At 72.5% G+C, this 46,009-nt stretch carries 40 protein-coding genes and 2 pseudogenes (1 of these 42 cut by a window edge); 28 read left to right on the top strand and 14 right to left on the bottom strand.

Annotated elements, in window-relative coordinates; all coding sequences use genetic code 11:
* The 21 genes and pseudogenes from PSEJ31_RS0111295 to PSEJ31_RS16010 form a co-directional block, all read left to right on the top strand.
* On the top strand, positions 1–696 hold a 696-nt coding region (locus PSEJ31_RS0111295; protein WP_028915513.1), incomplete at its 5' end, for an alpha/beta hydrolase.
* Between the two features lie 143 nt (positions 697–839).
* Positions 840–1,316 (top strand): hypothetical protein, encoded by a 477-nt coding sequence (locus PSEJ31_RS0111290; protein WP_028915512.1) that lies wholly within the window; start codon positions 840–842, stop codon positions 1,314–1,316.
* Positions 1,317–1,430: 114 nt separating this feature from the next.
* Positions 1,431–2,432: a kelch motif-containing protein gene (locus PSEJ31_RS0111285; RefSeq protein ID WP_084220855.1), complete on the top strand. Its 1,002-nt coding sequence runs from the start codon at positions 1,431–1,433 to the stop codon at positions 2,430–2,432.
* 453 nt (positions 2,433–2,885) lie between these two features.
* Positions 2,886–3,152 (top strand): hypothetical protein, encoded by a 267-nt coding sequence (locus PSEJ31_RS0111275; RefSeq protein WP_019398540.1) that lies wholly within the window; start codon positions 2,886–2,888, stop codon positions 3,150–3,152.
* A 78-nt stretch (positions 3,153–3,230) separates the two neighbouring features.
* Complete coding sequence (locus PSEJ31_RS0111270) at positions 3,231–4,475, top strand: putative DNA modification/repair radical SAM protein (RefSeq protein ID WP_028915510.1); 1,245 nt, start codon at positions 3,231–3,233, stop codon at positions 4,473–4,475.
* Positions 4,472–5,281 (top strand): annotated as a pseudogene (locus tag PSEJ31_RS0111265) (TIGR03915 family putative DNA repair protein); the annotation flags it as partial. The gene PSEJ31_RS0111270 and the pseudogene PSEJ31_RS0111265, both read left to right, overlap by 4 nt.
* A 177-nt stretch (positions 5,282–5,458) precedes the next feature.
* Positions 5,459–5,608: a periplasmic nitrate reductase, NapE protein gene (locus tag PSEJ31_RS0111260; RefSeq protein WP_037035051.1), complete on the top strand. Its 150-nt coding sequence runs from the start codon at positions 5,459–5,461 to the stop codon at positions 5,606–5,608.
* 2 nt (positions 5,609–5,610) lie between these two features.
* A complete protein-coding gene (gene napF, locus PSEJ31_RS0111255) occupies positions 5,611–6,111 on the top strand; it encodes a ferredoxin-type protein NapF (protein ID WP_028915507.1) in 501 nt (166 codons plus the stop codon).
* Entirely contained in the window at positions 6,108–6,407 is a 300-nt protein-coding gene (locus tag PSEJ31_RS0111250) for a chaperone NapD (RefSeq protein WP_028915506.1), read from the top strand. Before napF ends, PSEJ31_RS0111250 begins: the two co-directional genes overlap by 4 nt.
* On the top strand, positions 6,404–8,899 hold the full coding sequence (gene napA, locus PSEJ31_RS0111245) for a periplasmic nitrate reductase subunit alpha (RefSeq protein ID WP_019398534.1): 2,496 nt from the start codon (positions 6,404–6,406) through the stop codon (positions 8,897–8,899). The genes PSEJ31_RS0111250 and napA overlap by 4 nt, the downstream gene beginning before the upstream one ends.
* A gap of 10 nt (positions 8,900–8,909) precedes the next feature.
* On the top strand, positions 8,910–9,494 hold the full coding sequence (locus PSEJ31_RS0111240; protein ID WP_028915505.1) for a nitrate reductase cytochrome c-type subunit: 585 nt from the start codon (positions 8,910–8,912) through the stop codon (positions 9,492–9,494).
* Complete coding sequence (locus PSEJ31_RS0111235) at positions 9,495–10,094, top strand: NapC/NirT family cytochrome c (RefSeq protein ID WP_019398532.1); 600 nt, start codon at positions 9,495–9,497, stop codon at positions 10,092–10,094.
* 349 nt (positions 10,095–10,443) lie between these two features.
* Positions 10,444–11,925: a glycogen synthase GlgA gene (gene glgA, locus PSEJ31_RS0111230; protein ID WP_051403724.1), complete on the top strand. Its 1,482-nt coding sequence runs from the start codon at positions 10,444–10,446 to the stop codon at positions 11,923–11,925.
* Positions 11,922–14,135, top strand: coding sequence for a 1,4-alpha-glucan branching protein GlgB (glgB, locus tag PSEJ31_RS0111225; RefSeq protein ID WP_028915503.1), 2,214 nt, complete (start codon positions 11,922–11,924; stop codon positions 14,133–14,135). The genes glgA and glgB overlap by 4 nt, the downstream gene beginning before the upstream one ends.
* Positions 14,132–15,871, top strand: a complete 1,740-nt coding sequence (gene treZ, locus PSEJ31_RS16020) for a malto-oligosyltrehalose trehalohydrolase (protein WP_084220854.1) — start codon at positions 14,132–14,134, stop codon at positions 15,869–15,871. The genes glgB and treZ overlap by 4 nt, the downstream gene beginning before the upstream one ends.
* A complete protein-coding gene (locus PSEJ31_RS0111215; RefSeq protein ID WP_028915502.1) occupies positions 15,868–17,790 on the top strand; it encodes a 4-alpha-glucanotransferase in 1,923 nt (640 codons plus the stop codon). The genes treZ and PSEJ31_RS0111215 overlap by 4 nt, the downstream gene beginning before the upstream one ends.
* A pseudogene (gene treY, locus PSEJ31_RS16015) lies at positions 17,787–20,361 on the top strand (malto-oligosyltrehalose synthase). The gene PSEJ31_RS0111215 and the pseudogene treY overlap by 4 nt, the downstream one beginning before the upstream one ends.
* An 11-nt stretch (positions 20,362–20,372) precedes the next feature.
* Positions 20,373–20,573: a DUF2934 domain-containing protein gene (locus PSEJ31_RS0111205; protein WP_028915501.1), complete on the top strand. Its 201-nt coding sequence runs from the start codon at positions 20,373–20,375 to the stop codon at positions 20,571–20,573.
* Positions 20,560–22,713, top strand: coding sequence for a glycogen debranching protein GlgX (gene glgX / locus PSEJ31_RS0111200; RefSeq protein WP_028915500.1), 2,154 nt, complete (start codon positions 20,560–20,562; stop codon positions 22,711–22,713). Before PSEJ31_RS0111205 ends, glgX begins: the two co-directional genes overlap by 14 nt.
* A gap of 116 nt (positions 22,714–22,829) precedes the next feature.
* The gene (locus tag PSEJ31_RS0111195) at positions 22,830–23,660 is read left to right on the top strand and encodes a polysaccharide deacetylase family protein (RefSeq protein ID WP_028915499.1); all 831 of its coding nucleotides are present in this window, start codon (positions 22,830–22,832) and stop codon (positions 23,658–23,660) included.
* Positions 23,661–23,688: 28 nt separating this feature from the next.
* Positions 23,689–24,045, top strand: a complete 357-nt coding sequence (locus PSEJ31_RS16010; RefSeq protein ID WP_051403723.1) for a hypothetical protein — start codon at positions 23,689–23,691, stop codon at positions 24,043–24,045.
* Here PSEJ31_RS16010 and PSEJ31_RS0111185 read toward each other — a convergent pair.
* The 5 genes from PSEJ31_RS0111185 to PSEJ31_RS0111165 form a co-directional block, all read right to left on the bottom strand.
* Entirely contained in the window at positions 24,042–24,626 is a 585-nt protein-coding gene (locus tag PSEJ31_RS0111185) for a hypothetical protein (protein ID WP_028915498.1), read from the bottom strand. The genes PSEJ31_RS16010 and PSEJ31_RS0111185 overlap by 4 nt on opposite strands.
* 41 nt (positions 24,627–24,667) lie before the next feature.
* Entirely contained in the window at positions 24,668–25,102 is a 435-nt protein-coding gene (locus PSEJ31_RS0111180; RefSeq protein ID WP_028915497.1) for a VOC family protein, read from the bottom strand.
* A gap of 29 nt (positions 25,103–25,131) precedes the next feature.
* Complete coding sequence (locus tag PSEJ31_RS0111175) at positions 25,132–25,338, bottom strand: hypothetical protein (protein ID WP_028915496.1); 207 nt, start codon at positions 25,336–25,338, stop codon at positions 25,132–25,134.
* Between the two features lie 14 nt (positions 25,339–25,352).
* A complete protein-coding gene (locus PSEJ31_RS16005) occupies positions 25,353–25,739 on the bottom strand; it encodes a hypothetical protein (protein WP_037035047.1) in 387 nt (128 codons plus the stop codon).
* A 91-nt stretch (positions 25,740–25,830) separates the two neighbouring features.
* Positions 25,831–26,652, bottom strand: a complete 822-nt coding sequence (locus PSEJ31_RS0111165) for a transglutaminase family protein (protein ID WP_028915495.1) — start codon at positions 26,650–26,652, stop codon at positions 25,831–25,833.
* Positions 26,653–26,780: 128 nt separating this feature from the next.
* On the opposite strand from PSEJ31_RS0111165, the gene PSEJ31_RS0111160 reads away from it, so the two are divergent.
* Positions 26,781–27,125, top strand: coding sequence for a cupin domain-containing protein (locus PSEJ31_RS0111160; protein ID WP_028915494.1), 345 nt, complete (start codon positions 26,781–26,783; stop codon positions 27,123–27,125).
* A gap of 4 nt (positions 27,126–27,129) precedes the next feature.
* On the opposite strand, the gene PSEJ31_RS0111155 is transcribed toward PSEJ31_RS0111160, so the two are convergent.
* Positions 27,130–28,596, bottom strand: a complete 1,467-nt coding sequence (locus PSEJ31_RS0111155; RefSeq protein WP_051403726.1) for a GGDEF domain-containing protein — start codon at positions 28,594–28,596, stop codon at positions 27,130–27,132.
* Between the two features lie 148 nt (positions 28,597–28,744).
* On the opposite strand from PSEJ31_RS0111155, the gene gnd reads away from it, so the two are divergent.
* A complete protein-coding gene (gnd, locus tag PSEJ31_RS0111150; RefSeq protein WP_019397208.1) occupies positions 28,745–29,644 on the top strand; it encodes a phosphogluconate dehydrogenase (NAD(+)-dependent, decarboxylating) in 900 nt (299 codons plus the stop codon).
* Between the two features lie 7 nt (positions 29,645–29,651).
* On the opposite strand, the gene PSEJ31_RS0111145 is transcribed toward gnd, so the two are convergent.
* A complete protein-coding gene (locus tag PSEJ31_RS0111145; protein WP_028915492.1) occupies positions 29,652–30,710 on the bottom strand; it encodes an oxidoreductase in 1,059 nt (352 codons plus the stop codon).
* A 162-nt stretch (positions 30,711–30,872) separates the two neighbouring features.
* Between PSEJ31_RS0111145 and PSEJ31_RS0111140 the strand changes: the two genes are divergently transcribed.
* Together PSEJ31_RS0111140 and PSEJ31_RS0111135 are read left to right on the top strand one after the other, a co-directional pair.
* Positions 30,873–31,223: a BON domain-containing protein gene (locus PSEJ31_RS0111140; protein WP_019397210.1), complete on the top strand. Its 351-nt coding sequence runs from the start codon at positions 30,873–30,875 to the stop codon at positions 31,221–31,223.
* A 171-nt stretch (positions 31,224–31,394) separates the two neighbouring features.
* On the top strand, positions 31,395–33,590 hold the full coding sequence (locus PSEJ31_RS0111135; protein WP_028915491.1) for a glycoside hydrolase family 3 N-terminal domain-containing protein: 2,196 nt from the start codon (positions 31,395–31,397) through the stop codon (positions 33,588–33,590).
* Between the two features lie 68 nt (positions 33,591–33,658).
* Here PSEJ31_RS0111135 and PSEJ31_RS0111130 read toward each other — a convergent pair whose 3' ends face one another.
* From PSEJ31_RS0111130 to PSEJ31_RS0111100, 7 genes are all read right to left on the bottom strand, one after another.
* Positions 33,659–33,970 carry a hypothetical protein gene (locus PSEJ31_RS0111130; RefSeq protein ID WP_019397212.1) on the bottom strand — a complete coding sequence of 104 codons (312 nt, stop codon included), beginning with the start codon at positions 33,968–33,970 and terminating at the stop codon, positions 33,659–33,661.
* Positions 33,971–34,059: 89 nt separating this feature from the next.
* Complete coding sequence (locus PSEJ31_RS0111125) at positions 34,060–34,557, bottom strand: hypothetical protein (protein WP_019397213.1); 498 nt, start codon at positions 34,555–34,557, stop codon at positions 34,060–34,062.
* Between the two features lie 79 nt (positions 34,558–34,636).
* A complete protein-coding gene (locus PSEJ31_RS0111120) occupies positions 34,637–35,908 on the bottom strand; it encodes a dicarboxylate/amino acid:cation symporter (protein WP_028915490.1) in 1,272 nt (423 codons plus the stop codon).
* Positions 35,905–36,714, bottom strand: coding sequence for a L,D-transpeptidase family protein (locus PSEJ31_RS0111115; protein WP_019397215.1), 810 nt, complete (start codon positions 36,712–36,714; stop codon positions 35,905–35,907). The genes PSEJ31_RS0111120 and PSEJ31_RS0111115 overlap by 4 nt, the downstream gene beginning before the upstream one ends.
* A gap of 3 nt (positions 36,715–36,717) precedes the next feature.
* Positions 36,718–37,563 (bottom strand): MurR/RpiR family transcriptional regulator, encoded by an 846-nt coding sequence (locus PSEJ31_RS0111110; protein WP_026010208.1) that lies wholly within the window; start codon positions 37,561–37,563, stop codon positions 36,718–36,720.
* A 44-nt stretch (positions 37,564–37,607) separates the two neighbouring features.
* Entirely contained in the window at positions 37,608–38,705 is a 1,098-nt protein-coding gene (locus PSEJ31_RS0111105) for a dipeptide epimerase (protein WP_028915489.1), read from the bottom strand.
* Between the two features lie 10 nt (positions 38,706–38,715).
* The gene (locus PSEJ31_RS0111100; RefSeq protein ID WP_037035043.1) at positions 38,716–40,161 is read right to left on the bottom strand and encodes an SH3 domain-containing protein; all 1,446 of its coding nucleotides are present in this window, start codon (positions 40,159–40,161) and stop codon (positions 38,716–38,718) included.
* 248 nt (positions 40,162–40,409) lie between these two features.
* Between PSEJ31_RS0111100 and PSEJ31_RS0111095 the strand changes: the two genes are divergently transcribed.
* The 3 genes in view from PSEJ31_RS0111095 to PSEJ31_RS0111085 are tightly spaced (at most 56 nt apart) and all read left to right on the top strand, a layout consistent with a single transcriptional unit that may run on beyond the window.
* The gene (locus tag PSEJ31_RS0111095) at positions 40,410–41,819 is read left to right on the top strand and encodes a transglutaminase domain-containing protein (RefSeq protein ID WP_028915488.1); all 1,410 of its coding nucleotides are present in this window, start codon (positions 40,410–40,412) and stop codon (positions 41,817–41,819) included.
* A 30-nt stretch (positions 41,820–41,849) separates the two neighbouring features.
* Complete coding sequence (locus tag PSEJ31_RS0111090) at positions 41,850–44,879, top strand: TonB-dependent receptor (RefSeq protein WP_028915487.1); 3,030 nt, start codon at positions 41,850–41,852, stop codon at positions 44,877–44,879.
* A 56-nt stretch (positions 44,880–44,935) separates the two neighbouring features.
* Positions 44,936–46,009 carry the 5' portion of a serine hydrolase domain-containing protein gene (locus tag PSEJ31_RS0111085; protein WP_028915486.1) on the top strand. It continues 486 nt past the right edge of the window, so only the first 1,074 of its 1,560 coding nucleotides appear in the window; the start codon lies at positions 44,936–44,938; the stop codon falls past the right edge of the window.

Genomic DNA, 46,009 nt, shown 5'->3' with positions numbered 1-46,009 from the left:
GCCGACCACGGCTTCCGCGTCGTCGCCCATGACCGCCGCGGCCACGGCCGTTCCAGCCAGCCGTGGGACGGCAACGACATGGACCACTACGCCGACGACCTGGCCGCGGTGATCGAGGCCCTGGACCTGCGCGACGCCACCCTGGTCGGCTTCTCCACCGGCGGCGGCGAGGTGGCGCGCTACATCGGCCGCCACGGCACCTCGCGGGTCAAGGCCGCGGTGCTGGTCTCGTCGGTGCCGCCGCTGATGCTCAAGACCGAGGACAACCCGGGCGGCCTGCCGATCGAGGTATTCGACGGCCTGCGCAAGGGCTCGATCGAGAACCGCTCGCAGCTGTACCTGGACATCGCTTCCGGCCCGTTCTTCGGCTTCAACCGTCCGGGTGCCAAGCCCAACCAGGGCCTGATCCAGTCGTTCTGGGCGCAGGGCATGCAGGGCGGGCACAAGAACACCTACGACTCGATCGCTGCGTTCTCGGCCACCGACTTCCGCGAAGACCTGAAGAAGTTCGACGTGCCGACCCTGGTGATCCACGGCGACGACGACCAGATCGTGCCGATCGACGCCTCCGGCCGCGCCTCGGCCGCGCTGGTGAAGGGCGCGCAGCTGATCGTCTACCCCGGCGGCCCGCACGGCATCACCGACACCCACAAGGACCGGCTCAACCAGGACCTGCTGGACTTCCTGCGGCGCTGAAGCGGCGGCCGCGACGGACCGGCGCGACGGGCGGCCCGTGGCCGCCCGTCGTCGCATGCGCAAGGCCGAGCCATCCGCGGTTTAACCTGGCGCTGCTACGGTGTGCGGGAAGCCGCCTGCACGCGGCGACTGGAACCGACGCCATGCGCACCTTCCTGCTTCCTGCCTGCCTGGTCCTGCTGGCCGCCGCGATGCCGGCCCTCGCCCAGGAACCGGACGCCGCCGGCGGGGAGGGGGCCGGCCTGGACCTGGGCCTGCCGCAGTCCGCGCGCGCCGGCTACCGCAACGACCCGCCCGGCACCTGGTACGGCGACACCTCCGGGGTGGCGACCACCCGCCAGCGCAGGCAGGTCACCTACCGCTACCGCTGCCCGACCGCGCCGGACGGCAAGGAAACCGACATCACCGGCAGCGTCGAGGCCGGCGTGGGGTATTCGCGGCATGGCGGCAACAGCAACTGGCAGGGCGCGACGGTCAACTACTGCAAGGAGCAGGCGACCGACGACGGCGGTTCGCGCATCATCAACGTGCAGCTGCACGTGGACAGCTCCGACGGTCCCGGTTTCTACGGACCGCATGGCCCCGGCTGGGGCCCGTATCCGCCCCTGCGCCACCGCTGAATACGGCCCCGCGCATCCATGCGCGGCAGCACGGACACGCGCGCACGCAGGTGCGCGATTGACGGCCGCCCGCGCAACGGCCACCTTGGCCGGGCCTCGATCCCGGGACCCGCCATGGCCAAGCCTGCTTCCCGCCCTCTGCGCCTGCCAGCGCTCGCCGTCCTGATCCTGTCCGCCTTCACCTTCGGCGCCGGGGCACGGCAACCGCCGGCGTGGGAGCCGGTGCCGCCCGGCGAGGGCGCGCTGCATGCGCGCCACGAGAACGCCTTCGTCGCCCTGGGCGAGCGGCTGTACCTGCTGGGCGGGCGCGGGCAGCGGCCGCTGGACATCTACGATCCGGCCAGCGGGCGCTGGAGCCAGGGCGCGCCGCCGCCGCTGGAGATCCACCACTTCCAGGCGCTGGCGCACGAGGGCCGGCTGTACGTGCTGGGCGCGTTCACCGGCGACTTCCCGGAGGAGCAGCCGCTCACCCACGTGCTGGTCTACGACCCCCGCGCCGACCGCTGGAGCCAGGGTGCGGAGATCCCCCCGCACCGGCGCCGCGGCGCGGCCGGGGTGGTCTCGCACGGGGGCAGGATCTACCTGGTCGGCGGCAATACCCGCGGCCACATGAGCGGCTACGTGCCGTGGCTGGATGCCTTCGATCCGGCCAGCGGGCACTGGGAGGAGCTGCCTGACGCGCCGCATGCACGCGACCACTTCCACGCCGCGGTGCTGGACGGAAGACTCTACGCCGCCGGCGGCCGCCGCACCTCGCACGATACCGGCGACACCTTGTCGATGACCATTGCCGCGGTGGACGTGTACGACTTCGCCCGCGGGCGCTGGAGCACGCTGGAGGCGCCGCTGCCCACCCCGCGCGCCGGCGCCGGGGCGGTGGCGGCAGGCGGCGCGCTGCTGGTGCTGGGCGGGGAAAGCGCGCGCCAGGTGCCGGCGCACGCCGAGGTCGAGGCCTACGACCCGGGCAGCGGGCGCTGGCGCAGCCTGGCGCCGCTGCCGCGCGGACGCCATGGCACCCAGGCCACCCTGCTGGGCGGCGCGGTGCACGTGGCGGCCGGCAGCGCCGACCGCGGCGGCGGCCCGGAACTGGACGACCACCTGCGCCTGTCGCCCTGAGCGCGGGGCGGCCACGGTGCAGTGCAGCGTGGCCGGCGCAGGACGGGCAGGTATAAGGGAACCCGGCCGGGGCGACACAGCCGGCCACGCGACCGCCGTGGGGGAGGGTCGCGCGCAGCATCCCGTCGTTACCAGCCCGCGGCCCGGCCCGGGCCCGTCCAGCACTGAGGGAGCTTCCATGTCGTTGACACCTGTGTTCGTGTTCCTCGCCATCGGCCTGGCCGCCGTCGTCGGTCTTGCGACCTTCGCCCTGCGGCGCGAGCGCAGCCGCTGAGTCCGCGCGCCCGCGGGCGCGTTCCCCGGTTTCCTCCGTCCCGGCCCGCATGCGGCGCGCGTGGCCGTGTGCGCAAGGCGCGCCTGCAACGGCGCGTGCGCCCGGTTCACCCGCCGTGGACGGGGCTTGCCCAAGCATGTCGCCACGCCGGGCGCGGTGTCCGGTCCGAGGAGCGAACCATGCTGTCGACCTTTACCAACGACGCCGCCGCCACCGGCATGAACGCGCTGATGATCGCGGCGGCGATCTTCGCCCTGATCCTGACCGTGCTGTGGATCCTGGTGCCGTTCGCGGTGTTCGGGATCAAGTCGCTGCTGCGCCAGCTGATCGCCGAGCAGCGCCGTACCAACGACCTGCTGACCACGCCACCGGTCGCCCCGGCGGCGACCACGGTGCGCACCGACGTGCCGGGCGAGCCGGTCTACGTGCGCCGCGCCGTGCCCTGAAGGCACGCGGCTTGAACGGTTCACCCAGCGCCGGGCGGCGTCTCACCGGCTGAGACGCAGGCCGGCCACCGTGCCGGCATGGAGCTGACCGACAAGCTCGCGATCCTTGCCGACGCGGCCAAGTACGACGCTTCCTGCGCCTCTTCCGGCGCGGGCCGGCGCGACTCGCGCGGCGGCAAGGGCGTGGGCAGCACCGAGGGCATGGGCATCTGCCACTCCTACACGCCCGACGGGCGCTGCGTGTCGCTGCTGAAGATCCTGCTGACCAACTTCTGCATCTACGACTGCGCCTACTGCGTCAACCGCGCCAGCAGCAACGTGCGCCGCGCGCGCTTCACCGCCGCCGAGGTGGTGAAGCTGACGCTGGACTTCTACAAGCGCAACTACATCGAGGGGCTGTTCCTCTCCAGCGGCATCATCCGCAACGGTGACTACACCATGGAGCAGATGGTGGAAGTGGCGCGCAGCCTACGTGAGGACCACCACTTCGCCGGCTACATCCACCTCAAGACCATCCCCGAGGCCTCGCCGGAACTGCTGGAGAAGGCCGGGCGTTACGCCGACCGGCTGAGCATCAATGTCGAGCTGCCCACCGCCGAAGGCCTGGCGAGACTGGCGCCGGAAAAGCGCGCCGACGGCATCCGCGATGCCATGGGCGAGCTGCGCTGGCGCATCGACGAGAACACCGAGGCGCGCCGCGCCGCGAAGGCCACGCCACGGCGGCGGCCGCCGCGGTTCGCCCCGGCCGGGCAAAGCACGCAGATGATCGTGGGCGCGGATGGCGCCGACGACGCGGTGATCCTGCGCACCAGCAACGCGCTGTACGGCGACTTCCGCATGAGGCGGGTGTACTACTCGGCCTTCAGCCCGATCCCGGATGCTTCGGCGGCTTTGCCGCCGCGCGCGCCGCCGTTGCAGCGCGAGCACCGCCTGTACCAGGCCGACTGGCTGCTGCGCTTCTACGGCTTCGGGGTGGAGGAAATCGTGCCCGAGGGCGCCGGCATGCTCGACCTGGACATCGATCCCAAGCTGGCCTGGGCCCTGCGCCACCCCGAGCGCTTCCCGGTGGACCTCAACAGCGCCCCGCGCGAGCTGCTGCTGCGCGTGCCCGGGCTGGGCGCGCGCAACGTGGACCGCATCGTCGGCGCGCGCCGCCACGGCCGCCTGCGGCTGGACGACCTGGCCCGGTTGCGCGCCCCGCTGAAGAAGCTGCTGCCGTTCGTGAGCGTGCTGGACCATCATCCACGTGCACGCCTGGACGATCCGGCCCGCCTGCGTGCACAGCTGGCGCCGCAGCCGCGCCAAGGCGAGCTGTTCGCATGAGCGGCTACCGCGCGCAGCTGGATCCGCCGTGGGACCTGGGTGCCTGGCGCGATGCGGCGCGCCGGGCGTTTGCCGCCGGCCTGGCACCGGAGCAGGTGGACTGGAGCGGCGATGCCCAGGGCGGCCTGCTGCCGTGGCCTGAACTGGCGCGGGCGCCGCTGGCTGCCGGAGTGCCGGCACTGGCGGTGGCGCCGGCATTCCTGGAGCTGGCCGCGCGCGTGCTGTGCCATCGCGATCCGGGGCGGCATGCGCTGCTGTACCGGATGCTGTGGCGCATCGGCCATGGCGAGCGGCGGCTGCTGGAACGCAGCACCGATGCCGACGTGGCCAGCGCCCGCGCGCTGGAGCAGGCGGTGCGCCGCGACAGCCACAAGATGAAGGCCTTCGTGCGCTTCCGCGCGGTGCCGGGCGAGGAGGAGGCCTACATCGCCTGGTTCGAGCCGGAACACTGGATCCTGGACCGGGTCGCGCCGTTCTTCGCACGCCGCTTCGCCGGCATGCGCTGGACCATCGTCACCCCGTACCGCAGCGTGCGCTGGGACGACGGGCAGTTGTGGGCCGGCCCGGGTGGGCTGCGCGCCGACGTGCCGGCCGACGACGCCCAGGACGGCCTGTGGCGCACCTACTACGCCAGCATCTTCAATCCGGCGCGGCTCAATACCCGGATGATGCGCCAGGAGATGCCGCAGAAGTACTGGCACCTGCTGCCGGAAACGCGCCTGCTGCCGGCGCTGGTGCGCGAGGCCGGCGCGCGCGTGCGGCAGATGGCCGAGCGCGAACCGCAGCCGCCGCGCAGGCGCATGCCGCGCCGCAGCTAGGAACGCGTGCCGCGCGTGCGCCCGGTCACGCTTGCGTGGCCCGGTGCCACGCATCCCGCGGTGCGTCACGCCCGGTCCGGTTTTCCGTGCTAGCCTCCGCCGCGTACTGCACTGGACCCACCTGGAAAGGCAGGCTGGCACGTGGAGCAGGCACCGGGCCCGAAGATGGAGGTGACCCGCAGGCAGGAGCGCATCGCGTTCCTGCTGGTGACTGCGGTGGTGTTCCCGCTGCTGGCGGTGCTGGTCGTGGCCGGCTACGGCTTCATGGTCTGGATGTGGCAGTTGCTGTTCGCCGGCCCGCCGACGGGGCCGTGACGATGCCAGGCGGCGCGCTCTCCCGGCGAGCACTGCTCTTCGGCAGCGAGGATGCCTGCGGTCCGCGCCCGCCCTGGTCGATCCCCGGACAGGCCTTCGCCGCGCGCTGCACCGGTTGCGAGGCGTGCATCCGCGCCTGCCCGGAACGCGTGCTGCGGCGCGCACCCGATGGTCTGCCGCGGTTCGATCCGGCCGCGGGCCGCGGCGAGTGCAGCTTCTGCGGCGCCTGCGCCCAGGCCTGCCCCACCGGCGCGCTGCTGCACACGCAGGCGCGTCCCTGGAACCTGCGCGCGATGGTGGCCGATGCCTGCCTGTCCGGCGCCGGCATCGTCTGCGCCAGCTGCCGCGAGGTCTGTCCCGAACAGGCGATCCGGGTACCGCCCGGCGGCCGCGGCATGGCCATGGTCGAGGCCGCGCGCTGCACCGGCTGCGGCGCCTGCACCGGCGTATGCCCGGCCGGCGCGATCGCGCTGGCCGCGGCTGAAGAGGAGGCCTGCGCATGAACCCGCAGGACGAGGTCAACATCGCTTCGTTCGTGCTCCAGCACCGCGCCGATGCCTTGCCGGCACTGCGCGCGGCGGTGGCCGCCGAGCCCGCGCTGGAACTGGCCATCGCCGGCGACACCCGCAGCGTGGTGCTGTGCGAGACCGCCGACCGCTACCGGGTGATGGACCTGGTCGAACGCCTGCGCGAGGTGCCAGGCGTGCTGAACGTGCTGCTGGTCTACCACCACGCCGAGCCGTCCGCCGCCCTGGACGAGCCCGTTCCCCCGCCCCATGCCAGTGGAGCTTCCGCATGAGCACCACGCGCCGCGACTTCATCCGTACCAGCGCCATCGCCACCGCCGCGGCCGCCGCCGGCCTGCCGCTGCCCGGCGGCGGCACCAACGTTGTCACCGAGGGCGACCAGGTCCAGCTCAAGTGGTCCAAGGCGCCGTGCCGCTACTGCGGCACCGGCTGCGGGGTCAACGTCGCCGTGCGCGATGGCCGCGTGGTCGCCACCCATGGCGACGTGCATGCCGAGGTCAACCGCGGCATCAACTGCGTCAAGGGCTACTTCCTGTCCAAGGTGCTGTACGGCGCCGACCGCCTCACCACGCCGCTGCTGCGCAAGAAGAACGGCGCCTACGCCAAGGACGGGGACTTCACCCCGGTGTCCTGGGACGAGGCCTTCGACGTGATGGCCGAGCAGTTCAAGCGCGTGCTCAGGGCCAAGGGCGGCGAGGGCATCGGCATGTTCGGCTCCGGCCAGTGGACGATATGGGAGGGCTACGCGGCGACCAAGCTGATGCGCGCCGGCTTCCGCAGCAACCACCTGGACCCGAACGCGCGCCACTGCATGGCCTCGGCCGCCTACGGCTTCATGCGCACCTTCGGCATGGATGAGCCGATGGGCTGCTACGACGACATCGAGGCGGCCGACGCGTTCGTGCTGTGGGGCTCGAACATGGCCGAGATGCACCCGATCCTGTGGACCCGGGTCACCGACCGCCGCCTGTCCCACCCGCACGTGAAGGTGGCGGTGCTGTCCACCTTCGAGCACCGCAGCTTCGAGCTGGCCGACATCCCGGTGGTGTTCAAGCCGCAGACCGACCTGGTGATCCTCAACTACATCGCCAACCACATCATCCGCACCGGGCGGGTGGACCGGCAGTTCGTGGAGAAGCACGCCACCTTCAAGCGCGGCGCGACCGACATCGGCTACGGCCTGCGCCCGGAGCATCCGCTGGAGGTGGCCGCCAGCGGCGCGGCCGACCCCGGCGCCGGCGAGCCGTGCAGCTTCGACGACTTCGCCCGCCTGGTCGCGCCCTATACCCTGCAGCACGCGGTGGAGATGACCGGGGTCGAGGCCGGCTGGCTGGAGCAGCTGGCCGAGCTCTACGCCGACCCGAAGGTCAAGGTGATGTCGTTCTGGACCATGGGTTTCAACCAGCACACCCGCGGGGTGTGGGCCAACAACATGGTCTACAACATCCACCTGCTGACCGGGAAGATCTCCACCCCGGGCAACAGCCCGTTCTCGCTGACCGGCCAGCCCTCGGCCTGCGGCACCGCGCGCGAGGTGGGCACCTTCAGCCACCGCCTGCCGGCTGACATGCTGGTGGCCAACCCGGAGCACCGGCAGCACGCCGAGGAGATCTGGAAGCTTCCGCGCGGCCTGCTGAATCCGAAGCCCGGCTACCACGCGGTGGAGCAGAACCGCGCGCTGAAGGACGGCCTGCTCAATGCCTACTGGGTGCAGGTCAACAACAACATGCAGGCCGGGGCCAACCTGCTGCAGGAAACCTGGCCCGGCTACCGCAACCCGGAGAACTTCATCGTCGTCTCCGACGCCTATCCCACGGTCACCGCGCAGGCCGCCGACCTGATCCTGCCGGCGGCGATGTGGGTGGAGAAGGAGGGCGCCTACGGCAATGCCGAGCGCCGCACCCAGTTCTGGCACCAGCTGGTGCAGGCCCCAGGCGAGGCGCGTTCGGACCTGTGGCAGCTGATGGAGTTCTCCAGGCGCTTCACCACCGACGAGTGCTGGCCGAAGGAGATCCTCGACGCCAATCCGGCCTACCGCGGCAAGACCCTGTTCGAGGTGCTGTTCGCCAACGGCAAGGTCGACGCGTTCCCGCTGTCGGACATCGAACAGGGCTACGCCAACCAGGAGTCCCGGCACTTCGGCTTCTACGTGCAGAAGGGCCTGTTCGAGGAGTACGCCGAGTTCGGACGCGGGCACGGCCACGACCTGGCGCCGTTCGACGCGTACCACCAGGCGCGCGGCCTGCGCTGGCCGGTGGTGGACGGCAAGGAAACCCGCTGGCGCTACCGCGAAGGCAGCGATCCCTACGTCAAGCCCGGGGCCGGCTTCCAGTTCTACGGCAACAAGGACGGCAAGGCGGTGATCTGGGCGCTGCCCTACGAGCCGCCGGCCGAGGCGCCCGACGCCGAGTACGACCTGTGGCTGGTCACCGGCCGGGTGCTGGAGCACTGGCATTCCGGCTCGATGACCATGCGCATCCCCGAGCTGTACCGGGCGTTCCCGGCGGCGGTGTGCTTCATGAACCCCGACGACGCCCGCGCGCGCGGGCTCAAGCGCGGCGACGAGGTGCGGGTGGCCTCGCGCCGCGGCGAGATGCGCACCCGGGTGGAGACCCGCGGCCGCAACCGCATGCCCCGCGGGGTGGTGTTCGTGCCCTGGTTCGACGCCGGCCAGCTGATCAACAAGGTCACCCTGGACGCCACCGATCCCATCTCCAAGCAGACCGACTACAAGAAGTGCGCGGTGAAGGTCCTGCCCGCCTAGGAGACGCGCCATGCGCAACCGCAACCTGCTGGTCGCCATCCCCCTGGCCCTGCTGCTGGGGGTGGTCCTGTTCTTCCTGGGCGTGCTGATCGGCAGGGGCCTGGCCCGCCGCGGCCACGCGCCGGAGCCTCCGCCGCCGGCGGCCGCGGCGCCGGTGGACGTGCGCGCGGTGTTCGTGCCTGGCGCCGGCCAGATCGACGCGGTGCGCCGCGGCGTGCCGGTGGACCAGGAAGGCCATCCGCCGCCGATGGCGCGGGTGGAGAACGCCGACCTGAAGCGCGTGCGCGCCTACCCCATGCAGCCGCCAACCATCCCGCACGCGATCGACGGCTACCAGGTGGACCGCAACAGCAACCGCTGCATGCTGTGCCACGCCCGCGCCAACGCCGCCACCTTCCAGGCCCCGCCGGTCAGCGTCACCCACTACATGGACCGCGACGACCAGTTCCTGGCCTCGATCTCGCCGCGGCGCTACTTCTGCCTGCAATGCCACGTGGTGCAGACCGATGCCCCGGTGCTGGTGGCCAACCAGTTCCGCGACGTCGACAGCCTGCTGGCGGCCCCGGAAGCCGCGCCCGCGGCGGAGGTGCGCTGAATGTTCCGCCGCCTCCGCCGCCAGCTGGGCCTGCTGTGGATGACCCTGCGCTCGCCCAGCCGCTATTACAGCCTCGGCTTCCTGACCGTGGCCGGGTTCGTCGCCGGGGTGCTGTTCTGGGGCGGGTTCAACACCGCGCTGGAGGCGACCAACACGGAGAAGTTCTGCACCAGCTGCCACGAGATGCGCGACAACGTGTTCGAGGAGCTGAAGGCCACGATCCACTACAGCAACCGCTCCGGCGTGCGCGCCACCTGCCCGGACTGCCACGTGCCGCACAACTGGACCGACAAGATCGCGCGCAAGATGCAGGCCTCCAAGGAGGTCTGGGGCAAGGTCTTCGGAACCATCAATACCCGCCAGAAGTTCCTCGACGAGCGCCTGGTGCTGGCCGGCCACGAATGGTCCCGGCTCAAGGCCAACGACTCGCTGGAATGCCGCAACTGCCATGACTTCGATTCCATGGACCTGACCCGGCAAAGCGCGCGCGCCGCCGAGGTTCACCGGTTGTGGCTGGGCACCGGGCAGAAGACCTGCATTGACTGCCACAAGGGCATCGCCCACCGCCTGCCGGACATGGCCGGCGTGCCCCAGGGCTGAACGCTTTTGCCCGATCTTGGTGCATGGCCGGGTGCGTGCGCCGGCGCCTCGATGAACCGGTTACGCCGCGGATGAGCAAGTTCGCAAAATGCACCTGCACGGTGCGCGGAATTCACAGCGCATTTATTGCGGTGCGGGGTAGATTGCAGCCGTAGCTCGCGCATATCCCCCACGATCTGCGTTGACTTCCTTCCCGAACCCACGCTGCCCCCGTCCCGGAGGCGGCGCGGGCACCGTCAACCCGATAAAACGAGCCTCCGCGATACCTGCCGTCCCCGTTTCCGCCGGTGTTGCCCTCAGGGAACCGAAGCCGCTCCGGCTTCCGCCACGGGATGCGAGGGGCCGCTTCATGCGGCGGCAGGCGGCCGCGGTGATGCCGCAACCGGGCCACCACAGCATCCCGGTGCTGTTCGTGGTCTCGGAGATGGCCGACTACATCAAGGCCGGCGGCCTGGGCGACGTGGCCGCGGCGTTGCCGCGCGCGCTGCGCCCGGCCTGCGACGCGCGCGTGCTGATCCCTGGTTACCCGGAGGTGCTGCAGCGGATCCGCTGCATGAACATCGTCGGCCAGGTCGCCGCGCACGCCGGGCTGCCGGAATGCCGGATCGGCCTCACCCATCAGCCCGACGGCCTGCCGGTCTACGTGCTGCTGTGCCCGGAGCTGTTCGAGCGCAGCGGCTCGCCCTACGTGGACGGCGCCGGCGCGGAGTGGGAAGACAACGCGGTGCGCTTCGCCACCTTCGCCCACGCCGCCGCGCGCATCGGCGCCGGCGAGTGCGGCCTGCAGTGGAAGCCGGCCCTGCTGCACCTCAACGACTGGCCCTCGGCCCTGGCCGCCGCCTACGTGCGCTGGACCGGCGGCGACACCCCCAGCGTGCTGACCATCCACAACCTGGCCTACCAGGGCGTGTTCCCGCGCAGCGTGGCGAAGGCCATCGGCGTGCCGCCGGCGCACCTGGCGGACATGGAATTCCACGGCCGGCTGTCGTTCCTGGGGGCCGGCATCGTCAACGCCACCCGGATCAACACGGTCAGCGTCAGCTACGCGGCGCAGATCGTGCGGCCGGAGGAAGGCTGCGGCATGCACGAGCTGCTGGCGCGGCGTGCGGCGCAGGGGCACCTCAGCGGGATCGTCAACGGCATCGACGACAGCTGGGACCCGGTCCGCGACCGCTCGCTGCCGGCGCGCTTCTCCGCCGCCAACTGCCGCGACCGCCACCTCAACGCGCGCCACGTGCGCGCCGCGTTCGGCCTGCCGGACAACGGCGGCCCGCTGTTCGCGGTGGTTTCGCGCCTGGTCCACCAGAAGGGCCTGGACATCACCTGCGAGGTCGCGCCGCAGATCGTGGCCGCCGGCGGCCAGATCGTGATCATCGGCGGCGGCGAGCCGCAGGTGGAGGCCCAGGTGGCCGCCCTGGTGCGCCGCTTCCCCGGCGCGGTCGGCGCCTTCATCGGCTTCGAGGAGGGGCTGGCGCGGCGCATGTTCGCCGGCGCCGACTTCCTGTTGATGCCCTCGCGCTTCGAGCCCTGCGGACTGAGCCAGATGTACGCGCAGCGCTTCGGCTGCCTGCCGATCGCGCATGCCACCGGCGGCCTGATCGACACCGTCGACGACGGCGTCACCGGTTTCCTGTTCGAGGGCGCCAGCGCCGACGGCCTGCGCCGCTGCCTGCAGCGCGCCATCCGCACCTTCCGCAGCCCGCTGCTGATGGGCGCCATGCGCCGCGCGGCGATGCTGCGGCCCGGCGGCTGGACCCCGGCCGCCCAGCAGTACCACGCGCTTTACCGCCAGGCGGCGGGGATCGCCGCGACCCGGGGGCTGACCGCATGAGCGAAGGCGTGGCAGCGATGCCGCAGGACTGCGAGACGGCCGTCCACGGCGGCCACGAGGATCCGGAGCGCGACGCCGCGCTGGCCGCGCTGGCGGCCGGCGCCCCGGTCGATGCCTTCGCCTGGCTGGGCGCGCACGCGCTGCCCGACGGTGGCTGCTGCCTGCGGGTGCTGTTCCCCGGCGCGCGCGCGGTCAGCTGCAGCACCGGCGCCGGAGAGTGGGCCGCACTGCAGCCGCCCCCCGCGTTCGGCGTGTTCGAAGGCCGGGTCGGGCGCGGCGGCGTGCACCTGCTGCGGGTGGACTGGGGCGACCACGTCGAGGAACTGGAGGATGCCTACGGCTACGGCCCGCTGCTGGACGAGGCCTTGCTCGGGCGGTTGTCCGCCGGCGACGGCGAGGCCTGCCGCGAGGCGCTTGGCGCCCGTCCCATGCGCCTGGGTGGGGTGGACGGCGTTCGCTTCGCGGTATGGGCGCCCAATGCCCGCCGGCTGGCGGTGGTGGGCGACTTCAACGGCTGGGACGGGTGCCGCCATCCGATGCGGCTGCGCCACGCCGCCGGGGTGTGGGAAATCTTCATCCCGCGGGTCGCCGCCGGCGCCCTTTACAAGTACGAGATCACCGGCCCGGACGGTGCACGCCTGCCGCACAAGGCCGATCCCTGCGCGCGCCAGTGCGAGCTGCCGCCGTCCACCGCCTCGCGGGTGGCCGATGCGCACCCGTTCACCTGGCACGACCAGGCCTGGATGGCCGCGCGCGGCGGCTGGGAGCGCAAGCCGCTGTCGATCTACGAGGTGCACGCCGGTTCCTGGCGGCGCGACGCCCAGGGCCTGTCCCTGGACTGGGACGCGCTGGGCGACCAGCTGGTCCCGCACGTGCAGGCGCTGGGCTTCACCCACATCGAGCTGCTGCCGGTCAGTGAGCACCCGTTCGGTGGTTCCTGGGGCTACCAGCCGCTGGGCATCTACGCGCCCACCGCGCGGCACGGCGATCCGGCCGCCTTCGCGCGCTTCGTCGACCGCTGCCATGGCGCCGGCATCGGCGTGATCGTGGACTGGGTCAGCGCCCATTTCCCGACCGACGTGCACGGCCTGCAGCGCTTCGACGGCACCGCGCTGTACGAGCACGAGGATCCGCGCGAGGGCTTCCACCGCGACTGGCACACCCTGATCTACAACTACGGCCGCAACGAGGTCTCCGCGTTCCTGGTGGGCTCGGCGCTGGAGTGGATCGAGCGCTTCCACATCGATGGGCTGCGCGTGGACGCGGTGGCCTCGATGCTCTACCGCGACTACAGCCGGCCCGAGGGCGAGTGGGTGCCCAACGAGCACGGCGGCCGCGAGAACCTGCAGGCGATCGCGTTCCTGCGGCGGATGAACGCCGAGATCCGCCGGCGCTTCCCGGACGTGATGCTGATGGCCGAGGAGTCGACCGCCTGGCCGGGAGTGACCGCCCCGGCCGAGCACGGCGGGCTGGGCTTCACCCACAAGTGGAACATGGGCTGGATGCACGACACCCTGCAGCACATGGGCCGCGACCCGGTCCACCGCGGCTGGCACCACAGCGAGATGACCTTCGGCCTGGTCTATGCGTTCGCCGAGCGCTTCGTGCTGCCGCTGTCGCACGACGAGGTGGTGCACGGCAAGGGTTCCCTGTTGCGGCGCATGCCCGGCGACGAATGGCAGCGCTTCGCCAACCTGCGCGCCTACCTGGCGCTGATGTGGGCGCACCCGGGCGCGAAGCTGCTGTTCATGGGCGGCGAATTCGGCCAGCTGGCCGAATGGAACCACGATGCCCAGCTGGACTGGGAGGAGGCCAGGCGCCCGCCCAACGACGGCCTGGCGCGTCTGGTCGGCGACCTCAACCGCATGTTGCGCGCGCAGCCGGCGCTGCACGCGGCCGAGCAGGACGAACGCAGCTTCGACTGGAGCGTGGCCGACGACTCGCGCAACAACGTGGTCGCCTTCCTGCGCCACGACCCGGAAGGCGGCGCACCCTCGCTGCTGGCGGTGACCAACCTGACCCCGACGGTGCACCACGGCTACGCGGTCGGCGTGCCCAGCGCCGGCGCCTGGCGCGAGCTGCTCAATACCGACAGCGCCCACTACGGCGGCCTGCTGCAGACCGTGCCGCGGCCGATGCATGGACATGCCCAGTCGCTGCTGCTGACGCTGCCGCCGCTGGCCACGCTCTACCTCCAGGCCGAGGCATGAACGCGGTGGCGGCACTCGAACCCCCGGGCGCCTGGCCGGTCGGGGAGCACTGGCGCTTCCGCCTGTGGGCGCCGGACGCGCGCCGGGTGGAACTGGTGCTGGGGGACCAGGTGCTGCCGATGCCGGCCGCCGGCGACGGCTGGTTCGAGGCGGAGGCCGCCGCGCCCAAGGGCACCGGCTACCGTTACCGGATCGATGCCGGCTACGACGTGCCGGATCCGGCCTCGCGCTGGCAGCCCGATGGCGTGCATGGTGCCAGCGCCCTGTATCGCGGCGACTACGCATGGCGCCACGACGGATGGCGCGGCCGTCCCTGGCACGAGGCCGTGGTCTACGAACTGCACGCCGGCGCCTGCGGCGGCTATGCCGGGGTGCGCGCGCTGCTGCCGCGGCTGGCGGCACTGGGCATCACCGCGATCGAGCTGATGCCGCTGGCGCAGTTCCCGGGCCGCCGCAACTGGGGCTACGACGGCGTGCTGCCGTTCGCGCCGGCGCAGGCCTACGGCACCCCGGACGAGCTGAAGGCGCTGGTGGACGAGGCCCATGGCCTGGGCCTGATGGTGCTGCTGGACGTGGTCTACAACCACTTCGGCCCGGACGGGAACTACCTGGGCGGCTATGCCTCGCCGTTCTTCCGCGCCGGCTCGCACACGCCCTGGGGCGAGGCGATCGACTTCGACCAGCCTGCCGTGCAGCGCTACTTCATCGCCAACGGCCTGATGTGGCTGGACGAGTACCGCTTCGACGGGCTGCGCCTGGACGCGGTGCACGCGATCGAGCCCACCGCCTTCCTGCACCAGCTGCGGCAGGCGGTGCATGCCGCGCTGCCGGCCGAGCGTCACGTGCACCTGGTGCTGGAGAACGAGCACAACCAGGCCAGCCTGCTGCGCGAAGGCTTCACCGCGCAGTGGAACGACGACTTCCACAACGCCCTGCACGTGCTGCTGACCGGCGAGGACGAGGGCTACTACGGCGATTACGCGCCGCAGGCCACCGCCCACCTGGCGCGGGTGCTGGGCGAGGGCTTCGCGTGGCAGGGCCAGACCACCCCGCGGGGGCGCGTCCGTGGCGAGCCGAGTGCGGATGTGCCGCCGGTACGCTTCGTCGCCTTCGCCCAGAACCACGACCAGATCGGCAACCGCGCCTGCGGCGAGCGGCTGTCGGTGCTGGTGCCGGAGCCACGGCTCAGGGTGGCGGTGGCGCTGACCGCGCTGGTGCCGATGGTCCCGCTGTTCTTCATGGGCGAGCCCTGGGCCGCACGCGAGCCGTTCCTGTTCTTCACCGATTTCGAGGCGCCGCTGGACCAGGCCGTGCGCGAGGGCCGGCGCCGCGAGTTCGCGCACTTCGCCGCCTTCGCCAGTGCCCAGGCGCGCAGCCGCATTCCCGATCCCAATGCCGTCTCCACCTTCGAGGCCTCGCGCGCGCCCTGGCCGGCGCCGGACGATGCCGCGGCCCAGGCCTGGCTGGCCTGGTTCGGCGGGCTGCTGGACCTGCGCGCGCGCGAACTGGTGCCGCACCTGGAGCAGGCGCGGCCGCTGGGCGGCCGCGTCATTGGCGAAGCCGCGGTGGCCGCGGGCTGGCAGCTGGGCGGACGGCAATGGTGGCTGGAGCTCAACCTGGGCCGGCAGGGCCTGCCCAGCGCGTTGCCGCCGGGGCAGGACCTGTTGTGCACCGGACCGATGGAGGAGGGCCAGCTGCCGCCGGACCGGCTGCGCGTGCGCAGGGTCGGCCCATGAGCACGGCCGATGTCTCCCTGCACGCGCTGGCCGCGGCCGCCGGGCTGTGCCGCGAGTGGACCGACGTGGCCGGACGCCCCCAGGTGGTGGCCGACGCCACCCTGCGCGCGGTGCTCGACGCTCTGGACCTGCCCGCGGCCACGCCGGCGCAGCGCCGCGAGAGCCTGCGCCGGATCGAGGCCGTGCAGGCACGGCCGCCATTGCTGACGGCGCGTGCCGGCGCGCGCATCGCGGCCGGCGGCGACGCCGGCCCGCGGCAGTGGGTGGCCGACGACGGCCGCCACGAGGATGCGCGGATCGACGCGCGCGGCTGCGTGCGGGTGCCGCTCGCTCCCGGCTACTGGACCCTGCACGGCGGCGCCCCCTGCAGGGTCGCGGTGGCGCCGGACCGCTGCTTCGGCGTGGAGGACGCGGTTGCGGACGCGCGCGCCTGGGGCGTGGCGCTGCAGGTGTACTCGGCGCGCGCCCCGGGCGACGGCGGCATCGGCGATACCGCCGCCTGTGCGGACTGGCTGCGCAGGGTCGCCGCGGCGGGCGGCGATGCGCTGGCGCTGAGCCCGGTGCACGCCGCGCTGGAGGGCGCCGGCTACTACAGTCCCTACGCACCCAGCGACCGGCGCTGCCTGGACCCGCTGCATGCATCGCCGGCGCAGGTCTTCGGCGACGTGGCGGCGCAGGTGCTGGACGGCGATCCGCAGCTGCGCGGACGGCTGCATGCCCTGGAGGCTGCGGATTCCATCGACTGGAGCGCCGCGCGGCCGGCGAAGTGGGCCTGGCTGCGGCAGCTGCATGGGCGCGGCCTGGTCCTGCGTGCGGACCTGCAGGCGGACTTTGCCGCTTTCGCTGCTGCGCCACCGGCGGAGGTGGCGGCCTATGTCGCCTTCGCCGCGGGCAATGACGCGGAGGTGGCGCAGCTGCACCTGTTCGGCCAGTGGCTGGCGCGCCGGGCCTGGGCTCGCTGCCAGGACCAGGCGCGCGCGGCGGGACTGGGCATCGGACTGGTCGCCGACCTGGCGGTGGGCTTCGATCCTTCCGGCGCCGAGGCCGCGGCCTCGCCGGCGGCGGTGCTGCGCGGGCTGGAGCTGGGCGCGCCACCGGATGCGTTCAATGCCGACGGCCAGGCCTGGGGCATCAGCGGTTATGCGCCGACCGGGTTGCGCCAGTCGGGCTTCGCGCCGTTCATCGAACTGTTGCGCGCGGTGATGCGCGACCGTGGCGGCGTGCGCATCGACCATATCCTCGGCCTGCAACGGCTGTGGGTGGTGCCGCGTGGGGCCAGTGCCCGCGATGGCGTGTATCTTTCCTGCGAACTGGACGCGCTGCTGGACCTGCTGGCGCTGGAATCCTGGCGCCACCGCTGCGTGGTGGTCGGCGAGGACCTGGGCGTGGTGCCGCCCGGGATCCGCGCGAAGCTGGCGCGGCGCGGGGTTCTGGGCATCGACGTGCTGCCGTTCACCCGCGACCGCCGTGGCGCGTTCATGCCGCCCCGGCGCTGGCGCCGCCATGCGGTCGCCACCACCACCACCCACGACCTGCCCAGCAGCGCCGGCTGGGCCGAGGGCCGCGACATCGCCTGGCGCCTGGGCCTGCACGACGCGCCGCCCGGAGCGTTGCAGGCCACTCCGCAATGGAGGGAACGGCAGGCCGACGCCGCGCGCCTGCGCCGGGCCTTCCGTGGCGAAGGCATCGACAGCGGAGACCTGCGCATGGATGCATTGCGCTTTACCGCCCGCTCCCCGGCCGTGCTGGCCCTGCTGCCGGCCGAAGACGCACTGGGCCTGCGCGAGCAGCCCAACCTGCCCGGCACCACCGACAGCCATCCCAACTGGCGCCGGCGCCTGCCCGATCCGCTGCCGGAAGCCGTGCTCGATGCCTCCCTGCAGGCGTTCGCGCAGGCGCGCCGGGAGGTGGCGCCATGAGCCCGGCCCGCCTCCGGCCGCGGGCCACCGTGCGCCTGCAGCTGCATGCCGGCTTCACCCTGGACGATGCCGCGGCGCAGGTCGACTACTTCGCCCGCCTCGGCGCAAGCCACCTGTACTTGGCACCCATCGGCACCGCCGTGCCCGGCTCCAACCATGGCTACGACAACACCGATCCCACCCGGGTCAACCCGGATCTGGGCGGCGAGCCGGCATTGCAGCGCCTGGCGCAGGCCGCGCGCGAGCATGGCATGGGCCTGCTGCTGGACATCGTGCCCAACCACATGGCCACCCACGCCTCCAATGCGTGGTGGATGGACCTGCTGCAGCACGGGCGCCGCAGCCGCCATGCCGAGTGGTTCGACGTGGACTGGGAGGCGCCCGGCGCGGGCGGCCGCCTGCTGCTGCCGGTGCTGGACCGGCCGCTGCATGCGGCGCTGGCCGAAGGCCTGCTGCGGCTGGAACGGCAGGGCGATGGCTGGCAGGTGCGGCACCACGACCAGGCCTGGCCGCTGGCCCCGGGCACGGTGCCGGCGCCGGCCGGTGCGCGGGCGCGGGCCTGGCTGGAGCGCACCAACTCCGGCGCCCGCCGCGGCGAGGGCACCCTGGCCGCCATCCTCGAGCGCCAGGCCTACCGGCTGCTGTGGTGGCGCGCCGGCAACGACCGCATCAACTACCGCCGCTTCTTCGACATCAGCTCGCTGGCGGCGCTGCGCGTGGAGCGCCGCGAGGTGTTCGACGCCGTGCACGCACTGCCGTTGCGGCTGCTGGCGCAAGGCGTGATCGACGGCGTGCGCGTGGACCACGTCGACGGCCTGGCCGATCCCACCGGCTACGTGCAGGCACTGCGCGCGGCGCTGGACCGTGCCGGCGCGCGCCGCGGCCTGGCGCCGGGCGAGGCGCTGCTGTACGTGGAGAAGATCCTCGCGCCCGGCGAACAGCTGCCGGCCGCCTGGCCCTGCCAGGGCACGACCGGTTACGACTTCATGGACCAGGCCGGCGCGGTGCTGCACGCCGCCGCCGGGCTGGAGACGCTGCGCGGACGCTGGGAACAGGCCGGCGGCGAGGGCGATTTCGCCGCGATCGAGCGGCAGGCGCGCCTGCTGGTCCTGCGTGGCCCGCTGCAGGCCGAGTTCAACCGCTGCCTGCTGCGGCTGCTGGCGGTGGCGGCGCAGCTGCCGGCGCTGGCCGACTTCAGCGCGCAGATGTGGGCGCGCGCTGCAAGCGCTGTGCCTGCGCTTCCCGGTGTACCGCACCTACGCCGGCCGCGACGGCCTGGATGCGCAGGGCCTGGCCTGGCTGGACGCCGCCGCCACGGCCGCGGCCGGCGACCTCGGCCCGGCGGAGCAGCAGGCCCTGGCCACGCTCGCCGGCTGGCTGCGCGGCGATGGCGACGCCCGCGGCGTGCCCGCGCTACTGCTGCAGCGCCTGCGTGCCAGCTTCGAGCAGCTGACCGCCCCGCTCAATGCCAAGGCGGTGGAGGACACGGCCTTCTACCGCCACGGCGTGCTGCTGTCGCGCAACGAGGTCGGCAGCCATCCGCTGCATGCCCCGCCTGGCATCGACGGCTTCCACCACGCCTGCCGCGAACGCGGCCGGCGCCATCCGCTGGCGCTGCTGGCCACGGCCACCCACGACCACAAGCGCGGCGAGGACACCCGCGCGCGCCTGGCCGCGCTCTCGCACCGCGCGCCGTGGTGGTGCGGCCAGCTGGAGCGGTTCGAGGAGGCCGTGCCTGCGCGGCTGCGCGAGGCGGTGCCGGCGACCTTCCGGCTGATGCTGTGGCAGACCCTGGTCGCGGCCTGGCCGCTGCAGCTGCCAGGCCGCCGGGCGCGCACGGACTACGCCGGACGGGTGGTCGCCTGGGCCACCAAGGCCCTGCGCGAGGGCAAGCAGTACAGCAGCTGGACCGAGCCGGACGCGGGCGTGGAAGGCGCGGTCGATGCCCTGGTGCGCCACGCGCTGGAGGACAACGCCTTGCACCAGGCCCTGGCCGCCGCGGCCGCGGCGCTGGGCGTGCCTGGTGCGCGCCTGGGCCTGGCCCAGCTGCTGCTGCGGCTGGCCACGCCCGGGGTGCCGGATACCTACCAGGGCAGCGAGGGCTGGGACCTGAGCCTGGTCGATCCGGACAACCGTCGCCCCGTGGACTACGCCGCCAGGCGCGCCTGGCTGGATGACCCGCGCGACTGGCCCGCACTGCTGCGGCAATGGCAGGACGGTGCGCTCAAGGCACGCCTACTGGCCACCATGCTGGAACTGCGTGCCGCGCACCCGCGCCTGTTCCAGGGCCGCTACACGCCGCAGCCGGCGGGCACCGACGTGGTGGCCTTCCTGCGCGGCAGCGGCCACCAGCGGCTGTGGGCCGGCGCGCTGGTGGGCGATGCCGCTGCCGTGCAGGGCGAGGGCCTGCTGCTGCCCGAAGCGCACTGGGAAGCCCGCAGCCTGCGCCTGCCTGTCGGGCACTGGCGCGAGGTGCTGGGCGGCGCGCGGCTTGGACTGGATTCGCCAGGCAACGTGCCGCTGTCGACGCTGTTTGCACGTTCGCCCGTGGCAGTGTGGACCACTGCATGAGGAATGACGCCATGGACCCGGCCGAACGCCAGCGCCGCACGCGCGAGCTCGCGCGCCAGATCTGGGAGACCGAGGGCCGCCCCGACGGCCAGGAGCTGCGCCACTGGGGCATGGCCGAGCGCCTGGTGGAGGCCGAGATCGCCGCACGCGCGCTGGAGCAGCCGGCCAACGAAGGAACCGCGGGAGAGGAGGACGACCGTGCCGACGCGTAAATGGAGCCGCCAGTCGCGGCTGGAGGAGGGCACGCCGTATCCGCTGGGCGCGACCTGGGACGGGCTGGGCGTCAACTTCGCCCTGTACTCGCGCCACGCCACCAAGGTGGAACTGTGCCTGTTCGACGAGCGCGGGCGCGAGCAGGAGCGCATCGTCCTGCCCGAGTACACCGACGAGATCTGGCACGGTTACCTGCCCGACGCACGCCCCGGGCAACGCTATGGCTACCGCGTGCACGGCCCGTACGAACCCGACGCCGGCCACCGTTTCAATCCCCACAAGCTGCTGCTGGATCCGTACGCCAAGCAGGTCGCCGGCGAGCTGAAGTGGGCGCCGCACCTGTTCTGCTACACCCTGGGCCACCGCGACTTGGACCTGAGCTTCGACCGCCGCGACAGTGCCCCGTACATGCCCAAGTGCGTGGTGATCGATCCGGCGTTCACCTGGGGGCGCGAGCGCGCCCCGGCCACGCCCTGGGACCGCACCGTGGTCTACGAGGCCCACGTGCGCGGCCTGACCATGCGCAATGGCGCGATCCCGGAAGGGCTGCGCGGCACCTTCGCCGGCCTGCGCCACGACGCGGTGATCTCGCACCTGAAGTACCTGGGCGTGACCGCGATCGAGCTGCTGCCGGTGCACGCCTTCGTCGACGACCAGTACCTGCTGGACAAGGGCCTGCGCAACTACTGGGGCTACAACTCCATCGGCTTCTTCGCCCCGCACCCGCGCTACCTGTCCGGCACCAGCGTCACCGAGTTCAAGCAGATGGTGGCGCGCATGCACGACGCCGGGCTGGAGGTGATCCTGGACGTGGTCTACAACCACACCGCCGAGGGCAACGAGCTGGGCCCGACGCTGTCGTTCAAGGGCATCGACAACACCGGCTACTACCGCCTGGCCGACGACCGCCGCTACTACATCAACGACACCGGCACCGGCAACACCTTCGACCTGACCAACGCCGGTGCCCTGCGCATGGTGATGGACTCGCTGCGCTACTGGGTGCGCGAGATGCGGGTGGACGGCTTCCGCTTCGACCTGGCCACCATCCTCGGCCGCGAGCGCACCGGGTTCGATGCCTCCTGCAGCTTCCTCGACGCGGTGCGCCAGGACCCGATGCTGGCCCACGTGAAGCTGATCGCCGAGCCCTGGGACATCGGCCCGGGCGGCTACCAGCTGGGCAACTTCGCCCCGGGCTGGGCGGAGTGGAACGACAAGTTCCGCGACAACGTGCGCGCGCTGTGGCGCGGCGACCCGGGCCAGCTGGCGGAGTTCGCCACGCGCTTCACCGGCTCGGCCGACCTGTTCGACCACCACGGCCGCAAGCCGCATTCCTCGGTGAACTTCGTCACCGCGCACGACGGCTTCACCCTGCGCGACCTGGTCAGCTACAACGACAAGCACAACCTGGCCAACGGCGAGGACGGCCGCGACGGCAGCGACAACAACATTTCCTGGAACCACGGCGCCGAGGGCGAGACCGACGACCCGGAGATCAACGCCCTGCGCGCGCGGCAGATGCGCAACCTGCTGGCCACCCTGCTGCTGTCGCAGGGCACGCCGATGCTGCTGTCCGGCGACGAGTTCGGCCACAGCCAGCAGGGCAACAACAACGCCTACTGCCAGGACAACGAACTGGCCTGGCTGGACTGGGAAGCGGCCGCGGCGCCGGGGCCGCAGCGCCAGGCCGCGTTCGTGCGCCGGCTGCTGCGCCTGCGCAGGCACTATCCGCAGCTGCGCCGCCGCCGCTTCTTCATGGGCGAGTATGACCGCGCCCATGGCCTGCACGACATCGCCTGGTTCCGCCCCGACGGCAGCGCGATGGAAGAGGGCGACTGGCACGACGGCGAGCGCAGGGTGCTGATGGCCTGCCTGGACGGGCAGGCGCCGACCAGCGGCCTGCACCAGCCCGAGCGCGAGGACAGCCTGGTGTTCCTGTTCAATGCCGGCGACGCGCCCCAGGAATTCCGCGTGCCGCAACACCTGCAGGCGCCGCGCCTGCTGCTGTCCACGGCCGAGGAGCCGCCGCAGCCGGAGGACGGGGCCTGGCACCTGCCACCGCGTTGCATCGTGCTGCTGGCCACGCGCCCGGCGCCGGCGGCCACGACAGGCGAGGGCAGCGCGGCGACCGCCGGCTAGCCCGGCCGCTGCACCCTTCGCCCTGGTACGGGTAGCGGCCGGCTGCCGCGTGCCGCGGGGCAAGGCTAGACTTCGGTCGAAGGCGCGGGAGGGCCGTCGCCAGACGAGGGGAACGCATGCAAGCAAGCAGGATCTGCCTGGCGCTTTGCCTGGCCGCGCTGGCGCTGCCGGCCATGGCGAAGCAGAAGTTCAGCTGGCCGGAGGGGCGCAAGGCCGCGGTCAGCCTGGCCTACGACGACGCGCTGGATTCGCAGCTGGACAACGCGGTGCCGCAGCTGCAGAAGTACGGGCTCAAGGGCAGCTTCTACATCGTGCCGGCGCGCGAGCCGGTGCGGGCGCGGATGGAGGAGTGGCGCGAGGTGGCGCGCATGGGCCACGAGCTGGGCAACCACAGCATCACCCATCCGTGCTCGGCGCATGGTCCCGGCCGCGAGTGGGTGCCGGCGCACCAGGACCTGGACCGCATGAGCCTGGCGCAGATCAAGGAGCAGGTCGAGGTCGCGGACGTGTTCCTGCAGGCGCTGGACGGCTACACCGGTCCGCGCACCTACACCGCGCCCTGTGGCGACCGCAAGGTGGCCGACGGCGACTACATCGCCGCCGTGGCCGACCGCTTCCTCGGCATCAAGCTGGTCGGCGGCGACGTGGTCCCGGACATGTTCGCGCTGGACCCGGCGGCGGTGCCGGCCGCGGTGCCCAGCGACGTCACCGGCAAGCAGCTGATCGCGCTGGTGGAGGAAGCCGGGCGCAAGGGCACCATGGTCGGCTTCACCTTCCACGGCGTCGGCGGCGACTACCTGTCGGTGTCCAGGGAAGCGCACGAGGAGTTGCTGGCGTTCCTGGCCGCGAACAGGGACAAGTACTGGACCGCCACCTTCCGCGAGCAGATGCAGTGGGTGCGCCAGCAGCAGGAAGCCGCGCGCGGCGGCCGCAAGGCCGGGCGCTGAGGCAGTGCCGGGACCGGCGTCGGCCGCCGTGGCGGTGATCCTGCTGCTGCGTTCGGTGCTGGCGTTCTGCGCGGCCAGCGCGGTGCTGGTCGCGCTCAACCTGGCCGGCGGCGCGCTGGCGCCGCTGGCCGGGCTGCCGCCCGGCGGCACGCCGCGCCTGGCCTGGGACCTGGCCTGGCTGGCGCTGGCCTGCGTTGCGGCCGGCGTGGCCGCTGCCTGGCTGGCGCCGGCGGCGCCGCGCAGCCATGCGCTGGCCTTCCTCGGCGTGCTGCTCGCGGTGCTGGTAGCGGGGCTGTGGCAGTCCGGCGGCTGGCCGGCCTGGTTCATGGCCGGGGTGCTGCTGGCGCCGCTGCTTGCCGCGGCCGTGGTGCTGGCGCGGCGCTAGGGTCGCGGCGCCGCTTCCGGTGCGCGCGGCTTGCCCGCGCGCCTGGGCTTGGCGCCGCGGGGCGAAGCAGGCCGCGGGCGCGGTGCGGGCTTGGGCGCGCGTGCCCGGGGCGCGGAGGGCTTGCTGGCCTCGGCAGTCGCGGCGCTGGCAACCAGGCCCGGCGGGATCGCGTCCCAGCCCTGGAACAGCGCGCCCCACATCGGGTTGTTGGCCGGGAAGCCGAGCCCGGCCTCGTCCAGCGCCGCGGCGGTATCGCGGCGCCAGTCGCGCATCGCGTCCTGCAGGCCGCGGGCGAACGCGGCCTGCACCGCCACCGCGACTTGGGCCGCGGCCTGCTGGTCGCCGAAGCGCTGTTGCACCTGGCGCCAGAACGCGTCGGCCGGCAGCGCGGCCAGCGCCTGCCAGTCGTGCCTGCCCAGCGCCTGCAGTCCGGCATCGCTTTCCAGCACGCCTTCCTCGACCAGGCGTTGCCAGAAATCCAGCCATTGCCGCGCGGTGTCCTGCAGCAGTGCGGCCAGGCGTGCCTGCAGTTGCAGGTTGGTGCGGTACAGCGCCTGCGGCAATGCGGTTTGCGCTTTCATTGCACTCCTCCCTGATGCGTGTGCGGCGGTGGCCGCGTCGCTCATTCCCGGAACCGGACGCGGACCGAGGCGGCGCTGCGTTCGGCGGGGCCGTGATGCACGGCCTCGATGTTGTTGCCGTCCGGATCAAGCACGAAGGCCGCGTAGTAGCCCGGGTGGTAGGGACGCAGCCCCGGGGCGCCGTTGTCGCGGCCGCCGGCCGCCAGCGCCGCGGCATGGAAGGCGTCGACCGCGCCACGGTCGGCGGCCTGGAAGGCCAGGTGCACGCGCCCGGTCAGCTCGCCGGCGGCGGCCTCGCTGTCGATCGCCGAGACGAACAGCTCGTCGATCCAGAACCAGCCTTCGCTGCTGCCGCCGAGGGGAATGCCGAGCGCCCCGGCCACCGCGGTGTAGAAACGCTGGCTGGCGGGCAGGTCGCGCACCACCCGCTGCAGGTGGTCGACCAGGCGGCCACGGTGAAGCTCCATCGTCTCCATGTCGGGCTCCGGCGGATCGGTGCAGCGGTTCAGCGGCGCGGACGGTCCGGGGACATGCGCTCGTAGTCCTCCGGCACCGCGTGGTTGCGCTCCGGATCGGTGTCGGGCATCTCCGGGCCCTTGTGCCGGCCCTTTTCGTTGGCGTAGCGGTCCGGGGTGTTCGGCTTGTCCTGGTCGGCGGCCGGGCGCTTGTCGCGGGTGCTGTGGGTTTCGGGCGGGGCAGAGGGACGGGTCATCCGGATCTCCTGGGCTACTTGCGCGGGCTGGCCGCGGCGTCGGGCTGCGGCTCGGCGGCCGGGCGCGGCTTGCCATCGTGTTCGTGCGCGCTGCCGGGGGTCAGGTGCTGGTGGCGCGCGGCCTGCAGTTCCTGCGCGGTGACGTAGCCGTCGCCATCGGCATCTTGGGCGGCGAAGTCCTCGGCGGTGCGCTGGCTGCCGGCGGTGAACTCGGCCAGCGACAGGCGGCCGTCGCCATCGACGTCGGTGCCGGGCAGGGCATCGGCCTGCCCCGGGTGGCCGGCGTGCGCATCCTGCGGCGCCGTGGTGGCGGGCGGGTCGACGTCTTGGTCCTGGGCCAGGGCAGGGCCGCAGCCGAGCACGCCGGCCAGGGCCAGGATGGCGGGCAAACGGGTTTTCATGGCTGTTCCTCGCGGCGTGGGCGGCATGGCCGGACCGCCATCTGCGCACGCCGGGCGTAAAGACGGGGGCGAGGAAACGTGAAGGCCGGCCTCAGGACGCCAGCGCCAGGGCGGCCACGTCGATGCCGGCCGCTGCCGCCGCGGCCGCGGCCTCTTCCAGCGCCCAGACCTCCACGCTTTCCGGCTCGCACAGGCCGAAGGTGCAGCTGGTGGCCACGTCGGCGGCATCGCGGCCACGCGCCACCGGCACCCGTGCCGGGCAGGCGCCGCCGGTGCGCGGATCGAACGCATGCCAGCGGCCGTCGAACCAGGCCTCGATCCAGGCGGGAAAGCGCGGTTCCGGGGTGGTGCCAGGCGGCGGATAGCCGGTGCAGTAGCGCGCCGGCACGCCCACGCCGCGGCACAGGGCGATGGCCACGTGGGCGAAGTCGCGGCACAGGCCCTGGCCGTCCTGCAGGGCGCGCAGCGCGCCGCGGGTGCAGTCGGCGGTCTCCGGGACGTACTCGATCGAGCGCGCCACGTGCGCGCAGATCGCCTGCACCCGCACCCGGTCCGAGGGCAGGTCGCCGAAGCGGGCCTGGGCATGGTGCAGCAACGGGCGTACCTCGCAGTGGCGGCTGGGCTGCAGGAACGGCCCCAGGTCCTCCGGCGCCGGCGCCACCGCCGGGCGGAAGCTGCCGTCGCGCACCAACGCCTCGCCGCGCAGCACCAGCAGCCCGGCCGGCGCCAGCAGCCGGGTGCAGGTATTGCCGAAGCGGTCGCGGTAGCGGTGCAGCGGCACCTGCGGCGAAGTCCATGCCGTCGGCCCGGACAGCAGGCGGTGGGCCTCGCTGTCGGCCACGTCGAGCATCGCCACCATGGGGGTGGACTGGGCGAAGCGGTAGGCGATGCGGAAACCCAGCCGGAATGGCATCGGGGCGGCCCGAGGGGGAAGTGGTGCCATTGGGCCGGGCGCGCGCGCAAGGGCGCGTGAAGCGGCGCGGGTGACGGCCGCTTCACGCCCGCCGCGCCAAGGTCGCCGGATCTTCGCCAGGAGTTCCCATGCGCCACCAGCGACTACGCTTCGGCCGCGGTTTCCGCGTGCTGTTCGAACACCGTCGGGTGCAGGCGGCGCAGATGGTGCTGGCGCCGGGCGCCAGCGAGGGCGGGGAGGGCAATCGCCACCGCGGCGCCGACCAGTGGCTTTACGTGGTTTCAGGCAATGGCGTGGCGATCGTCGCCGGGCGCCGGCAGCGGCTGGCGCCCGGCAGCCTGCTGCTGGTTGAGCGCGGCGAGGAGCACGAGATCCGCAATACCGGCCGCACCCCGTTGCGCACGGTGAACTTCTACGCGCCGCCGGCGTACACCGGCGCCGGCAAGGAGCGCCCGGCCGGACGCCCGCGCTGAGCCGTCAGTGCACCGCGACCACGCGGTTGCGGCCGTCCTGCTTGGCCCGGTACATGGCGCGGTCGGCGCGGTTGAGCAGGTGCTCGCGGTCCTCGCCCAGCTGGCGCACGGCCACGCCGGCGCTGAAGCGCACCTCGATGCGCCGGCCCTCGTGCAGCAGCGGGCGCGCCGCCAGGGTGCGCTGCAGGCGCTGCAGCAGCGCGGCGGCCTCCTCGAGGGTGGTGCGCGGCAGCACGACCACGAATTCCTCGCCGCCGTAGCGGGCCAGCAGGTCGTCCTTGCGCAGGCCTTCGCCCAGCACCTGCACCACGTGGCGCAGGGCGGCATCGCCGCCGGCATGGCCGAAGCTGCCGTTGAGCCGGCGGAACTCGTCCAGGTCCAGCACCGCCACCGCCAGCGGCCAACCCTCGCGCTCGGCCCGCGCCAGCAGCTGCGGGTACTGCTCCTCCAGGCCGCGGCGGTTGAGCGCGCCGGTCAGCGGGTCGCGGCTGGCCAGTTCGCCGATGTCGCGCAGCTGCGCTTCCAGCTCGCGCACGCGCGCCTCGGCCGCCTCCACGTCCGCGCGCGCGGCCTGCAACTGCTCGTGCGAGCGCAGCGCCTGTTCCTGCAGGCGGCGGGTGTCGTCGAGCACGTCCTCCAGGCGGTGGCCGAGGTCGGCGATGGTGCGCGCCTCGCGGATCGCCGCCAGGTGCGCCTGCAACCGGTCCTGGTACTCGCCGGCGTGGGCGGCCATGCCGTCCAGGCTCTCGACGAAGGACACCATCATCACCCGCATCGCGTCCTTGGACTGTTCGATGCCCTGGCGCAGCAGGCCCTGCTGGTAGGCCAGCTCGCGCAGGCCCTGGCGGGTGGCTTCCAGGGTCTGCAGGTCCGGGTCCTGGCCCAGCAGGCGGCGCACCGCGGCGACCTGGCCGCGCAACCAGCTGCCGTCGTCCAGCAGTTCGAACAGGTTTTCCAGCAGCAGATCGAACAGTTCCAGCAGCAGGCGCTGCTGTTCGGCGGCCTCGCCGGCGTGCACGCCGACCTGGTGGCACAGCTCGCGCACCCGGGTCGCCAGCGGCGACAGGTCCGCGCCGGGCGACCAGCGCTTGAGGTCGCCGGCCAGGGCCGTCGACTCGTCGGCCAGGGCCGGCAGCGGCCGCAGCAGCGAGGCCAGGGCCACGCCCACCGCCTGCCGCAGCAGGTCCCGCAGCTGCTCGGCCTCGGCCGCGGCCGGCGCATCCAGGGCGGCGGCGAAGTCGCGCAGGTACTTGTCCAGGAACTGGCGCAGCACGCGCGCGGCGGTGGCCCAGTCGGCGGCATCGGTAGCCGAGGCCAGGCGCCGGCCGAGGTCGCCCAGCTCGCCCGGCAGCGTGGCCATGCCGCACGCGAACACGGGCAGCACGTTGCCGGCGTCGGGGACGACGCCGTCGCTGGGGACGGAGCGCACTGCGGACTGGCCGCTGGCGGCTCCGCGGTCTCGGAGGGACATGCGCATGGCTCTCGGGCGCGGAACCTGGCTGGAGGAACGCCTCGTTAGCGGCCGCCGGCGGCCGGGGTTTAGCCCGGGACGGACCTTTCCACGGGCGCTGGCGCCGGTTGTGCGAGGCTTGACGCCCCTACCCACGACAGGAGAACCCATGGATATCGGCATGGTCGGACTTGGCAGGATGGGCGGCAACATGGCCCTGCGCCTGGCCCGTGGCGGCCACCGGGTGGTCGGCTACGACCCCGGCGCCACCGCCCGCGGCGCGGCGCCGGAACTGGAAACCGTCGAATCGCTGCAGGCCCTGGTCGAGGCGCTGCCGGCCCCGCGCGCGGTGTGGCTGATGGTGCCGGCCGGCGCCCCGGTCGACTCCACGCTCGACCGCCTGCTGCCGCTGCTGCAGCCGGGCGACGTGGTGGTCGACGGCGGCAACTCCAACTACCGCGACAGCGAGCGCCGTGCCGCGCGCTGCCGCGACGCCGGCGTGCATTTCCTGGACTGCGGCACCAGCGGCGGCGTGTGGGGCCTGCAGGAAGGCTACAGCCTGATGGTCGGGGGCGAGGCCGAGGCGGTGGCGCTGCTGCGGCCGGTGCTGGAGACCCTGGCGCCGGCGCCGGACCGCGGCTGGGGCCACGTCGGGCCCAGCGGCGCGGGACACTTCACCAAGATGGTCCACAACGGCATCGAGTACGGGATGATGCAGGCCTACGCCGAAGGCTTCGCCATCATGCAGCGCAAGGAATCGATGGCGCTGGACCTGGCCCAGGTCGCCAGGATCTGGCAGCACGGCAGCGTGGTGCGTTCCTGGCTGCTGGACCTGGCGACCGATGCGCTGGAGCGCAACCCGACCCTGGAGGGCATCGCCCCTTACGTGTCCGATTCGGGCGAAGGGCGCTGGACCGTGGCCGAGGCGATCGACCTGGACGTGTCGGCGCCGGTGATCACCCTGTCGCTGCTGGAGCGGCTGCGCTCGCGCGAGAACGATTCCTACGCCGACAAGCTGCTGGCGGCGTTGCGCCAGGGCTTCGGCGGGCACGGCATCCGCCCGGGCTGAGCCGCGCTCAGCCGGAGTATTCGAAGGCCACCTCGCGGCGGCCGGCATCGCTGCGTTGCGCCGCCTCGATCAGCGCCATCGCCAGCAGCGCGCTTTCGGCGGTCACCGGCGGCAGGCCGCCGTGCAGGATGGCGTCGCGCACGCCGGCGTAGTACGCCGGCCAGTTGCCGGGCAGCGCCGGCGCGGCCGCGTCCTCGGCGACCGAGCCGTCGGCGCCCACCCGCAGCAGGCTGCCCGGGCGTGGGTCGCGTCCCCACCCGCCGTGGCCGGGACGCAGGCCGGCGCGCAATGCGTCCTCCTGCGGATCCAGGCCGTGCTTGATCCAGCTGCCGGCGCTGCCGTGCACGGCGAAGCGCAGGCCGTGGCCGGGCACCAGCGAGCCGCCATGCAGCAGCACCCGCAGGCGTGGATAGCGCAGCTGTACGTGGAAGTAGTCCACCGCGGTGGCGCCGTGGCGCTGCATGCCCAGGTCGGCGGTCACCGCCAGCGGCGGGCCGAACAGCTGCAGCGCCTGGTCGGCCAGGTGCGGGCCGAGGTCGTACCACAGCCCGGCGCCGGGGCCGGCGCGGTCGCGCCAGCGGTCCGGCACCTGCGGGCGGAAGCGGTCGAAGTGCGAGTGCAGCTCGGCCACCTCGCCCAGCGCGCCGGCGTCGAGCAGGGCGCGCAGGGTGAGGAAGTCCGCGTCCCAGCGCCGGTTGTGGAACACCGACAGCACCTTGCCGGCCTGGCGTGCCGCTTCCGCCACCGCGCGGGCCTCGTCCAGGTGCAGGGCGAACGGCTTGTCCACCACCACATGCTTGCCCGCCTGCAGTGCGGTGCGCGCGATCGGCGCGTGGCTGTCGTTGGGCGTGGCCACCACCACCAAGTCCACGGCCTGGTCCTCCAGCACTTCGGCCACCTGCGCGCAGACGCGCGCCTGCGGATGGTCGGCGGCAATCTCCGCGGTGCGGCTGGACACTACGCTGTGCAGGCGCAATCCGGGCGTGGCCGCGACCAGCGGCGCGTGGAACACGCGGCCAGCCAGTCCGTAGCCGACCAGGGCGACGTTCAGGACATCCGGGCTCATGGAAGCGATTCCAGCGGCAATGCGCCGATTAGACGTGCGCATGGCCGCCATCGCAACCGGTTCAGGCGCTTGAACCAATCACGAATCCATCGCGCGCGGTTCACCCGTGCTGGACGCTGCCCTGGCGGAGACTGGCCGCCCATTCGCCAAGGAGCCAGACCCATGCGCAAGAACGCCACCGTGCTCGCCGCCACCTTTGCCGCCCTGCTGTTCTCCGGTGCCGCCATGGCCGGCGACAACGATCCGCAGAAGAAGAAGGCCGCCGACGCCGATTCCAGCCAGCCGGTGTCCGACACCTGGATCACCACCAAGGTCAAGTCCAGCCTGCTGGCCGACAGCGACGTGTCCGGCACCAAGATCGAGGTCGACACCGTCGACGGCGTGGTCTACCTGACCGGCACCGTCGGCAGCCAGGCCCAGGCCGACGAGGCCAAGCGCATCGCCGGCGAGATCGACGGCGTGGCCAAGGTCGACACCAGCCGCCTGAAGGTCGACGCCCAGGCCTCGCGCTGATCGGCCTGCTGTTTTTTTGCGGCACCCGTCACGGGTTGCCGCCGCGGCGCGGGGCCACGGCCCCGCGCCCTTCTTTTGTCCGCGGCACGACGCGTGCCGCGGACAGCGGGCGTCAAGGGGCCACGGTGGCCGCTCCGCTAGAATCGCCGCACCCCCGCACTGCCCGCACCGATGCCGACCACCCTTCCCGCCGACCCGCGGGTCGAATCCCTGATCCCGCGCATGACGCTGGAGGAAAAGGCAGGCCAGCTCGGCGTGTTCGCCGACATGGTCCGCCCCTTCGCGCCGGACGTGAATCCCGAGACCAACGTGCGCAATGCCACCGAAGTGCTGGAGCAGGTGCGCGCCGGCCGCGTCGGCACCCTGTTCAACGGCGTCGGCGCCGAGGCCGGGCGCGAGATCCAGCGCGTGGCGGTGGAGGAGAGCCGGCTGGGTATTCCGGTGCTGCTGGCCGCGGACGTGATCCACGGCATGCGCACCGTGTTCCCGATCCCGCTGGGCGAGGCCGCCAGCTTCGAGCCGGACCTGGCCGAGCGTACCGCCCGCGCCACCGCCATCGAGGCCACCGCCGCCGGCATCCACTGGACCTACGCGCCGGCGGTGGACATCGCCCGCGACCAGCGCTGGGGCCGAGGCGCCGAGGGCGCCGGCGAGGACGTGTACCTGGGCTGCCGCTTCGCCGCCGCGCGCGTGCGCGGTTTCCAGGGCCCGGACCTGCGCGCGCACGATTCGTTGCTGGCCACGGCCAAGCACTTCGTGGCCTACGGTGCGGTGAGCGCGGGCCTGGACTACAACTTCGTCGAGATCGCCGAAGGCACCCTGCGCGACGTCCACCTGCCGCCGTTCAAGGCAGCGGTCGACGCCGGCGCGCTGGCGGTGATGACCGCCTTCAACGACATCAACGGCATCCCGGCCAGCGCCAACCACGCGCTGCTGACCGGAGTGCTGCGCGGGGAATGGGCGTTCGCCGGCGTGGTCGTGTCCGACTACACCGCCGACATGGAGCTGATCGCGCACGGCTATGCCGCCGACGAGCGCCACGCCACCGAGCTGGCGTTCTCCGCCGGCATGGACCTGAGCATGCAGAGCGGCTTCTACGCCGCGCACCTGCCGGCGCTGGTGGAATCGGGCCGCATCCCGATGGAGAAGCTGGACGCGGCGGTGCGCCGGGTGCTGTCGCTGAAGGCGGCAATCGGCCTGTTCGACGACCCCTACCGTTCGCTGGACCCGGCGCGCGAGGCCGATGCCTCCTGGCGCGAGGCGCACGAGGCGCTGGCGCGCGACGCCGCGCGCCGCTCGATGGTGCTGCTGAAGAACGAGGGCGGGCTGCTGCCGTTGCGCCGCGACGCGCGCATCGCCCTCATCGGCCCGTTCGCGCGCGACCTGGACAACATCGAAGGCTGCTGGACCCTGTTCGGCGACCGCAGCCGCTACGTCAGCCTGGAAGCCGGCCTGCGCGCGGCGCTGCCGGACGGCGGCGCGCGCCTGCGGGTGGTGGATGGCTGCGGGCTGGAGGCGCCACTGCAGGGCGGCATCGAGGCCGCGGTCGCGGCCGCGCGCGAGGCCGACGTGGTCGTGCTGGCGGTGGGCGAGCCGCAGCGCTACAGCGGCGAGGCGCAGTCGCGCACCCAGATCGTGCTGCCGCCGGCGCAGCAGGCGCTGGCCGAGGCGGTGGCGGCCACCGGCACGCCGGTGGTGGTGCTGCTGCGCAACGGCCGCGCGCTGGCGCTGCAGGGCGCGGTGCGCGACGCGCAGGCGATCCTGGTCACCTGGTTCCTGGGCAGCCAGACCGGGCACGCGGTGGCCGACGTGCTGTTCGGCGACTACGGCCCTTCCGGGCGCCTGCCGGTGAGTTTCCCGCACGATTCGGGGCAGCAGCCGTACTTCTACAACCACCCGCGCACCGGCCGTCCGGAACTGCCGGACATGAAGGAGTTCAAGGCGCGCTGGCGCGAGCACCCGCACCAGGCGCTTTATCCCTTCGGCCATGGCCTGACCTACGGCCAGGTCGAGTACGGGCCGACCACGGTGGAATCCCCCGCGGTGGCCTGGGACGGCGAGGCGGTGTTGCGCGCGACGGTGCGCAACAGCGGCACGCGCGGGGTCGAGGAGGTGGTGCAGCTGTACGTGCACGACCGCGTCGCCAGCCGCGTGCGCCCGGTGCGGGAACTGAAGGGTTTCGCGAAGCTGGCGCTGCAGCCGGGCGAAGCACGCGAGGTGGAATTCCGGCTGTCGCGCGCGGACCTGGCATTCACCCGCGCCGACGGCACGCAGGGTGCCGAGCCGGGCTGGTTCGACGCCTGGATCGCGCCTTCGGCGGTGGCCGGCGAACCTGCCGCGTTCGAACTGCTGCCGCCGCAGGGCTGACGCGCGGACGCCACGCCGGTGGCCGGCGTGGCGTCCCTGGACGAGGTATCGGGCAGGCGCCGCGAAGACTACATGCCGTGCGGATCGGCGCCGCGTTCCCAGGCACGCAGCACCGCCTGGCGCGCGCGGGTCCAGTCCAGCCGCGACTTGCCCTTGCGGGTTTCCCATTCGCGCCGCAGCTGCTCCTCGGCGGCGGCGAACTCGGCGGCCGGGTCGCGCTGGCGGAAGGCATAGCCGGTCTCGTACGCGGCGGCGTAGTCGTCGTAGGTATCGCCTTCCATGTAATAGGGCTCGCTGCGGTACTGCTGGTTCCAGTAACCGGAGTCGGGGAACTGCTCGGTGGCCGTGCGGCCGGGCACCTGGTAGCCGGGCGTGCTCATCGGCGTCTCCTCTGCGGTGGGTGGAACGCCACGCTATCGGGGGCGGCGTTAAACAGGCCGATCCGGCGGGTGAGCACGGTGTTAGGCATTCAGCTGGCCGCGCTGCTGGCCTCGTACGGCAGCAGGATGGCGCCGGTGCGCACGATGGCCGCGTCGGCCACCGCCAGCTCCTGCTCGTCGCCGTCGACCACCAGCAGCACCTGCCCGTCCTCGATCGCCTCCTCGAACTTGCGCCGCACCGGATCCTGCACGGTCGCGCCCATCAGCGCCGACGACCAGCTGCCGACCGCGGCGCCGACGCCGGTCATCAGCGCCGCGCCGGCCAGGGTGATGCCCAGCGGCGGCACCGCCACCGCGACCAGGCCCGCGACCAGCCCGATCGCGCCGCCGCCGGCGGCACCGCGCAGCGCCGCGGGAACCATGTCGGTGTGCGCCTCGCGCAGGTCGTCCGGCACCGAATCCATCTCGATGTCCGCGCGCGCGATCAGCGACAGGCAGTCGCGCTCGATCCCGGCGTCGTGGGCGGCGCCCAGCGCGGCCTGCGCCGTGGCCAGGTCGGGGGTGGTGTAGATGCGCCGCTGCTTCATCGCGGTGTCCTCCTGCTTCGGATGCAGGGGAATGTGGAGCGCGCGCGGTGACACCTGCGTGAGCGGGCGCCGCGCGCGTTCAGGCGGCGTCCTGCGGCTCCGCGTCGGCGTCGGCGGCGTCCGGGCTGTGCCGCGAGACGATGCCCGCCGCGGCCAGGTCTCCGGTGACGTTGCCGGTGGTGGCGAACACGTCGGGGATGGTGTCCACCGCCAGCAGCAGGCCCAGCGGTTCCACCGGCAGGCCCATGGACTGGGTCACCGGCAACACCGTGGCCATGAAGCTGGCCTGGCCGGGCAGGCCGACCGAGCCCAGGCTTATCACCACCGCCAGCGCGGCGCCGGCGGCCAGCTGCAGCGGGGTCAGCTCGATGCCGTAGGCCCAGGCCACGAAGCACGCCGCGGTGACGTACTGGATGGGGCTGGTGATGCGGAACAGGGTCACCGCCATCGGCAACACCAGGCCGGCGACCGCGCGCGGGATGTGCAGGCGCTCGCGCGCGCTTTCCAGCATCGCCGGCAGCGTCGCCAGCGAGGACTGGGTGCTGGCGGCCACCACCTGTACCGGCAGCGCGGCCCTGGCGAAGGCCAGCGGCGAGCGGCCGGCGAACAGTGCCACCAGCAGGTAGCAGATCGCGGTCGCGCCGAGGTACAGCCCGCACTGCAGGCCGATGTAGCCGGCCAGCGCGCCGACCACGCCCAGGCCCGCCTGCGCGCACACCGCCAGCATCAGCGCGAACACGCCCAGCGGCGCGGCCAGCAGCACCCAGTGCACGATCACGATCATGGTGTCGGCGATGGCCTGGCACAGGCCGGTCACCTGGGCGCGGCGCTCGGCGGCGATGCGGGTGAGGGCGAAGCCGAAGAACAGCGCGAACACCACCAGCGGCAGCATCGCGCCCTGGGCCGCGGCCATGATCGCGTTGGACGGGATCACGTTGCCGATCCACTGCGCCAGCGTGGGCGCGGTGCCGGCCTCGACCGCGGCGGCGCTGCCCTGCAGGGTGGCGGCCAGCTGCGGGTCGGGCGCGACCCAGGCCAGCACCGCCGGCGCGGCCAGCGCGGCGTAGCCGGAGAACAGCGACAGCAGGACGATGAACACCACCATCGCGCGCCGCGCCACGCGCCCGGAGGCGGCGGCGTTGGCGGCGTTGGCCACGCCCAGGATCACCAGCGACAGCACCAGCGGCACCACGGTCATCTGCAGGGCGCTGAGCCACAGCCGGCCGATCGGCTGGGCGATGGCGGCGGCGGTGGCGGCCGCCGCCGCGCTGGTCGCGGCAAGGACCAGGCCGGCGATGGCGCCGGCGGCCAGCGCCAGCAGCACCCGCGCGGTGGCGCCCGGCCACCTCATCGCGCCGACCCCGCGGCCGGCAGGCCCCAGCGCGGCGCCAGGCGCGCGTACTCGGCGCGCGGCAGCAGCACCAAGCGCGGCTGCGCCGCCGGATCCAGCCAGGCCAGCAGGCGGCGCATGTCGGCCTCGGCCATCGCGGTGCAGCCGGCGGTGGCTTCGCCGGGCTGGCGCCAGAGGTGGGCGAAGATGCAGCTGCCGGCACCGGGTGCGTTGTCCGGGTTGTGCGCGATCACCAGGCCCAGGCGGTAGCGCGGGTCGCCGTCGTGGTGCAGGTCCAGGCGCATCGGCTCGCTGGAGCCGGCCACCGCGGCCTCGCCGACCTCGCGGGCGTCGACGATGCGGTTGTAGTGCGGCGACTCCGGCACGTCCATGCACCAGTGGCTGGCATCCATCTGCCGGTAGGGCAGGGCGGTGGCGACCTCGCCGGCCGGCAGGTAGCCGAACGCGCTTCCCAGCGCGAACACGCCGGCCGGGCTGCGGCCGTCGCCCTCGCGTTTGGCCGGGCCTTGGCCCTGGTCGGCGGCCGGGTGCAGGCCTTGGCCCCAGGCCGCGCCATTGCGGCCGATGGCCACCGCGAAGTGGCCGGCCTCGCGCCAGGGCGATTGCGCGCCTTCGCGTTCGTAGTAGCGCAGGGTGCCGGTGGCGGCGTCCCAGCCGGCGGTGGTCACCACCACCAGCTGGCGCGGCGCGGGCTCGCCGGCGCCGGGCAGCGCCGCCAGCACGGTCGCGGCCACCAGCAGCAGGGCCAGGGCCGCCAGCAGGCGCAGCGACGGGGGCAGGCGGTGGGTGCCGGGATGCGGGGCCATGGCTCAGCTCTCGATCAGGTGCTGGATGCGTTCGAGGTTGATGTTGAGCTGGCGGTGCCGGTCCGGGTTGGCCTGGCACAGCAGCACGAACAGGAAGTCGAGCAGGTACTGCAGCGAGGAGCGGTACAGCAGCTGGGCCACGTGCGGCGCCGGGTCGTGCGCGGACACCACCAGGGCGGCGTCGGCCTGGGCGCGCAGCGGGTTGGCGGTGTGCCGGGTGATCGACACCACCTTGCCCTCGCAGGCCTGGAACTGGCGGCTGAGCTGGTGCAGCGGCGCCAGCTGGCCGAACTCGGAGAACAGCAGCAGCACGTCGCCGGGGCGGGCCGCGGAGATGTTGGCCATCATCAGGATCGGGTCGGCGTGGTGCACCACCAGCACCCCCAGCAGCGACAGGCGCATGGCGAACTCGCGGGCGAACAGGCCGTCGTCGCCGAGGCCACAGACGAACACCTTGCCGGCGCCGTCGAGCATGCCGACGATGGCCTCGATCCGCTCGCGCGGGTTGATCAGGCGGGTCTCCTCCTCGGCCGCGGCCTTGGAGCGGCGCAGGGTTTCCTCCAGCCGCGCGTAGGCATCGCCGGGCTCCTCCGGGACCCCGGCCGGGGCGTCGCCACCGTTGCGCGCCAGCGCCTGGCCGATGCTGAACTTCAGGTCCGGGTAGCCGCGGAAGCCGAGCTTCTGGCTGAACTTGACCACCGAGGACTGGCTCACGCCCAGGGCGCTGGCCAGCTGCTGCGAGGAGTAGTCACGCAGCAGGTGGGCGTTGTCGAGGATGAAGTCCGCGATGCGGCGCTCGATCGCCGACATCTGGTCGCGTTCGGAACGGATCTTTACCAGGGGCGGCATGGCGGCGATCTTCATCCGGAGTGCCGGCACGTGGCAACCGGCGCTCAGCGCGCCAGCGGCTCCAGGCCGCGGATCTGGCGGATGCCCAGGCCCGGCGCCTCGGTGATGCTGATCTCCGACTCGTTGAAGATGACCCCGCCCTCGACCGGGTTGAACTGGCCCAGCGAGGGGCCGTCCAGGTCGACCTTGCTGATCGCGTCGGCCTTGGCCACCGCTAGGTGCACCGCCGCGGCCACCGAGATGGCCGACTCGATCATGCAGCCGATCATGCACTGCACGCCGTAGATGGAGGCGATGTCGGCGATGCGGATGGCGTTGGACAGGCCGCCGGTCTTCATCAGCTTGATGTTGATGATGTCCGCGGCGCGGCGCTGGATCAGGTCGAACACCTGGTCCGGGCCGAACACGCTCTCGTCGGCCATCACCGGGGTGTGCACGCGCTCGGTGACGTACTTCAGGCCCTCGATGTCGGCGGCCTTGACCGGCTGCTCCAGCAGCTCCAGCAGCACGCCGGCGTCCTCCAGCGCGTGCATGGCGTAGACCGCCTGCTTCGGGGTCCAGCCCTGGTTGGCGTCCAGGCGCAGCAGGGCGCGGCCCTCGACCGCGGCGTGGATCGCCTTGACCCGCTCGATGTCCAGGCCGATGTCCTTGCCCACCTTGATCTTCAGCGAGTCGAAGCCGCGCTCCACCGCCGAGATCGAGTCGGCCACCATCTTGTCGATGTGGTCCACCGAAATGGTGATGTCGGTGGTGATCACCGGGTCGCCGCCGCCGAGCATCTTGTACAGCGGCGCGTCGTACAGCTGCGCCCACAGGTCGTAGACCGCGATCTCCACCGCCGCCTTGGCGCTGGTGTTGCGCTCCAGCGCGCCCTGGATCAGGCCGCAGATGCGGTTGAGGTTGGCGATCTCCTGGCCGATCAGGCGCGGCTTGATGAAGCGCTCGATCGCCTCGGCGATCGAGCCGTGGGTGTCGCCGGTGATCACCGCGGTGGCCGGCGCCTCGCCGTGGCCGGTATGGCCGGTGTCGGTGCGCACCAGCACCACGATGTCCTCGACCGTGTCGACCGTGCGCAGCGCGGTCTTGAACGGGGTCTTCAGCGGCACGCGCAGCATGCGCAGTTCGATGTCGGTGATCTTCACTTGGGCTTTCTCAGCGGGAAGGGCGCGGGCGGACGCGCTGGATGCTGGTCATGCGGTCCACGTAGGTCTGCTCGTCGTTGAACAACAGCGGGTCAAGCGGGGTGAGCGACACGCCGTTGAGGCCGGCGGACACGCGGCCGCCGTCCGGGCCGCGCCAGCCGCCGCCGTTGGTGTCGTGGATGACGTAGGCCATGCCGTCGCGATGGCCGATGGCCATCATCACGTGGCCGGGGATGTAGACGAGGTCGCCGACCTGCAGCCCGCGCACCGCGGCCTGGCGGCGCGCCGGGTCGTCGCCGGGCTCGAAGCCGATCCGGTCCAGCGCCGGGCTCACCGCCTGGTCGCGGGTGTTGCGCGGCATGAGGATGCCGAAGCTGCGGTAGACCTCGGACACGAAGCCGCTGCAGTCCCGGGCGTCGTAGGAATGGCCCCAGCCGTAGCGTTCGCCGAGGAACTTGAACGCCTGGGCGATGAGGTTGGCCGGGGTCAGCGGCAGGTAGTCGGCGGCGACGTCGGCCGAGCGCGGGACGAGGGCCGGCACGAACTCCAGGCTGCCGTCGGCGCGGCGCGCCGGCAGGTCGACCACGTGCGAGGCGTAGGGATGCTGGCCGTTGACCGTGCGCGACGGGTCCAGCCCGGTGCGCAGCGGCAGGCGCAGGCCCATGTCCAGCTGCAGCGCCGACACCCGCGGCTCCTCCGGGGTGTAGGTGGTGCGGACGGTGGCGCCGGTGACCACGATGTACGGCGTGCGGCTGGCATAGCCCAGTACTTCCTCGCGCGTCCCGATGGCCACGTGCCGGGCCTCGATCCACGCGGAGTAGCGCTCGGAGGCCACGAACAGCCATTGCCGGCCGCGGCTTTCGTGCAGCACCGCCACCGCGTCGCCGGGGAACAGCGCCGATTCCTGGAAGCGGTCGATGTCGGTGTCGCCGGGCGAGGAGAACACCCGCAGCGAGGTCGGGAACGCGCGCAGCGCGGCGCGGTGCACCACCAGGCCGTAGCGCAGCGGGCGGCTGGCGGGGATCGCGTCCAGCGCCAGCTCGCGCTGCAGTGCCGCCAGGGTGCGCGCCGGCACCGGCTGGCCGCGTTCGTCGTAAAGGGTGCGCGCCGGCGGCGAGGACAGCTTTTCCACCTGCGCGCGCACGAACTGGCGCGGCAGCGGATCGGGCAGGGCGGCGATGTCCTGGATCGAGGGATCCTCGGCGCGCATGCGCGCGTTGAGCGCGGCGATGCCCTCGCGGTCCAGGAGCAGCTGGTGTGGCTGTTCCAGCCTGGCGATCCAGCTGGCCGGGTCGAGGTCGGACAGGCGCACGCCGACCACGGCGGTGTGCCCGTCCGCGTCCGGGGACAGCGACCAGGCCGGCGCTGCAGCCAGCAGCAGGCTGGCCAGCAGCGGAGCCGCCAGCCGGGCCACGCGCTTGCGAACCGGGGTGTTCCGCGCGGATAGCGCTTTCATGGTGACGGCCTCCCCTTGGGCGGGTGTTCCGAAAGAATAGTTATTCCAGCTATTCAGTACGTCAAGAATAAATTATTGACCGCGCCCCCGGTGCGTGTTACATCGGCATTACCACCGCACCGGGAAGTGTCGTCGTGGAAGCCTCTCCTCGCCAACCAGCGGCACACGCCAACGCGCGGACCCCGGTCCGCGGCGGGCGCGCATCCCGCCTGGCCGCCGGCCTGCTGCTGTGCCTCGCGCTGGGGAGCGTGCAGGCCCGCGCGGGCGATCCGCTGCCGGAGATCGTGGCAGCGGTGGACGCCGGCCGCTTCGCCGAGGCCGAGGCCCGGATCGCGGCGCTGCTGTCGCAGGGCGATGCCGCGCAGCGGCGGGCGCTGGAGTTCGAGCGCGAGCGCATGCGCCGCATCCGCCTGGACTTCAGCCTCGACCGCGCGGCGGTGCTGGCACAGCTGCGCCGGCAGATCCCGGACCTGCGCGAGTCCGAATTCGACGCCTGGGACGCGGCCGGCCTGGTCGAGCACATGGACATCGACGGCGAGCGCCGCTGGTTCAAGCGCTCGGTGTCCAACCTGTTCCGGCTCAGCCCCGAGGCCGCGGCACGCCGCGCGCCGCCGGTGCGGCCGTTCTCCGAAGGCCCGTTCGAGCGCCTGCATCCGCACCACGCCGAGGTGCTGGCCGCGGCCGCCGGCGGCGCCACCAGCGTGGCCCCGCGGCGGCTGGAAGTGACCCAGTCGCTGGTCGTGGACGCCGACGCGGTGCCGGCGGGGGAGACCGTGCGCGCCTGGATCCCGTACCCGCGCGCGATCCCGGGGCAGCAGGAAAACATCCGCCTGGTGCGGACTTCGCCGGCCGGCGGCCAGGTCGCGCCGGAAGACGCGCCGATGCGCACCGTGTACCTGGAAGGCCGCGCCGAAGCCGGCAAGCCGACCGAGTTCTCCATCACCTACGAACTGACCGTGTACGCCCGGCACTTCGCGGTGGACCCGGACAAGGTGGCGCCGGTGGACCGCACCGACCCGGAGCTGGCGCCGTACCTGGCCGAGCGCCCGCCGCACGTGGTGTTCACCCCGCAGCTGCGCGCGTTCTCGCGCCAGGTGGTGGGCGGGGAGACCAATCCGTACCGCATCGCGCAGAAGCTGTTCGCCGCGGTCGACCGCATCCCCTGGGCCGGCGCGCGCGAGTACTCGACCATCTCCAACATCAGCGACTACGCGCTCAACGCCGGCCATGCCGACTGCGGCCAGCAGACCCTGCTGCTGATCAGCCTGCTGCGGCTCAACGGCATCCCCGCGCGCTGGCAGTCCGGCTGGACCTACTCCGACGAGGACGTCGGCTACGACAACATGCACGACTGGGGCTGGCTGTACCTGGCCCCGTACGGCTGGCTGCCGATGGACGTGACCACCGGCCAGCTCGACAGCGACGACCCGGCGCTGCGCTGGTTCTACCTGGGCGGCCTGGACGCCTACCGCATCGCCTTCAACGACGACTACGCGCGCGACTTCGTGCCCGCCAAGACCCATTTCCGCTCCGAGACCGTGGACTCGCAGCGGGGCGAGGCCGAATGGGGTGGCGGCAACCTGTACTTCGACCAGTGGGACTACCGGTTCCAATGGCGGATGCTGCCGCCCGAAGGCGGGCGGACGGGCGGGGATTGACCTCAACACCACTGTGGGAGAGACACGGGGATGAACAGCAGGATCCTGAGGAAGGCGGCGCTGGCGATGGCGCTCGGCGCGTGCCTGGGCACGATGGCACCGATGGCGATGGGGCAGAGCGCCACCGGCGCGGTGGCGGGCCGCGCCGAGGCCGGGGCCAGGGTGACGATCACCAACCCGGCCACCGGCTTCACCCGCACCGTCACCGCCGGCGAGGACGGCAGCTACCGCCTGCCGTTGCTGCCGCCGGGCACCTACACGGTGCAGGCCGAGGGCGGGCAGCAGGCCACCGTGACCGTCACCCTCGGTGCCACCGCCTCGGTCAACCTGGCGGCCGAGCCGGCGACCCTGCAGAGCATCGAAGTGGTCGGCACCCGCTTCGTCACCCCGGTGGACGTGACCTCCACCGAGTCGGCGATGAACATCAACGCCGAGGAGCTGGCGCGCCTGCCGGTGGACCGCAACGTCACCTCGGTGGCGCTGCTGGCCCCGGGCGTGGCTTCCGGCAGCGCCTCCTTCGGCGGCATCTCCTTCGGCGGCTCGTCGGTGGCCGAGAACGCGTTCTACGTCAACGGCCTCAACGTCACCGACTTCTACAACCGCGTCGGCTTCTCCGAGGCGCCGTTCGACTTCTACGAGGACTTCCAGGTCAAGACCGGCGGCTACTCGGTGGAGTTCGGCCGCACCACCGGCGGCGTGGTCAACGCCGTGGCCCGCTCCGGCACCAACGAATTCCACTACGGCTCCAAGCTGGTGTGGGGCCCGAAGGACTGGGAGTCCTCGGCGCGCGACAGCTACCTGGACGGCGAGCGCTACCTGACCCGCAGCAAGGACAAGACCGACTCCACGCGCCTTAACGTGTGGGCCTCCGGCCCGATCGTGAAGGACCGGCTGTTCTTCTTCGCCATGTACGAGGGCCGCAAGGTCGAGCCGGAGAACACCAACGACGCCGGCACCTCGTTCAACCGCGGCGACTCGGACGACGGCTTCTGGGGCACCACCCTGGACTGGCAGGTCACCGACCGCAACCTGCTGAGCCTGATGGCGTTCTCCAACGAGAACCGCACCGACACCACCACCTACGCCTACGACTTCGACAGCGGCAAGGTCGGGCAGAAGCTCAGCGACTCCTACTCGGAGACCGGCGGCACCAACTGGGCGCTGACCTGGAGCTCGTACCTGACCGACAACCTGTCGATGAAGGTGATGCACGGCCGCAACGAGCGCAACAGCGTCACCGGCTCGCCCAACGACGTGGACTGCAACTACGTCACCCGCGCCTCCGGCGTGCCGGACCCGGGCGTGCCGCTGGGCTGCACCAACAACGCCACCGTCTACGACCGCAACGACGAGCGCAAGCAGAGCCGGATCGACTTCGAGTGGGGCCTGGGCGACCACCTGCTGCGCTTCGGCATCGACGACGAGCGCAACACCTCCGACCTCGACCAGGTCTACTCCGGTCCCGGCGGCGTGCAGTACAACGTCTATACCGCCACCCCGCTGACCAACAACTCCAACTGCGGCGGCTTCCTGGTCCCGGCCGGCTACACCGCCTGCGTGCGCGCCCGCCAGTACGCGATCTTCGGCGAGTTCGAGTCGACCAACCGCGCCTACTACGTCGAGGACAACTGGTCGATCACCGACAACCTGGTGCTCAACCTGGGCCTGCGCTACGAGGAGTTCGACAACAAGGACGCCGAGGGCCGCACCTACATCAAGATGGACGACATGTGGGCGCCGCGCCTGGGCTTCTCCTGGGACCCGGTCGGCCAGGGCACGATGAAGGTGTTCGGCAACATCGGCCGCTACTTCCTGCCGGTGGCCAACGTCATCAACATCAAGCAGGGCGGCGCCCTGCTCGACGCGCGCACCTACTACGGCCTCGACGGCTGGGAGATCCGCGAGCGCGACGGCGTCCAGTACGCGGTGCCGGTGCTGGGCCAGTACATGGGCTTCGACGACGACCAGGGCGACGGCACCGTCGGCGACCTGCGCGCCGAGGTCGACGCCGACATGGACCCGGTCTACCAGGACGAGCTGATCCTGGGCTTCCAGCAGGTGCTGGGCGAGAAGTGGTCGTGGGGCGCGCGCGGCATCTACCGCAAGCTGCACAACGCCATCGACGACATCAACATCACCGCCACCCACTGCGGCCGCGTGCCCAGCGTGTGGGTGATGGGCAACCCGGGCAAGGACGTCACCATCTGGGGCGACACCGACTGCGACGGCAGCAACGACGGCTACATCACCGTCGATACCTCGAAGGGTGGCTACTGGACCGAGTCGGACGATTACGAGTACATCGACGGCGAGTGGGAGTACGTGGGCTCGACCCCGACCGGCCAGCGCGGCTGGAGCAAGCCCAAGCGCACCTACAAGGCGTTGGAGCTGCAGCTGGACCGCGCCTGGGATGGCAAGTGGGCGTTCAACGCCTCCTACACCCTGTCCTGGAGCGAGGGCAACGCCGAGGGCCCGGTCAACACCGACACCAACTTCGGTGATACCGGCCGCACCGAGAACTTCGACGACCCGTTCGTGAACTACCGCGGCCATGGCCCGCTGGCCAACGACCACCGCCACCAGGTCAAGCTGCGCGGCACCTACGCCCTGACCGGGAACTGGAGCCTGGGCGCGACCGTGGACGCCCGCTCCGGCGGCCCGATCACCGGCTTCGGCGTCGGCAACCCGTACAACTGGAAGCTCTACCACAGCTACTTCGTGTGCGTGGACAAGTGCACCCCGGAGGAGGCCTTCGCCAATCCGCAGGAAGGCGACACCTGGAGCACCTCGGACCGGGTGTACGAGCATTCCGCGCGCGGCGGCGCCGGGCGCATGCCGTGGTACATCGACGTCGGCCTGAGCGTGGGCTACGAGCGCCAGTTCGGCCCGGCCAGGTTCTCGGCCAAGCTGTCGGCGTACAACATCTTCAACCGCCAGCGCCCGGTCTGGGTCTACCAGGACCTGGAGTCGAGCATCGGCACCCGCGACGAGTTCTTCGGCCGCGAGCGCTTCCTGCAGTCGCCGCGCTACGGCCAGCTGGTGCTGGCGCTGGAGTACTGACAACCGGACGACGCGGGCCCGATCATGGACGACAGGCCCGCATCGAGGAGCAGGTGATGCTGCGTTTCCTCCCTCCTGCGGCCGCCCTTGCGGCCGCTTTTTTTGCCGCGTCGGCCGTGGCCGGCGCAACGCTTCCCGGCCCCGCGCAGGCGTTCGTCGAGCGCGCGGTGGACGAGGCGGTCGCCCGCTACGACCTGCCCGGCATCGCGGTCGGCGTGATCGAGGACGGCAAGGTCGCCGCGGTGGTGGCGCGCGGCGAGCTTGCCGCCGGCAGCGGCGAGCCGGTGACGCCGGAGGCGCTGTTCAAGATCGCCTCCAACAGCAAGGCCATGACCGCGGCGGTGCTGGCGCGGCTGGTCGACCAGGGCCGGTTGCGCTGGGACGACCCGGTGGTGAAGCACCTGCCGCAGTTCCGCATGCACGACCCCTGGGTCACCGCCAACATGCAGGTGCGCGACCTGCTGGTGCACAACAGCGGCCTGGGCCTGGGCGCGGGCGACCTGATGCTGTGGCCGGAACCGAACGATTTCACCCGCGCCGACATCATCGCCGGGCTGGCGCACCTGGAGCCGGTGACCAGCTTCCGCTCCGGCTACGCCTACGACAACCTGTTGTACGTGGTCGCCGGCGAGGTCGCGGCCGCGGCCGGCGGCAAGCCCTACGCGCAGCTGGTGCGCGAGGAGGTGTTCGCGCCGCTGGGCATGGACGGCTGCCGCGTGGGCAGCTGGAACGCCGGCGAAGCCGGCCCGATCGCGCGCCCGCACCGGCGCGTGGACGGGCGCAACCTGCCGGCGCCGCCGGAGCGGGGCGTGGTCCCGGACATCACCTCGATGGCCGCCGGCGGCATCCGCTGCAGCCTGGAGGACATGCTGCGCTGGGTGGGCGCCTGGCTGGATCCGGCGCAGCCGTGGCTGTCGGCGGAGCAGCGCCAGCAGGCGTGGACCGGGCACATGCCGATGCCGGTGGGCCGGCGCATGCGCGAGTGGGACAACAGCCACTTCCATGCCTACGGCTACGGCTGGCGCCTGTCCGACATGGACGGGCATTGGAAGGTGGCCCACACCGGCACCCTGTCGGGCATGTATTCCTCGGTGATCCTGCTGCCGGACCTGCGCACCGGCATCGTCATC

Source organism: Pseudoxanthomonas sp. J31 (genome assembly GCF_000510725.1).
Classification (GTDB): domain Bacteria; phylum Pseudomonadota; class Gammaproteobacteria; order Xanthomonadales; family Xanthomonadaceae; genus Pseudoxanthomonas.
Note: the sequence above shows the minus strand (reverse complement) of the source record. Positions and strands in the feature narration are given on the sequence as shown.

Bases quoted from the DNA above. Each gene is read 5' to 3' on its own strand.
- PSEJ31_RS0111290 (WP_028915512.1), top strand. From the start codon at position 840: ATGCGCACCTTCCTGCTTCCTGCCTGCCTGGTCCTGCTGGCCGCCGCG.
- PSEJ31_RS0111285 (WP_084220855.1), top strand. From the start codon at position 1,431: ATGGCCAAGCCTGCTTCCCGCCCTCTGCGCCTGCCAGCGCTCGCCGTC.
- PSEJ31_RS0111275 (WP_019398540.1), top strand. From the start codon at position 2,886: ATGCTGTCGACCTTTACCAACGACGCCGCCGCCACCGGCATGAACGCG.
- PSEJ31_RS0111270 (WP_028915510.1), top strand. From the start codon at position 3,231: ATGGAGCTGACCGACAAGCTCGCGATCCTTGCCGACGCGGCCAAGTAC.
- PSEJ31_RS0111260 (WP_037035051.1), top strand. From the start codon at position 5,459: ATGGAGGTGACCCGCAGGCAGGAGCGCATCGCGTTCCTGCTGGTGACT.
- napF (WP_028915507.1), top strand. From the start codon at position 5,611: ATGCCAGGCGGCGCGCTCTCCCGGCGAGCACTGCTCTTCGGCAGCGAG.
- PSEJ31_RS0111250 (WP_028915506.1), top strand. From the start codon at position 6,108: ATGAACCCGCAGGACGAGGTCAACATCGCTTCGTTCGTGCTCCAGCAC.
- napA (WP_019398534.1), top strand. From the start codon at position 6,404: ATGAGCACCACGCGCCGCGACTTCATCCGTACCAGCGCCATCGCCACC.
- PSEJ31_RS0111240 (WP_028915505.1), top strand. From the start codon at position 8,910: ATGCGCAACCGCAACCTGCTGGTCGCCATCCCCCTGGCCCTGCTGCTG.
- PSEJ31_RS0111235 (WP_019398532.1), top strand. From the start codon at position 9,495: ATGTTCCGCCGCCTCCGCCGCCAGCTGGGCCTGCTGTGGATGACCCTG.
- glgA (WP_051403724.1), top strand. From the start codon at position 10,444: ATGCGGCGGCAGGCGGCCGCGGTGATGCCGCAACCGGGCCACCACAGC.
- glgB (WP_028915503.1), top strand. From the start codon at position 11,922: ATGAGCGAAGGCGTGGCAGCGATGCCGCAGGACTGCGAGACGGCCGTC.
- treZ (WP_084220854.1), top strand. From the start codon at position 14,132: ATGAACGCGGTGGCGGCACTCGAACCCCCGGGCGCCTGGCCGGTCGGG.
- PSEJ31_RS0111215 (WP_028915502.1), top strand. From the start codon at position 15,868: ATGAGCACGGCCGATGTCTCCCTGCACGCGCTGGCCGCGGCCGCCGGG.
- PSEJ31_RS0111205 (WP_028915501.1), top strand. From the start codon at position 20,373: ATGGACCCGGCCGAACGCCAGCGCCGCACGCGCGAGCTCGCGCGCCAG.
- PSEJ31_RS0111195 (WP_028915499.1), top strand. From the start codon at position 22,830: ATGCAAGCAAGCAGGATCTGCCTGGCGCTTTGCCTGGCCGCGCTGGCG.
- PSEJ31_RS0111185 (WP_028915498.1), bottom strand. From the start codon at position 24,626: ATGAAAGCGCAAACCGCATTGCCGCAGGCGCTGTACCGCACCAACCTG.
- PSEJ31_RS0111180 (WP_028915497.1), bottom strand. From the start codon at position 25,102: ATGGAGACGATGGAGCTTCACCGTGGCCGCCTGGTCGACCACCTGCAG.
- PSEJ31_RS0111175 (WP_028915496.1), bottom strand. From the start codon at position 25,338: ATGACCCGTCCCTCTGCCCCGCCCGAAACCCACAGCACCCGCGACAAG.
- PSEJ31_RS16005 (WP_037035047.1), bottom strand. From the start codon at position 25,739: ATGAAAACCCGTTTGCCCGCCATCCTGGCCCTGGCCGGCGTGCTCGGC.
- PSEJ31_RS0111165 (WP_028915495.1), bottom strand. From the start codon at position 26,652: ATGCCATTCCGGCTGGGTTTCCGCATCGCCTACCGCTTCGCCCAGTCC.
- PSEJ31_RS0111160 (WP_028915494.1), top strand. From the start codon at position 26,781: ATGCGCCACCAGCGACTACGCTTCGGCCGCGGTTTCCGCGTGCTGTTC.
- PSEJ31_RS0111155 (WP_051403726.1), bottom strand. From the start codon at position 28,596: ATGTCCCTCCGAGACCGCGGAGCCGCCAGCGGCCAGTCCGCAGTGCGC.
- gnd (WP_019397208.1), top strand. From the start codon at position 28,745: ATGGATATCGGCATGGTCGGACTTGGCAGGATGGGCGGCAACATGGCC.
- PSEJ31_RS0111145 (WP_028915492.1), bottom strand. From the start codon at position 30,710: ATGAGCCCGGATGTCCTGAACGTCGCCCTGGTCGGCTACGGACTGGCT.
- PSEJ31_RS0111140 (WP_019397210.1), top strand. From the start codon at position 30,873: ATGCGCAAGAACGCCACCGTGCTCGCCGCCACCTTTGCCGCCCTGCTG.
- PSEJ31_RS0111135 (WP_028915491.1), top strand. From the start codon at position 31,395: ATGCCGACCACCCTTCCCGCCGACCCGCGGGTCGAATCCCTGATCCCG.
- PSEJ31_RS0111130 (WP_019397212.1), bottom strand. From the start codon at position 33,970: ATGAGCACGCCCGGCTACCAGGTGCCCGGCCGCACGGCCACCGAGCAG.
- PSEJ31_RS0111125 (WP_019397213.1), bottom strand. From the start codon at position 34,557: ATGAAGCAGCGGCGCATCTACACCACCCCCGACCTGGCCACGGCGCAG.
- PSEJ31_RS0111120 (WP_028915490.1), bottom strand. From the start codon at position 35,908: ATGAGGTGGCCGGGCGCCACCGCGCGGGTGCTGCTGGCGCTGGCCGCC.
- PSEJ31_RS0111115 (WP_019397215.1), bottom strand. From the start codon at position 36,714: ATGGCCCCGCATCCCGGCACCCACCGCCTGCCCCCGTCGCTGCGCCTG.
- PSEJ31_RS0111110 (WP_026010208.1), bottom strand. From the start codon at position 37,563: ATGCCGCCCCTGGTAAAGATCCGTTCCGAACGCGACCAGATGTCGGCG.
- PSEJ31_RS0111100 (WP_037035043.1), bottom strand. From the start codon at position 40,161: ATGAAAGCGCTATCCGCGCGGAACACCCCGGTTCGCAAGCGCGTGGCC.
- PSEJ31_RS0111090 (WP_028915487.1), top strand. From the start codon at position 41,850: ATGAACAGCAGGATCCTGAGGAAGGCGGCGCTGGCGATGGCGCTCGGC.